Genomic DNA, 57,120 nt, shown 5'->3' on the forward strand with positions numbered 1-57,120 from the left:
TAACGTCCAGCTTCCAAAACATCAAATAATGTATCTGCGATAGAAGTACCAAATTGTGCGTCTATTTCACGTATACACGTTGGACTAGTCACATTAATTTCTGTTACATAGTTTCCAATGACATCAAGACCAACAAATACCAGCCCCTTCTCACGCAAGAATGGTCCAACTTTAGCAGCAATCACCTTATCATTTTCAGTCAACGGACGTGCTTCACCACGCCCACCAGCAGCAAGGTTACCTCGCGTTTCACCATTTTGTGGGATACGCGCTAAACAATATGGAATTGGCTCACCATTGACCATCAGAATACGCTTATCTCCATCCACAATTTCAGGAATATAACGTTGCGCCATAATCGGTTGCTGCCCCATTTGAGTCAACATTTCCAAAGTTGAACCGATATTTGCCCCTGCAGCAGTTAAACGGAAAATCCCCATACCGCCCATCCCATCTAGCGGTTTTACAATCACATCTTGATGTTCAGCAATAAACTCTCGGATTAAACTTTGCTGTGAAGTTACCAAAGTCGGAACCTGCAGTTCTGGAAATTGTGTAGCGAACAGCTTTTCGTTACAGTCTCGCAAACTTTGAGGTTTATTGATAATCCAGGAACCTTCACGTTCCGCTTGTTCCAGAATATAAGTTGTATAAACAAAGTTCATATCAAAAGGTGGATCTTTACGCATGAGTACAACATCGTATGCGGCTAAAGATTCTTTCTGTTTTTCACCAAGTTCATAATAATGATTATAATCCTCAAACACTTTAAGTGGTGAGATCAAACCAAAAGCTTTGCCTTGATCGATATATAAATCTTCCTGAAGTGCATACCCTAACTCATGACCGCGACGTGCAGCAGCCCAAAGCATTGCCATGGTCGAATCTTTTTTGAGGTTTACATTTTCGATGGGATCCATCACCACAAGTACGCGCATGATCTGTTCTCTATTTTATCAATGAAGCGATTATAACGAAGTTTAGTGAACGATCTACTGATCTATCAAAGGATCAATTGTATAAATTCAGAGAAGCTCTTTCCTATTTCTGCTGAGCACTAGAATTTGGATTCATATCAAACTACTAAAAAAAATAATAAAAAACGGCGCAATGAGCGTCAGGAAAAATCCACTGAGAATTGCAATTTGTACATCTAATGGTGAACAATTGTTTTTTACAAAGGGTAAAGTCGAGTCCATCGCCGTGGCACCACATACACCAATGATTGGCTTTGGATAACGCTGACCTAATAAATACAACAATGCAATCGCATAAAACTCTCGTACAAGATCTGTGATCAAAGCAAAAGTTCCCTGCTCAGGTCCTAAAACTTTAGCAACTAAAGGACCAGAAAGAGAGAACCAACCAAATCCACTCCCCATCACAACGAGTTCGACAAAAGATTGAGTCATGATATGACTCGTCAAATAAGCCGCAATAAATAGTGCAATGATTGAAAAAAATGGCACTTTAATATGATTCATAGTGAGGGCTTGAATTTTAATCGTAGACAAATCCACTCCGATTAAAAAAATCAACACATACAATAGTATCGCGCTTAACATTTCCCCTGATAAAGTCTTGGGTAATAGCCAATATAGCCCCATCCCGATCAACACCATTCCAATCGCAATCAAGCATTCGGTAATAGGTTTGAGCATATCCTTGAATGATTTTTGGTGCTCAGCCTTAAAGTGGCTACGATTAAATAAAAGTCCAAAGGTAATCACACTTAACACTGTAGAATAAATAAAAGCTTCAATTAATATTTTTGAACCAAGATCTTTATCAAACAAGACACTGCCAAATTGAAAGCCTATAGAGATGAGGAGCAACCACACCAAAAACGTAATTTGACCAACCAATATATTGCGAACTTGAACGTTTGCAGCTTTACCTATGCCCCAACCCAATATAAGAGAAATGAGAATAGGTAAAAGCGAAATTATTAAATTTTGAATCATATTTTTTGCTTTGTAAGAGAGAAATCAATCAAAATCATCCAGCGCTCACCAGCCTCAGCATTTGTGCCTTGATCTATTTTTCTAATAGGTGATACATAATGTGAAACTGCTGGATCGTGTACAGCAAAACTTTCAGAAGCTTGTCTCAACGTAAATTTTTGATAAATATTATAATTATTTACCTCATCTAAACGCTTATTTCTTTCCTGAGGTGATGCAATAAAGTTTTCACCTCCTTCAATGTTATTGCTCCTATAAAACAAATGAGCAAATGTGAATGGCTCACCATCCTGATGAAAACAATTAGGCGAACTAATTCCTAGCTGATCGGCATGAGTTGAACGCAGTTTGACAAAATGGACACCCACGTAAATTGGCAGATAGGCATTTTCCAAACCAAAAGTAAGTTGATAATCATCTACAATCAAATCATTAAGATATTGCGTAGATTTAGCTTCTTGGCTCAACGCGTTAAAATAACGAATCGACTGATGCTCGGGATTGTTCCCTCCCTGATCATATCCAGATAACTCCTGCCCTATATTATCACGCACTGTCGGCAACCAAATAGGCTTAAGATCTTTTTCCCAAGGTAAAATTAAGGCATTTCCGTATCTTCTAAACCTTTGAGTATGTGTAGGTGCAAAAGGATCTTTTTCAAGTTTTTCAAACTCTTTAGCTAGTAATAGTTTAGAAAAATGATCCACCTCTATAGATTTATAATGTAGATACCCTTTTGCTTTGAAGGTATTCTTCAAATCAATTTCTTGATGTTTTATAGCAGTCAAATTGCTATACGATTCAGTATTAGCGTCTAATTGATCAAGCACAATTAATCCTTAAGAATAACTAAATAAATATCATAGTTACGCTAAAATTATTACTTTTTTATTAAGGTTTACTCACAAAATAATATTACTATTTCAAATTAAATTATTAAGAAAAATTACAAAATTATTGTTACAACTTCAAATACAAGTTACATCAAACGTTAACATCGTTGAATAAAACTAACAGGACTTGCTATTCCAACAATAGGTACAAGTCCATGATTAAAATAATTTCTACACTCTGTTTACTCACTATCAGTTCAATTACTTTAGCAGCAGGCAATCCTACACGAGTCGGTGATGTACTCGGTCGAGACCTCGACGTTCCACTCGTTGGTGCATTAGGGCATACAGGTGTATATGTAAGTTCAAACAATATTGTTCAAGTCATGAACAAACCGGCATATGTAGATGTGATTGAATATGTCAGCTTAAGTGGATTTAAAACTACAAAATATTGGGGAGCAAAGGCCAAAACAAGTTTTGGATATAAATCTCCTTACTCATCTGCTGCTAATCAAATCACTGCGATTTCAAATCAGCAACGACCTCATGTCGCTTACACGCTGTATTCAGCAACACCGAACCCAGCTGTGCAAGTCTGTTCACAATATAACTCCAACGGTGCTTGTAGCAAATATACATGGCAAAAGGGAACGTTCCGATGTGACAGCTTTACCAAATGGCTCTACACTCAGACAGGTAATGGTAATCTAGGAGGAAGCACACCGCGTGGAACTTTCAACAGTAGCTTACTCACAATTACACGAGTGTAAATAAATCATTCCATTATATTGCCTTCACATCTCTGATGTTGAAGGCAACGACAGCTTAATATTAAAATATTATGAATAAGAAAAATATTTTTTTGGTTATTTTGATTTTCGTGATCTGTGCAGTAATTTTATGGGTGTATTTGAAATCGACAGCAGATACGACTCAAAGTATATCAAATCAAAATAATAATACTTCAACGCTAAAAAGCAAGGAAGATCGCGCGACTAGCTTGTCTGAAAATAGTGCAGATATGAAACTCAACACTAACCTACCCGTATGGGCAAAAAAGTTACTTCAACTGGATCAATCTAATGCGAATCGAGAAGAAAAAATACATGATTTAATTCAGCTCCTTGAACAAAACCAGCATGATGAAAATGCAATAGAAGAAATCCTGACTCAACTTACTTCTCTCAATCCTTTAGAAGCAACTGAACAAATTTTGCCATTTCTAACACATGAAAATCCTAAAATTCAAAGCTTAGCGATAGGTGCACTGAATAATGCGATGTTGCTGACTGATCGAGAACATGAACTCAAGAAATCCCTACCTGAAAATGATTTGATTCGACAGAAAATTAGTCACGCTTTAGAGCAACGTTTTCAGGATCCAAATTTAGATCCAAAGGTTAAACAAGTTCTTATTTCTAGCCTACCGCATACCGCATCTGTCCAAACTCAGCACAATCTTGCACAAGAACTTCTTCAACAAAATTCTATCTCACCAAACGAAGCACAATTTCTTTCTCAATATCTGCTAAATGGTCAGGGAAATAACACAACTTTAGAACAACTTGCGCATAAAAATCCGAAGATGATTGAAGACATTGTTGCGAATTTAAATAATCAAATTGTCGACCAACCAGCTATTGTTGAAGTTCTGAATAACGATCAAAAAAAGCAACTACATGATTTTATCTTACAGCATCCACCAAACTCAAAAGATGAAAGCTATGGATATAAAAATGATATATGGCGATTTTCTTTAAACCAACTTCAATAATAAATAAGAGTTAGACTGGTTTTATATGAATATTTTTCAACCTTATAATTACATAAAATTTACATTTAAAATAATTAAACAACTTCTCACTCCTATTTTAACTATAAATCAACATAGATTTAATACATTAATATTTTTTATTTTAAGATAAATTAATATTACATTTTAATCATTCATGATTTCATTTTCTTAATCGTGATGACTAAATATTTAGCACTCCAATAATCATAGTTATAAATTTAATGAGGGCATTATGAAAATAGTTTTAATTGGTGCAACAGGCATGGCAGGTTCTCGTATTCTTGAAGAGCTTGTTTCACGTGGACACTACGTCAAAGCGATTGCGCGTAATACAAGCAAAGTTTCTGATACAGAGCGTGTGTTAACTGTAGATTTAGATTTAAATGATCAAGAAGCACTTGTAAATGAGCTGAAAGGTCAAGATGCTGTAATTAGTGCAGTACGTTTCCAAGGTCTTGATATCAATTCACTTCTTAATGCTATTCGTGAATCAAAAGTTAAACGTTATATTGTTGTTGGTGGCGCTGGCGGTTTAACTGTACCAAATCAAAATGTGCGTGTAATCGATACAGAAGACTTCCCTGATGCATATAAAGCTGAGGCGGAAGCAGGTATTCAGTTCTTTGATAAGTTAAAACAAGTGGACGACATTGACTGGACCTTTATTGCTCCTGCAGCGGAATTCGGTCCTGGTAAGCGAACTGGTGAATATCGCTCTGGTAAAGATGAACTTATCGTTGGTGAAGAAGGCAGTAAAATCTCTGCAGAAGATTTCGCAGTAGCGCTCAGTGATGAGCTTGAAAATAATAACCATATTCAAGAGCGCTTTAGCGTAGGTTATTAATATTCAATAATATAGTAAAAAAGGAAGCTTAAGCTTCCTTTTTTATTATTTATTTCGCTCTATGAGATATTTTAAATAAATGAGATGAATAAAATCTAAAGAGGTTATAATATTCATATAAATAAAATTTAAAAAATAGTATTTTCATGAATTATCTTGAGTATTTTTTATATATTTTCACCGTCATTATTATGATTGCCACTCCAGGCCCTGTTATGATTTTGGTGGCCAGTGCAGGTGCAAAAGGCGGTTATCGAAAAGCATTACAAACTATTGTAGGCACTAATGTTGCTTCACTATGTTTAATTACCCTTTCAATTCTTGCACTTAAGGGTGTTCTGCATTTTAATGAGCATATTTTCAACATCATCAAAGTCCTAGGATGTCTTTACATTGGCTATTTAGGTTTTGAAATTCTTAGAGAAACTTTTCAGCACAATCAAACTGCCTCTTCAAAGATCAAGCCTATCGATGGCGGTTTTTCCAAAGGGTTTTTAGTTGGAATTTCCAATCCAAAAGATATTATTTTCTTCACTGCTTTTTTTCCGCAGTTTATTCAAATTACACCAAATATAGATTTAAGTTTGACGCTGTTAATCATCACATGGATTCTTCTAGATTTTGTCGTACTATCTTTGGTCTATTTAGGTTTTAACGCTATTTCTCAACAACGTTTTTATTCAAAGATCTTAGCCTTGTGTGGCGTGATTCTCATTAGCATTGCTGGGTATGGTTCGGTGACAACACTTCTTGACTATTCTTTGTTTTAATATTGTTGGCGGTAATTGCAGTAACGTTTTAACTCTGAGGATATTCATCATGCAACAAGCCATTATTAGTTTTCATCTAGATGATGAAAACCATTGGGTCACCGAGCTGGCTTGTGGACACAATCAGCATGTTCGACATAATCCACCTTGGCAAAATCGCCCTTGGGTAATGACTGAACAAGGACGGAATGAAAAGTTGGGGATGTTGTTGGAGTGTAGGTTGTGTGATGCAGATAAGAATTACGCATAAGGTGTATTATGTTAATTTGTGAATTTTTCACTTTTTAGTCGTATGATATGGTTTTTTCGCCAAACTTAATTTCTCTAGAAGTACCAAAGTAATAAAAAACAATATTTTTTCGATTTAAAGAATTTAGAATAAATTTTGAAAGTTCGTGATTATTCAAGGCGATATCAATACTATTAAAAACTTCTTTTAAGTTTTCGAAATACCATTTTTCAAGCTCACTCTCAGTAAACTTGTTATGATCTATATAGGTATCATATTTTTTCAAATACGATGTAAGCCTTACAATAAGATAAGGATCTAACCTATCAGCAGGATAAGGATCATATTCCGTAGGCGTTTCATCAAGTTTTATTTCTGGGAAAAATATTAGTTGTCCAGAATCAAACCAAAATTCCACTGCAAAGTAATCCCAAAGTTGACTCTTTATTTCTGAAGAAAATTCATTCAAATATTCATTGATCATTAATTTAATATCAAATGATAAACCCTCATCTTTGGCATTTTCATTGCAAGTGAAATCTATATAATACCTATCTTTTTTAATAAATTGAATTGTCATAACTCACTCAAATCTGTTTCCAGTTTTATCCATTTGTCTTAACATAAATCTTAACTCTCGATTAAAATTAAAAAGATATTTTGCAGCTTCCTCACTTGTCTTAGGATATGTATGATTTACGTTATCTAGATACGTGCCCACTGAATAGCCATCGATTTTGTAGACACTTACTATGTATGAAAATAGGTAATTAACATAAAATCTCTTATGCGAAATTCCAATGTAAGCCCAAAATAGAAATGTCCGCTTTTAGAATATATGCACATGCAATTTTCTTAGCGGACGGTTTGAGATGTTGGTGTCTATGTCGGATATAGGCTCCCATTTTTAATTGCGTATAAGATGTATTATTTTAATTTTAGAAATTTTCACTTTTTAATGGTTGATATTGTTGTTTCTCCATATTCTGTTTCTCTAGAGCAACCAAAGTAACGAAAAACAATTTTTTGATTATTTAATGACTTCAGAATAAAACTTGAGAGCCTATAATCACTCAAAGCAATATCAAGGCTATTAACAATTTCTTTAACATTTTCTAAATACCATGCTTCAAATTCATCATCTGAGATATAATAATTTTCAACATAAGCATCATATTTTTTTAGATAAGATATGAGGCAAATAGTAAGATAGGGATCAAGTCTTTCAGTTGCACCTAAGTCACTAAAAGAAATTGTTTTATCAACGATTTTTTCTGGAAATAAATATAATTGGCCACAGTCCAACCAGAGCTCAACCGCCATATAATCCCAATCAAGCATGCTAATTACTTGTGAGAATTTTTCGAAAAATGCATGCAATATTTTTATTAAATCATGAGTTAACTCATCAATTTTTTGATGTAAATTACTTATCTGATCGCTAGTGAAAGTCAAAGAATCGTTATATTTCTCAGTCTCATATACGGCCATTATGCCTACTCCAGTCTTATTCCTTTCTTGTCCATAGTTTTCAACGTTAATTTTATTTCACGATTAAAGTTAACACTGAATAGCCACCGATTTTTTAGACACTTATTATGTATGAAAAACTGAATAAATTTTAAATGATTACAATGTATTGACAGGATATTCATTAGAAAAAGAGTGGCAAGAGGAGAATGGTAAGTTAGGTATTAATGAAAGGTTAGTGCCTATAATACCTTTTGTTTTAGGCGGAGAGTATGAAGTGAGTAACCTTCACTCTATTGATCGTATCAAGGGAATGCGTTTAAGAGCCGAAATAGCAAATCAAATTAGTAATATTCCTAATGGTTCTAATGTGCAATTTATATTAGGGAAATAAATCTAAAGTAATACATCTGCATAAAAAAAGCCCAACATCCTGTTGGGCTTTTTTACGTATTTGATGCGTTGGTATAACTCCTGTCGTACCTGCATATTCCATTGCTACGATTTCTTATTGTTATCTGGAGCATCCTGCTCTCTATATGTTCATCATAGAAAATTGAGGGGGATCGGTATAGACGCAAAATACCTGAATGAATGTGAGCCAAGGCGTACAAAATTGATTAAAACTTATCCCAAAAGTTGTCCGCAGAAATTGGGGATGAATTTGATCTTAAAAGGCATATATCTTATAGGGAATTGCGGTTTTTGATCGCTTTTCAACCAATTTTATTGGCGAAAAATGACAAATATGCTCAAAAAGAAACCGACATGTTTCAAAGTCGGTTTTTTGCTGTTTTTCAGGGTGGTTGAAAATTTTTAAGCAATTGATTTTAAATAATTATTTTAATTGCATTTCGCATAAGCTCTATTATGTTAAATGAGGCGGATTTATTTAATCCGCTTACCATTTTTATCGATGATTATTTCACCATCTTCTTTAGTAAAAGCACCTATTTGAGGTGCAGATAAAATATCTAAAACGAGTTCAGATGGTCTACATAGTTTTACACCTAATTCAGTCACTACAAATGGACGGTTAATTAAAATTGGATACTCAACCATAAAATTAATGAGCTGTTCATTTGTCCAGTGCTGCTGATCCAACTTGAGCGTTTCAAAGGGTTCTACATTTTTACGAATGGATTCACGTACAGAAATCCCTGCTTTTTCAATTAAATTAATGAGTTCAATCTTACTCGGAGGGGTAAGAAGGTATTCAATAATTTCAGGTTCTTCTCCTGTATTTCGAATGAGAGCTAATGTATTTCTTGATGTTCCGCAAGCTGGGTTGTGATAGATCTTAACTTTCGATGACATTGGATTAACTCGGAACTTAATAATATTGCATTTATATATGGATATGCGTATATTCGCAATAGCATATATTGGAGTGTAGATGATGGATCAAGCAGATTTCTTTAAATGCCTATCTGACCCGACACGTCTAGATATTTTAAAAATTATTTTAGCAAGACAAAATGTATGTGTTTGTGAAATCACAGAGATCTTACAACTGAGCCAACCCAAAATTTCTCGTCACTTGGCTTTACTCCGTAACCTCTCAATTTTGCTAGATGAGCGCAAGGGACAATGGGTGTATTACCGATTAAATCCTGATTTACCAGAATGGGTAAATGCAGTGCTCAATGTCTTAAATGATGAAATACTGAATAAACCTGCAAGCAACTTATCTATCTCTATGCAATGCGAGTAATTCAATGTCCGGATCAAAGCTCTCATTCTTAGATCGAAATCTAACGCTATGGATTTTCATTGCCATGGCATTAGGAGTAGGTATTGGTGTATTTTTTCCTCAAGCATCTGTGGTACTCGATCAATTAAGCATTAATTCAGTGAATATCCCTATCGCAATAGGGCTTATTTTGATGATGTATCCACCACTTGCCAAAGTAGACTATGCGACTTTGCCTAAAGTCTTTGAGGACAAGCGAACCCTTACATTATCTCTCGTTCAAAACTGGCTAATAGCACCTTGCTTAATGTTTGGTTTGGCAATCATTTTTTTACATGCCTATCCTGAATACATGACTGGCCTAATTCTCATAGGCTTAGCCCGATGTATTGCGATGGTCCTCGTCTGGAACGATCTGGCATGTGGGGATAATCAATATGTCGCTGCCTTAGTCGCGTTTAACAGTATCTTCCAGATCTTATTCTTTAGTACTTATGCCTGGTTATTCTTAACCTTCTTACCACCATTCTTTGGGGTAGAAGCACAAATCATTCATGTGAGCTTTTGGACAATTACCCATGCTGTTCTTATTTATCTAGGTATTCCGTTCTTACTTGGGTTTTTAACCCGACTGATTTTGGTTAAAAAGAATGGTTTGGCTTGGTATCAGGATAAATTTATCCCAAAGATTAGCCCAATCAGCCTTATTGCCCTTTTATTCACGATTGTAGCCATGTTCAGTCTTAAAGGTGGTGAAGTGGTTAGCCTTCCTCTAGATGTACTTAGGATCGCTATTCCTTTGACAATTTACTTTGTTGCGATGTTCTTCATCAGCTTCTTTATGAGTAAGTGGATGGGTAACGATTATCCTAAAACAACTGCTATTTCCTTTACTGCGGCAGGCAACAATTTTGAATTAGCACTGGCTGTAGCGATTGCCACTTTTGGATTAGCTTCACCTGTGGCTTTCACAACCGTGATTGGTCCGCTTGTTGAAGTTCCTGTATTGATTGCCTTAGTGACAGTTTCGCTATGGCTGAGAAAAAAAGTGTTTAAAGAGGCATGAGTCGAATGAACCTACCGAATATTGATCCTAGTCTTTTAGAAAAACCGACTTTAGAAAAAGTTCAGGCAAAGAACCTTAAACATCCACCAAGAATACTGCTTTTGTATGGCTCAAATCGTGATAGATCATATAGCCGTTTAGCTGTTCAGGAAGCTGGTCGAATCCTTGAATATTTTGGTGCGGAAGTGAAAATCTTCCATCCAAAAGGGCTACCCCTCCCTGAAGATGGTGATATGCAACATCCAAAGGTTAAGGAACTCCATGAACTCTTAGCATGGTCAGAAGGCATGGTGTGGTGCTCTCCTGAGCGTCATGGCTCAATGAGTTCGATATTGAAAGCTCAAATTGATTGGATTCCATTAGCAGCGGGTGCAATCCGTGCAACGCAAGGTAAAACCTTAGCTGTAATGCAAGTTTGTGGAGGTTCGCAATCCTTTAATGCTGTAAATCAATTACGTATTTTAGGGCGTTGGATGCGTATGATCACGATACCAAATCAGTCCTCAGTCCCTAAAGCATTTCTAGAGTTTGAAGAGGATGGTCGTATGAAGCCTTCTTCTTATTACATGAGGATTGTCGATGTGATGGAAGAACTTTATAAATTTACGCTTTTAACCAGGGGACAGTCCTCATATCTCACTGACCGTTACTCTGAACGTGTAGAAAGTGCAGAAGAGCTTTCAAAGCGTGTGAATCAAAAGAGTATTTAGATTTCTTAAAATTAACATAATACACCTTATACGAAATGATTTTTTATTAAATACAAATCAACAACTTATATCGATATAAAAACCCAGACCTATAGATCTGGGCTTTTTTATAGATTCTTCACGTTCCACGCTTATTTATTAAGCAATGTTTCACATTAATATTAAGTATAACTTTATAAGACTTAGATACCGTACTTCACACGGTACGCTTCCATTTTCGCTAAAGCATCTTTGTCGCCTTTAGCATCTAAGTAATCCATTAAATCTTTCATTGTGATCAGCGCATGCACAGGAATTTCAAGCTCTTTTTGAACTTCTTGAATCGCAGACAATTCACCCTGACCTTTTTCTTGACGGTCAAGCGCAACCAATACACCCGCTATTTGCGCGCCTGCATTTTTTAAAATGGTCACAACTTCACGAATGGCTGTACCCGCAGTGATCACATCATCAATGATCCATACCTTTTTACCTTCTACCGAAGCACCCACAAGCACACCACCCTCACCGTGATCTTTAGCTTCTTTACGGTTGAAGCCCCAAGGTACACTTACACCGTGGTTTTGTGACAATGCTACAGCCGTTGCAGCTACAAATGGAATCCCTTTATATGCAGGGCCAAATATCACTTCAACGTGTTCGCATTCAGTTAACTTTGCTGCATAGCCAGAAGCCAAGCCAGTTAAGGCTTCACCGTCATTTAACAAACCGGCGTTAAAAAAATAAGGACTCACACGACCTGATTTTAAAGTAAACTCACCAAATTTAAGCACACCACGTGATAATGCCAGTTCGATAAAAGCTTGTGGATTAAATGCCGCTTGCGCTGTCATGAGGTGCTCCATTTATTAAATTGAGGTTAAACTCGAGCATGATACCAAAGAGTAGCTATCCTAGTGATCAAAAAATTTTACGTGTCGTATCAATCAACGTAAATGGTCTTCGTTCTGCAGAAAAAAAAGGAATTTTTAACTGGATGGCAACTTCAGATGCCGATGTCATTTGCATGCAAGAATCCCGTATTACACACGAACAATGGACAGATAAATTTAAGCCAGAAGGTTGGTATACACACCTATTCCCAGCTGAGCGTCCTGGCTATGCTGGTACCGCAATCTATAGTCGTTTGCCGTTTATCTCAGTTACCGATGGTCTGGGTTTTGAATTGGCTGATTCACAAGGTCGTTTTATCTCAGCAGAATTTGATCTAGGCTTAGAGAAAACAGCTCATATTTGCTCACTCTATTTACCATCAGGTTCTTCTGGTGAAGAAGCACAAGCACGTAAAGATCACTTTCTAAATCAATATAAGCTGATCTTAAAACAATGGCGTGATGAAGGTAAATCTGTGATTGTTTGCGGTGACTACAATATCGTACATAAACGCATTGATATTAAGAACTGGTCAGGCAATCAAAAAGCTTCAGGTTGTTTACCACATGAACGTGCATGGCTCGATCATATTTATGATGATTTAGGCTATGTCGATACCTTCCGTGAAGTGCGTAAAGAAGCAGAACTTTATTCATGGTGGTCAAACCGAGGACAAGCCCGTGCCAAGAACGTGGGTTGGCGGATTGACTATCAAGCTTGCTCACCAGATTGGAAAGATCGTACTGTGAATGCATGGGTATATAAAGAAACGTGGTTTAGCGATCATGCCCCTGTCATTATCGATTATAAAATTTAGTGCCGTGCAAACTGAGTGAACAACTGTTTACTAAATGTACGCTAATTGCTCACAAATCTTGTCGTGTTAACGTATTTTTATTCCGACTAATTCAGTGCATTATTGTCGCACGGCACAGGGACATGTCAGGATGACAATAGGGATTGGAAGCCGTAGGATGAAAAGAAAATAAATTTCGGTTTATTTTCCAAGGATGAAGACATTGGACGTTGAATTGAGACCCGCATGATCAGGATGATTTAATGCGGGTTTTCTCTATTTAAAAGATCAATACAAATTTTAAGATAAGAAATTTTCCACCATTTTATTGATAACCACCATAAAGCCACACTGTAGATTTCAAACCTATTTAAAATATTCTGATCCCATTTATGTTTTTGCGTAAATTTTGCTAAGCTCTAGACTGATCACAATGAATAAGACTGTTAGAGATGATTAAAGTTTACGGCATTAAAAATTGCAACTCGATGAAAAAAGCATTCGATTTACTCAATGAGTTGGGGCTTAGTTATGAGTTCCACGATTATAAGAAACAAGGTATTGATGCTGAAACAGTACAAAAATGGCTAAATGATCTTGGTGCTGAACTTGTCCTCAATAAAAAGGGAACGACTTGGCGTAAATTATCTGAGGAAGATCAAGAAATTGCCCTTGCATCTGAACAGGGTTTGATTGAAGCACTGACTACACATACGAGCCTTATTAAAAGACCAGTGATCACTACTGAATCAGGTTATGTAGTAGGTTTTGATGAGAATGCGATAAAAGCATTAAAGAAATAAGAAATAAAAAAAGCCGAGCAACTACTCGGCTTTTTTATGAATCTTAAATTAGTTCACGCGTACCCAAGTTTGGTTACGACCCAGCGCTGATACGCCGATGAAACCACGAAGTTCGAGCTTTTGACCACCGTCTTTCAATGAACCCTTCAATTTGTAAGTTTTTCCAGATTGTGGGTCTAAGATTGAACCACCATCGTAATTCGTTCCACCTACATTTTTAAGACCCTTCACAATGGTTAAACCTTTTAAAGATTTCTTGTGATAGGGACCTTCACAGTTCGTACATGAATTTTCTTGACCCGGTGTGACAACACTCTGAATCGTTGCATTCAATGTTCCGTTTGGCTGTTCAGTGAATTTTACAAAAGCTTTAGCTTTTTTAGTTTTCTCATCAATCGTATTCCACACGGTACCATTGAGTGGATCTGCAGCATTTGCAAATACTGCTGAAGCGAGTAATCCTAACGTTAGTGCAATTTTTTTCATTGTTTTTTGTTTCCCTTGCTGAATTGACTTTAATATTATTAAAAATTGATAACATTTAAGCAATTTTTGAATGTGACTATTTAGTGTACCATTGTAATGCTGTGTGCTGATAATAAACATAATTTCATTAATATGGAAAAACAATGAAGATCAATCCGGTTTTGAAACAATACATAACAGAGTCTTTTTTAAAAACGAGTCTTCGCTTTCCGAGTCGCTTTAATCTTCCCCCCACCGTACTTCGTGTTGCCTTAGAGCAGATGACGCGTGTTTTTCCACAGTCCAAAGATGTCAGTATTCGAAAACTAAGAATCGCAGGTATTCGTGCCGAAGAAATTTTGCCTCAACCTGAAACGACTCAGCTCATTTTTCACATTCATGGTGGCGCATTCTTTTTAGGATCGTTAAATACACATCGCGCATTGATGACTGAAATGGCACTTCGGACTCAAATGCAAGTGCTACATATCGATTACCCTCTTTCACCTGAACAACGTTTCCCCGATCTCGGAGAAGCAATCTATGATGTGTACCAATTATTGGTAGAGCAAGGTGCTCAACCGAAAGATATTATTTTATCTGGCGATTCTTGTGGTGCCAATTTAGCACTTGCACTGGCTTTACGTTTAAAAGAAGAAAATCCAAAACTTCTTCCAAGTGGCTTGATTTTAATGTCACCCTTTCTTGACTTAACTTTGACCAGTGAATCTCTACGCTACAATCAAAAGCATGATGCTTTATTGTCAATTGAAGCTTTAGAAGCAGGCATAAATCATTATGTTCCTAAAGGTGTAGATGTCTCAATTCCCGAAATTTCCCCAATTTTTGGAGATCTCAAAGGATTGCCACCGACATTGGTTCAGGTGGGTTCAAAAGAAATTTTGTTAGACGACTCTACGCGATTTGAAGAAAAGGCTAAAGCAGCTGGAGTAGATGTTGAGTTTAAGTTATACACCGGTATGTGGCATAACTTCCAAATGTTTAGCGCTTGGTTTGATGAAGCAAAGCAAGCTTTGACCGATATCGCAGAGTTTGCCCATCGTTTGGATAAAGACTGATTGAATCAAAACTGAAGTAAACATAAAAAAGAGTAGCGTAAGCTACTCCTTTTTTATTCATTTAGAATAAGTATGAGACACCGAATCCACCATGATAACTTCGATCGGATCCACTTAGGTCTACACCGATGCTTGCATCTAACTGCGCACGATCATTCAAGGCATAGATTAAACCAGATGCCAGTCCATACTCTCGCTCTTGGCTTTCTTTCTTGGTAAATACTGCTTCAGAATAGCCCGATAAATTACCCACGATTTTATACCCAATAGTAGGTACAGCAGTCACCGACCAGTCACTATTTTGAACTGAATAGAACATTCCTATTCCTGTCGTTACAGTATCGTTATATTGATACTCAACAGATGAGCCCAAAGTGTAAATATCATCAACATAAGTAAAACGATCATTTCCTGTTGCGATTTTAGCTTGTGCCAAAATTGCCATTTTCAGTTGATCATCTTGTAAGTCAACGTGATGCTTAATCCCAACAGAAACATCACCTAAACCATCATGGTCATCAGTTCGATTTTGGATTCGGGTCCGCTCCCACGCTGGGCCATCCCAACCCAATTGAAGCTCAGTATTCTTACTCAATCCCGTACGCAACAGGACATCAGCATTGAGTCGCAATGATTTATTTTTAAAACCATTTTCAGTACTTTCAACATACTGTGCAGTTGGAAGTCCCTGCTCCCATGCCAATTGACCTACGGGCGTAATGCCTGTGCTGAAACTCGTACCAGGTCGATCGAAGGCAAAATCTGCAGCCATCGCACTTACACTCGCGGTTGAGCAAAGTATCAAGCTCAGTTGTTTTAATTTTGTCATGGGGCACCCAAATTAATTTAATTCTTTCGTCATTTTTGCGCCACGGCTACGTAATAACTCGAGTGTCTCACGTTCTTCCGGTAAAGCCTGTGACCAATCAATGGTATCAAAATCGCAGTCGAAAAATAAATCACTAATTGAACTCAGAATGGTATTCCCCTCTTCATCTTTGGTATTAGGATCAACTTGATGATCAAGTAAGCGTTGAACTGCTGGTACACAAGCAGCACTTGCAGCATCCCAAAGTGGGCCGTAACATTCCTCTGCATCCCATAAATGGAAATTAGCTTTCGCTGCAATCAGTGCATCTAAAATATCAAGATGTACTTGTAATTTCTGTTGTTTTTCTTCTGTTGAAAGCGCGTTTCCTTGCTCATACGCTTCACAAATTTCCTCCCACCATTGAAATAAAGTGTCTGACCACACAGAAACCGCAGGGCCTTTCTCTCCTGCGATAAAGTTTGGATCTAAACCTTCTGCTAACAGGCGCTGTACCTGTGCTAGGTCTAATTCTTCTAAGGCCTGTAAAAACACTTGTTGATGTGCTGTTAGCATTTACTTTCTCTACTATTTATCTATAACGACATTATGCCTAATAATGCAGATCATTATTCAATTAAATAAATCAAAACTGTTCATTCAAAATTTTATTCAAAAAAAAAGCCCCGAAGGGCTTTTTGCTATTCCACATCCACTTCATCTTCTTTCAGTTGGATGGGCGCTCCACGAGGGTTCTCTTTTTTCTCGAATACATGTTCAAGACTACGCTTTAATCGGTCGATCGCACCATGAATCGCTGTGTCAATATTATGACCTCTGTGATTGACCACGACTGGCTTTAATCCAGCTGGGCGAGCTTCGATCATACATTGAATATCGTCTGCACCGCCTTTATGGGCATTTTCATCACTTAAATGAACCGAAAAATGGGTAATTCTTTCACTATGGCGTTGAAACTCTGTATTTAGTTCTGCACGTACATAATCAATTAATCGCTCACTGTTTTGAATATTCTTATCTGTACGGATTTCTATGTTCATAAATATCATCCTCACTCTTCTTCTGAATCATTTTTGTGCAAAACTTTTTATCTTGGCACGTTTGTAGCTTGCAATCTAATTGCATCGAACATATTCAATTGCTGTTTGGAATACGTCCCTCCACATTGAATGATGAACACTTTTGAGTCTGCAGAACCGTGTCCTTATACTTTGAATATCGGGCCTAACTCAAAAATATGCAAGTGGTATTTTAAAAAATTAATAAAAGGATTACTCATTGTGACAAGTACTTACTTACGCGGACAGGCGCTTATTGATTCGATTCAAAATGCACCTTATTCCAGAGACTTAAGAGGTTATGGGGCGAATCCACCTCATCCTTGTTGGCCTAATCAAGCGCGTATCGCAGTGCAATTTGTCTTAAATTATGAAGAAGGTGGTGAAAACCACATTGAGCACGGTGATCAAGGTTCAGAGCAATTTTTATCTGAAATCGTTGGTGCTGCCAGTTTTAATGCTAAGCATATGTCAATGGATTCTATGTATGAGTATGGGTCAAGAGTCGGTTTTTGGCGTATTCATAATGAGTTCAAGAAACGTCAATTACCCATGACTATTTTTGGTGTGGGAATGGCTTTGGCACGTCATCCAGATGTGGTCGAAGCAATTAAATCTGCGGATTACGATGTGGTATCTCATGGTCAACGTTGGTTGCATTATCAGAATATGGATATTGAGACCGAAAGGCAGCATATGGATCAAGCCATTAGTGTACTTGAAACGCTATTCGGACAAGCCCCAATCGGTTGGTACACAGGTCGAGATAGTCCCAACACACGTCAACTTTTAACTGAATTTCCTCAAATCAAATACGACTGTGATTATTACGGCGATGATTTACCTTTTTGGACACAGCTCACCCATCCCAATGGCGAGCAGCATCCGCATTTAATTATTCCTTATACTCTGGACACCAACGACATGAAGTTTAGTTCAACAGGTGGCTTCAATCATGGTGAACAATTTTATCAATATCTAAAGGATGCCTTTGATGTCTTGTATGCCGAAGGGGAAACTGCACCAAAAATGATGTCTATTGGGATGCACTGCCGTCTTTTAGGACGCCCAGGACGCTTCAAGGCACTACAACAGTTCTTAGACTATGTTCAATCTCATGAACATGTTTGGATTTGTCGTCGTGGAGATATTGCGCAACATTGGATCGATCATTTCGCACCATAATTTCACATTCATGAGAAAAAGAGTGCTTTATAAAGTGCTCTTTTGATCTTTTTCAGTCACTTTTTCCACCAAATCTACGTTGGCATTGTTATTGCAATTTAAGCCTAAAGTTTCAATGTATAGGTTTGAATTGTGTTGCTTTCAGAATTTAATCAAACATCTGTTGAACATCAGAAAGCATTTTTATTGCAATGTGTTCATATCCCACGATGGGGCGAGGAAATCATTCATCACGGTCCTTTTGACACACGAGAAGGACTATTAAAGTGTGCTGAACAACATGCCATTACATGGACATGGGATGAAATTTTAGCAGCCCTAAATACACACCCAAGGATTGGCGAAAGAAAAGCAAAACTTGAATTATCAGAACAAGAACAAACTTTTTCAAGGCGTGAACAAGCACGCATCACACATGATCAAGAAGTTCTAGATGCGTTATATAAAGGCAACTTGGCCTATGAAAAAAAATTCGGTTTTATTTTTCTGATTAAAGCTTCTGGTTTAAATAGCGAAGACATTCTGACTGCATTGGAATACCGCTTGCTAAACGATTTTGAGACTGAAAAAAGAATCGTCCATCGCCAACTTTTAGAAATTGCTTTACTGCGCCTCTCACAGGAAATTCAAGCATGATCAGCTCACATATTTTAGATACCCACCTTGGACGTCCTGCAAGTAGTGTTGAAGTTAAGCTTTTTTCTGCGTCTGGAGAGTTATTAGCGGTAGCCAAAACCAATTCTGATGGACGTGTGACAGCAGCAGATTTTGGACTCGATCAAATTGATGTCGCTGAATACAGCATCGAATTTATGACGCAAGCTTATTTCTCAGCGCAGAACATCCCAACTTTTTTTCCAAAAGCCGTCATTCATTTTTCAGTAACCGATGCTCACCAACATTATCACATTCCCTTGCTCATTAGCCCTTATGCCTACTCCACCTATCGTGGCAGCTGAGCACTCGCAAATTTAAAATATAGAGGGATTTATTATGACTGCACACGAACAACAACAATCACCCGAACATGAATATCTTGGTGCTGGTAAAAGTGCTGCTTATGGCTTACAACATGTTTTAACCATGTATGGTGGTATTATAGCGCCTCCTCTGATCGTGGGTACGGCTGCAGGCTTATCAGGTATGGAAATTGGGCTACTCATCGCTGCTGCTTTATTTGTCGGTGGCTTAGCGACAATTTTACAAACCATAGGCGTTAAACATATTGGCGCACAATTGCCCTTGGTTCAGGGTGTTTCTTTTGCTGGTGTAGCCACAATGGTCGCAATTGTCACCACAGGTGGCGGATTACAGGCAGTCTATGGTGCCGTCATTGTGGCATCACTTTTAGGTTTTTTCTTAGCGCCCTACTTCTCTAAAATTATTCGATTTTTTCCCCCAGTTGTTACAGGCTGTGTAATTACAATCATAGGCTTATCACTCCTGCCAGTTGCTGTGCGTTGGATGATGGGCGGCAATAAAAGTGCCCCTGATTGGGGAAGTGCTGAAAATATTTGTTTAGCGTTAGCGACGCTTGCAATCGTCATAATATTGAATATGGCTGGCAGTGCCACAATTCGACGCCTTTCAATTTTACTGGCAATTATTCTTGGCACTGTCTTAGCATTTATGTTTGGCTTTGGTGATTTTAGCAAAGTTGGGGAAGGTCATTGGTTACAGGTTCCTAGCTTCTTTGCATTTGGTATGCCGACCTTTGAGTTTACAGCAATACTTTCCATGATCATTGTTACCCTCGTGATTATGACTGAGACTACAGCTGATATTATTGCAGTCGGTGAAATTATCGGTACCGATGTAGATTCAAAGCGTATTTCAGATGGTCTACGCGCAGATATGTTATCAAGTGCAGCAGCACCGATCTTTGGTTCATTTATGCAAAGTGCGTTTGCGCAAAACGTTGGTTTAGTTGCAATAACAGGGATTAAAAGTCGCTATGTTGTCGCTGCTGGCGGGATAATTCTGGTCGTACTTGGATTACTCCCAGTAATGGGGCGTTTTATTGCAGCGATTCCTGTCCCTGTACTTGGGGGTGCTGGCCTTGTTTTATTTGGTACAGTAGCCGCGAGTGGTATCCGTACACTGGCAAAAATTGATTATAACGATCAGAAAAACTTAATTATTGTCGCGACTTCAATTGCTGCAGGAATGGTACCCATTATTGACCATTCGTTCTATTCCGACTTCCCAAAATGGGTCCAAACCTTGTTCCATTCGGGTATTAGCTCAACCTGCTTAATGGCGATAGTCCTCAATATATTATTTAATCACTTAAAATTATTTGGACCGAAAATTAGTATTAAAAGTAAACAAATAATTGATTCTCATCATTAATTTAAACCATCTTTGTATCAATGCCTGCATACGTGGGCATTAATTTTTCCTTTCATCCACTTTTGGCTTTATTTTTGCAAAAGAATCGTTATTCTGTTACCGCTTTCTCTGGGGATTCTTTTATGAAACTTAATCAAATCGCAGCACTTTGCGCATTAGCTTCTACAGCAGCGTTTACTCAAGCAAGTCCAATTGTTTGGCAAGATTTCAGCCTAACTGGTCTTTATGGCGATAACTACCTAAACCCTTTCTCTCAACAAGAAGGTGAACGCTATACCATCACTGCTGAATATGCTGCAAAGCTTAAGTACTCGGATGTTTTCTTTTTCGTCGATCAACAATGGGGCGGAAAAGATGGCGATTCAACTTACCTTGAATTAGCTCCACGATTAAGTTTAAGTGAAGTTTCTGGCCAAAAACTAAGCGCTGGTCCAATCAAAGATGTATTGATTGCAACGACTTGGGAACACAACGCTGGTTATAACAACAATACTGAGTTCAATAACTTCTTGTATGGCGTAGGCTTTGCTTTAGATATTCCTTACACGCAATATGCAAATATTAACTTCTATCGAGTTGACAATGACTTGACTGAAGATGACTACCAAATGACGATCACTTACGCTGTTCCATTCAAGCTAGGCAATGAAGAATTCTTGGCAGATGCATTCCTTGATTGGTCTACAAATGAAGGTCCTGGTCATGCGAGTGAATTGAACTGGACAAGCCAATATAAATGGAATGTTGGTAAACATATCTCTCCAAAAACCAAATTGTATGTAGGTGTTGAACACTCTGTTTGGAACAATAAATTCGGTCAAAAAGGTCAAGACCAAAACGATGTAAGCGCATTGGTTAAATATCATTTCTAATTGATATTTATAATAAAAAAGCAAGACTAGTGTCTTGCTTTTTTTATGCTCAATAATCAAAATAAAGTTATAAATACTGACGATTAGAATAAAAAATGTCTTTTAAAATTCGTTTCGCAACTGAACAGGATTTAACTCAAATCCAAGATATTTACAACGATGAAATTCTGAATGGTTTTGCAACATGGAATGAGCAAGATCAAGACATTTATTATTATCAGAATTGGTATCGTCAGCATCTAATAGATCATTTCCCTATTTTTGTGGTTGAAAACGAACTCACCCAACAAATTGCAGGTTATGCTGAATATAGTACATTTAGAGCGATCAGTGGTTTTAGACAAACTGTCGAACACTCTGTGTATATTCATCCCAATTTTACACGTTTGGGTTTAGGCAAAGCTTTACTCCAACATTTAATTCAACACGCAAGCCAACATAAAATTCATGTCATGATCGCTGCTATAGATCATGAAAATTTTGCATCCATCAAATTACATGAATACTTTGGATTTAAACAAACAGGCTATTTACCAGAAGTCGGACAAAAATTTGGATCTTGGCGCAATCTCGTCTTATTCCAACTGAATCTAAATACTTAAAAAGGGCATTTAGCCCTTTTAGTTAAAATCTCTTAATCCAAAGGATTTCCAACAATATTACTGATAATACCTTTCATAATATGAGGTCCTTGTTCTTTTCTTAAGTCCTCATACCATTCACGAGTAATCGATTCGTCTTTCATATGCGTCACATCACAACGTTTACGCGCTCTCAATACCATTTCAGCAGTGCGTTCATTACGTTTGTTTTGATAACGTCTTAACGCATCCTGAATTCCCAATGTATTAATCTGTAATGCCCGAGCCAAATAAATGGCATCTTCCATCGCTTGGCAACCGCCCTGCCCAATATCAGGTGTTGTACTATGTGCTGCATCGCCAACAATCACAACTCGCCCTTTATAGAAATCTGCAAATGGTTCTATATCATGGATTTCAACACGATTGGTTCGCTGTTCATCAATAGCATCAATCAAAGTTTGTACTTGCGGACACCAACCGTCAAAATATTGTTTCAATAATTTTTTATATTGATTACGATTATTTTCCAAACCTAATTCAAGTGGTACATCAAAGAAGAAATAAAAACGATTACCTGCGACTGGCATTAAAGAAGCTCGCTTCCCTTCTCCCACAAAGGTGGTCCACTGATCAGCAGGTGCCAGCGACTCAGAAATTTCGACCAACCCATTCCAATTCACATAACCGGCATAACGACGCTCAACTTGCTCACCTAAAACATAGGCACGCGTGATCGAATGAGTGCCATCCGCGCCGACCAATAAATCCGTGGTTATTTGTGTTCCGTCAGCAAAATGGATTTTGACGTCATCACCTTGATCCTCAAGTCCGATCATTTTTTTTGCAAGATGAATATCTTCACGTCCAAACTCATCCATTAACATATTTTGTAATTCAGCACGAGAAACTGGATAAGGTCGCTGCCCGACTTCTTCAATCAATGGATATAAACTAAATTGCGTCATGACATCACCCGTGAGCCCATCGACATAAGCAAGGTGATCCATTTTCCCACCAAGTTGAGCGACTTGATCCGTGAGTCCTAGATAGTTCAAACATTTCACACCATTTGACCACAATGAAATCGCAGCACCCACGGGTAAAATTTTTTCAGTTTGTTCATATATTGAAACTTGATGACCAAATTTTTTCAGCGCAATTCCGGTCGTTAATCCTGCCATTCCGGCACCAATAATGGTGATATTCATTTTTACTTCCACAATTTTTTTTGCTTTAACCCACTGCTTAAAGCGAAAAACGTGCCATTTCCACCAATATAGCGCTACATAAGTGCAAGGTTGGCACATGCTGTGCATTCTTTTTAAAGCCCTTAAGCAGATGCGACATAACAACGCATTATGATTCTAAGAATGCATTCTTTTGATAAGAATCAAGTTTTAAAGTAATAATGGAAGATGACATGGCAACACTATTGGCACCGGAATTTGAAATCCCTACTCATTTACAGCAACTTACTAACCTTGCAGATGCCCGAATTGGTGCAAAAGTCACAACATGTTCTGATGATTTTTTTGCTGAAGCTCAACGTATGCTTCAGTTTGATGCGCCTATCTTTGTAGAAGGTAAATTTGATGATCATGGCAAGTGGATGGATGGATGGGAAACCCGTCGTAAGCGTCACAGTGGTTATGATTGGGCGATTGTTCAGTTAGGTGTTGCAGGTAAAATTAAAGCACTTGATATTGATACTACTTTTTTTAGTGGTAATTATCCCGCTTCTGCTTCAGTAGAAGGGTGTTATGCACCAAATGAAAACTTGGATGATGCTGAATGGCACCAAATTTTACCAAATAGTATATTGGGACCAAGTCAGCACCATGTCTTTGAAGTTTCAATGAATCAGATCTTTACCCATCTTCGTTTAAATATTTTTCCAGATGGGGGTATCGCACGATTCCGCGTATATGGTGAAGTCAGCGTTAAAATCCAAGATCAAAGCCAAACCCTCGACCTGCTTGCACTTGAAAATGGTGGACGTGTTATTGCCTATAGTGATGCACACTTCGGACATCCACGTAATCTGATCAATCCAGGACGTGGGGTTAATATGGGTGATGGTTGGGAAACCGCACGCCGTCGTGCACCCGGTTTCGACTGGTGTATTTTAGCTTTAGGGCAAGCTGGTCACATTGAAAAGATCGAGATTGATACAGCCCACTTTAAAGGAAATTATCCTGCTGAAGTGTCCATTCAAGCCATTTATATAGAAGATGCAACGGATCCTCAATTGATTCCACAAAGTATGTTTTGGCCTTTCTTATTAGATGCTCAACCAATGCAAATGGATCAAATTCATAACTTTGTAAATGAAGTGTTGGGACACGAAAAAATTTCTCATATTCGGGTAAATATGATTCCTGATGGTGGGATTAGTCGTATACGCCTCTGGGGTAAAGTGAATCCTTAGTTGAGCATTTGTTACTTTTAAAGTGATCTTATTTTGACTGCATTTTCGACTCAATTCTAAATTGAAAATGCAGTTTCTTTTCAGAGAATTTTTATGATGCATACCATTACCCTACAACCTTTAACCTCCGAAAATTTTGCACCTTTTGGTGACGTCATTGCTTGCCAAGGAAATGATTATTTTCATATTAACGATGCGCATACAGAGCGCTATCATGCTTTAGTAACCACTGAAATTATTGGCGATGCCAAAGCCGGGATTAGTATTTTTCGAAATATTCAAAGTACCAATATTCCGTTCAAAATTTCGATGCTTGAACGTCATCCTCATGGATCACAAGCTTTTATCCCGATGCAGGGACAAAAGTTTTTAATAGTGGTTGCACCAGTCTTAAATGCGAATCAGCCCGATATTTCAAACCTACAAGCTTTTATAACCAATGGCTCTCAAGGTGTGAACTATCGGGCAGGGACTTGGCATCATCCACTTTTAACATTGGAAAGCCCGAGTGATTTTGCGGTGGTGGATCGGATTGGCAGTGGACCTAATTGTGATGTGTTTAAGTTTGATCAAATTGAAATATCACATTGAATCTGGTGCTTATGCATCTCAGTTATACAGATCATGAGACCATCTAATTTTATGTCCATCTTTGACTATTATTTTACAACTAGGTAATCATTGTCATTCACCGATGTCGCATATTCTTCCATTCTTGAAATCAGTCCATTTTCAATGGTGTACTCTTGTACCCATTTTTGCTCAAATTCACCATCTTGACCATCAATCGTAAATTTTTCGCGTCCAAAAACCACCACTTTGTTACCTTCTTTGACCATACGTAAAATATCAAAGTATGCGACATGCATGGTTGTGAAATTGGTATTGAAGAACTGTTCTACACCCGTTTTTCCTTCAAATCGAATTGATGGCAGTTTTTGTGAGCCATGGTGAATCCATACCGTATCCTCAGTTACTGTTGCAACAGCAGCCTGTAAATCTTGAGACCTAAATGCCTCAAACATTTGGTCTATGATTTGAAGTGAATTGATCATACTCATTTTATTTACTCTTTTTATCTTAGGATAAAAAGAGGTTAATGAAGGGAGAGTGAAAGATCACTATCAGCTGGTATAGCGATTTAAAGATTTTGCTAGAAACGATGAGTTCTATACGACTGCTTGATTTTGACAAGCTGACATCACATGTAACACCGCAGCAGTTCTCGTTTCCACAAACAGCTTCTCAAAAACGTGCTCTAAATGTTTATTGACGGTGCGTGGACTCAACTCCAAAATTTCTGCAATATCTCGGTTGGTTTTGCCAAGTGTTACCCAATGCATAACTTCAGCTTCACGTGGTGTTAAATTCGGACAAGCTTGAGCGATCTCTTCAACACTTGGCATGTGTGTTTGCTCTTTGATCTGAACCAAAACATGTTTAGGTAATTGTCCTTCTTTCAGCTTGGTCAATAAATTTAATTGTAATTGCTGATGCCCATGACCATATTGACCATGTAGCATTTCTTCTTGATACGATTGCTGGAAAAGTGCTTTTAACCACTGATTTATACTCTTTCTAAAATGAGCAATATCAATTCCATGTTGCGTTAATAAACCTTGCACTACAGGTGTCTGCCAAATAATTTCCCCATCCATATTCATCGACAAAATTGCACTGCCTGTTGCATCGAGCATTTGTTTCTGTTGGTGCATTAAACGGGCTTGCAGTAAATGCGTTTTGACACGTGCTTGTACTTCATCGATATTCAGTGGCTTTGTCACATAATCTACGCCCCCAACTTGAAAGCCTTTTACAATATGTTCGGTTTCCGTCAAACCCGTCATAAATATGACAGGGATGTGCTCAGTCATTGGACTCGCTTTAAGCTGGATACAGGTTTCAAAACCATCAATCTCAGGCATACTCCCATCCAATAAAATCATATCTGGCTGTGAACGGTGCGCAATTTCAATAGCAGTAAAACCATTAGTGGCAACTAAGACCTGATAGCCGGCTTGATCAAGACTCTCATGTAATAAACTTAGATTTTCAGGAATATCATCCACAATTAAGATACTTTCTAACATAGCTTAACTCCCTTCCAAATCAGATCTGATATCAGATAGGTGCTCGTATAATCGTTGTAATGCACGTTGGGTATCGAAGCGTTGAATATCAAATTCTATGTGCTGCCATATAGAAGGATCACAGACATTGAGTTTCTTGCAAATTTCGAGCATCTCTTTGGCTCCACGGATATAACCAATACTCAAATAATCTTCTAGTTTGATTAGCGCTTGTTCTGGTGCTACATCATCCTCATCAATCACGCTGACAGATAAAGCGTTGCCATCATGGTGTAAGGGTTCAACCTGTTTTTGAGGTTCTTCTGCGGCTTGATTCGGCTCATTCTGATGAAGCCAGTTTAAGCCTAATTTATCTCCAATCTTGTTCAGTAGCAGATTTAAGTCCACGGGTTTGACCAGAAAGTCTTCATTCAATACATCGGTTTCAGGATTCTGCATTCGTTCATTGGCATCTGCGGAAATAATGATGATGGGAACGTTGGTCATTTTATTATTTCTCAATAATTTCGCAGTTTCCCACCCTCCCATCAATGGCATACTCAAATCCATCAAAATTAAATCTGGTCGAAACTCAGGGACTTTTCTTAGACATTGCAATCCCGATTCTGCTTCTTCAAGAATAAAGCCGAGAGGTTTAAGGAAGTTTAAAACTAGTCCACGATCAGTTGCTTCATTGTCTACGACCAATATTTTACGGCGATGTCCCATATAGCCAGATACTGTATTCGATGCGACATCAGCAATGGGATGAATGACCGACTTTGAAGGTAAATATAGTTTTATTTTAAAAATTGAACCGTTTTTTAACGCACTGCTTACCTTTAGCTCCCCACCGAGAATATCCACCAATAGTTTAACAATTGGTAAACCCAAACCTGTTCCTGCAAAGCTCCCTTGTACGACATTTTGTCCGCGCTCAAAAGGCTGGAATATTCGCTCTAGATCTTCTTCAGCAATCCCGCATCCCGTATCATGAATTTCAAAATATGCCGTCTGAAAGCGATAATCTACTCGAAATTTCACCTCTCCTTCGAGCGTAAATTTCAAAGCATTTCCCATTAAATTGATAAGGATCTGTTCAAGTCTTTTTTTATCTATACGCACGTATTGTGGTATTTTTTCACTAATTTCGACCGTAAATTTCAGTTGTTTTTGTTGGAATTGTGGCTCAAACATATTCACGATTTGTTGGAGAAAATTCGGAAATTCAATATTCGACATTTCTAAAGAAATTTTACCTGTTTCAATCCTTGCAAGATCAAGTAAACCATCAATCAAGGACGTTAAATGCTGCCCACTACGACGAATCACGCCCAGCGCAGCTTTTCCTTGTTCAGAAAGTTGTTCTTGTTTATTGAGTAACTGGCTATATCCTAAAATACTATTTAGAGGTGTTCTCAGTTCATGACTAATCCCAACAACATAACGACTTTTGGCCTCATTGGCTTTTTCAGCTTGAGTTCGTGCATCTTGTAATTGCCGATCTGTAATTTTATGCGCTTCAATTTCGTCCATGAGCAGTTGTGTTTGCATATTACTTTCAAGCTGAGCTTGTCGGCGACTTTCATCATTGAGTACCAACCACCATGCTGCAACACATAACAGTAAAAATAATACGGCATAAATTTTCACAAATAGCATCAGCAACTCATGCTGTTGAGTTGATCCAAATACTGTGCCGAATTTACTCAGTTCTTGTAAATAAACCAGACTTAAACTGACTGCCAATACCACACTCAGAACAAAGATCATCAAAATATAAAGACTCAATCTAGTATTGATGTATCTCAACCATTGGCGCGGTAGAAACCAAACTGCAAAATGCTTAAGTTGTGCAGACCACCGTGCATGAGGCTTACATAAATCATGGCAACGAGCTTCTAAGGTACAGCACAAAGAACAAATAATATTGTTATAAGCAGGACAAGTCGCCATGTCAGCTGTTTCATACTCATGCTCACAAACCACACATCGTTGTGTCTCTATTGGTTTTAATGATTTATCTTCATGACGTGCGATGTAGTATTTGCCACGAGTAAAATAAGCAAGCATTGGGACACAGACGATGGCTGAACCTAAAGCAATAAATCCTGCTAAGGATTTTGCGATATCACCAAATAATCCCCAATAGCATAAAATCGACAATAAGGATGCAATACATAAACTGCCAACACCGACTGGATTAATGTCATAGAGGTAAGCACGCCTAAATTCAATTCCTTTCGGGCTCAGCCCCAATGGCTTACAAATGACGAGATCAGCAACGACGGCACCCACCCATGCCAAGGCCACATTACTATAAAGCCCTAATACACGCTCCACCGCATGGATGACGCCTAGCTCCATCAACAATAGCGCAATAAAAATATTGAACACTAACCAGACCACACGTCCGGGATGACTGTGTGTTAAGCGTGCAAAGAAATTAGACCACGCCAATGAGCCAGCATAAGCGTTGGTTACGTTGATCTTTAACTGTGCGATACACACAAACATGACTGTAAGAAATAATGCAGTACCAGGATGCTCAATCACTTGTTGGTAGGCGATCCAATATAGATAATTCGGATTGCTTAATTCATGATTCGGCACCATAAATTTAAGGGCGAGTACCATTAAAATCATGCCCATAAAAATTTTAATGAATCCCACCAATATCCATGCAGGACCGCCTAAAAATACCGCCCAATTCCATTTCTTTTGAGCATGTTTTTTGTCTGGTAAAAATCTTAAATAATCAGCTTGTTCACCAATCTGCGTAATCAGCGCAAACAAAACAGTGCAAGATGCGCCAAAAAAAGCCAAATTGAATCCTGCACTTCGACTTTGCGCGCCTTCTATTAGGGCAACTTCAGAGAGCAGAGTCGGATGCTTCACCAAAACAAAGCACCATGGTAGTAATAATAAAAAAATCCATAATGGTTGGGTAAATGCTTGTACTTTATTAATAAACCCTATGCCTTTGATCACTAGGGGCAGAATAATAAGCGCAGAAATTAAATAACCTAGACTCAGCGGCACACCTAAACCAAGCTCAAGCGCCAAAGCCATGATAGCGGCTTCAAAAGCAAAGAAGATGAAAGTAAAACTGGCGTAAATGACTGAAGTTATAGATGAGCCGATATAGCCAAAGCCTGCGCCCCGTGTAAGTAGGTCAATATCAACATTGTATTTGGCCGCGTAATATCCAATAGGCCAACTGGTCAAAAAGATAATGATTGAAACAACCACTAAGGCCCAGAATGCATTGCTAAATCCGTATTGCCATAACATGGTTGCACCAAGCGCTTCCATCGCTAGAAAACTGACTGCTGCAAGCGCTGTATTGGTCACCGTCCAAAGGGACCACCGTCTTACTGACCTCGGTGCGTAGCGTAGTGCATAGTCTTCAATACTCTCATCAACCACCCAAGTATTGTATTTACGGCGTGTATGAATCACCCGTTGCGGTGCTTGAGGAGTATTGCTAGATGAAACCATAAAGCTAGGCAATTTAAATAGACCCTTACAGTTAGCAAAATCTATGCCCAGCTTAAATTTCATCAAAAAACATTTTGAGGAACATCGATATACGTAAAGTGACGTATATGCTCATTTTTTAACACCCCTTAGGCTTAAGTCCATATCAAGCGCAAACAATAAATCGCGCAATGGCCTTATCCACTTCATCAGGGGAACACCAATGACCTTAAAATCTAAAGTTAAAACATCTGGCTTACTCGCAGGACTACTCGCTGTTCCTTTTTTACTGGCACCTGTCTTGACCACTGCGAGTGCTCCAGCGACAGCAAAAGTAAATACAACCAAACTTAACGTAAATGATAAATTCGTCTATGTCGGTCAGCTTCATTCAGCGACAGGAACGATGGCAATCTCTGAAACAGGGGCCATCCAAGCAGAACGCTTAGCCATTGAGCAGATCAACAAACAAGGTGGTGTATTAGGTCGTCAGATTAAAATTGTTCAAGAAGATGGTGCATCTGACTGGCCAACTTTCGCTGAGAAAGCCCGAAAATTAACTGAAAAGGATCGTGTTGCAGCAATTTTTGGTTGCTGGACTTCAGCTTCTCGTAAAGCCGTATTACCTATTATTGAACGAAATAATTCACTTCTGTATTACCCAACATTCTATGAAGGTCTAGAACAATCTAAAAATGTGATTTATACCGGTCAAGAAGCTACACAACAGGTGCTTGAGTCTCTGAATTGGCTTGCACGTGAGAAAAAAGCCAAAACATTCTATTTAATCGGTTCTGACTATATTTGGCCACGTACAACCATGAAAATTGCCCGTACACACATTGAAAAAGTGTTGAAAGGTAAAGTCGTCGGTGAAGAATACTACCCGCTTGGACATACGCAATTTGGTTCTTTAATTAACAAAACCAAACTTCGTAAACCAGATGCAATTGTTGCTGCCGTGGTGGGTGGATCAAACGTTTCCTTCTATAAGCAAATGAAAGCTGCAGGCGTGACTGGCGATAAGCAAACACTGCTCACCTTCTCTGTGACAGAAGATGAATTACTGGGGATTGGTGGCGAAAATATGAAGGGCTTCTACTCTTCAATGAAATATTTCCAAAGTCTAAATAATCCAAGTAACGCAGCTTTCGTAAAAGCATTTAAAGCGAAATACGGTCCTAAAGCAGTAATTGGTGATGTGACTCAAGCCGCTTATCTTGGTCCGTGGTTATGGAAAGCCGCAGTTGAAAAAGCTGGTAGTTTTGATGTTGCCAAAGTTACCAAAGCCTCTCCAGGCATCGAAATGAAAAATGCGCCTGAAGGTTACGTGAAAATTGATGCCAATCATCATTTATGGAGCAAATCACGTATTGCACAAGTGCAAACCAATGGTCAATTCAAAGTGGTCTACGAATCAAAAGGTTTAATCAAGCCTAATCCGTTCCCTAAAGGCTACTAATCGACAGCACATGATCAGGAGAGCCCTCTCCTGATCTTTTCATTTCAAACCTATTATTTAAAGCTTGGAGGATGAGGCGATGGATTTATCTTTAGCTGACTTCGGTGCAATATTTGCGATGCAAGGCTTTAATGGTCTTTCTGTTTTCTGTGTGCTGTTGTTAATGGCACTGGGCCTTGCAATTATTTTTGGGCAAATGGGTGTCATCAATATGGCACATGGTGAATTCCTCACAATAGGCGCGTATACCACATTTGTCATTTCAACCCTGACTGAAAGCTATTTTCCTCAGTTGCTTCCTTATTATTTTATTGTAGCGATTGTGGCAGCTTTTCTGACAGCAGGCATTATCGGCTATATGGTCGAACGGCTCATGATTAGTCGGCTTTATCAGCGGCCACTCGATACTTTGCTTGCAACTTGGGGCTTGAGCTTAATCATGCAACAAGTGTTTCGCTCTACATTTGGTCCCAAAGAAGTGAGTCCAACACTACCTGATTGGCTTATGGGCTCTTATCAACCGACAGAGACGATTGATATTCCTATTAATGGCTTATTCCTTGTCGGTGTCACACTCACCGTGACTGCTTTCGTCTATTTCCTTATTTATCGTTCTCGCTGGGGCTTACAGCTTCGTGCGACAAACCAAAACCGTTTCATGAGTGGTGCCGTTGGTATTAATACAAAGCGTGTGGACAGTCTAACATTCGCGTTAGGTTGTGGTTTGGCAGGTATTGCTGGTGCGGCGTTTACGACAATTGGCTCAACTGGTCCAACTGCAGGCTCTCTCTATATCGTAGACACGTTCTTGGTTGTGGTGTTTGGTGGAGCTGCAAGTCTATTAGGCACTATCGCTTCGGCTTTCAGTATTGCACAAGCCCAATCAATCCTAGAGTTCTTCCTTTCAGGCTCTGTTGCCAAAGTCATTACCTTAGCGACGGTCATCATCATTTTGATGTTACGTCCTCAAGGTTTGTTCTCAATCAAAGTTCGTAAATAGGTATTCAGGAGAGATTGATATGAGTAATCCAATGAATGCCTTGTTAGGCGGTAAAGAAGGTGCGATTGGACTGGCTATATTGGCAGTACTGATCCTATTTGTAATGCCCATGTTTTTAGATGTTTTCCGTCTTAATTTAATGGGTAAATATCTTACGTTTGCTTTTGTTGCGATTGGTTTAGTGCTGTGCTGGGGTTACGGCGGCATTTTGAGTTTAGGTCAGGGTATTTTCTTTGGGATCGGTGGCTACTGTATGGCTATGTTCCTCAAACTTGAAGCTTCTGACATGCAATCCACAGCAGCTCAAACCACACCCGGTATTCCTGATTTTATGGACTGGAATCAAATTACCAGCCTACCAATGTTCTGGGAACCATTCCATAGTTTCACATTTACCCTATTCGCGATTGTAATTATTCCAATTTTATTGGCTTTTATTATTGGTTTTGCAATGTTTACTCGTCGTGTAGGAGACGTGTATTTCTCTATCATCATGCAAGCGATTGTGGCGATTTTGACAATTTTGATTATTGGTCAACAAGGCTTTACTGGCGGTATTAACGGTATTACTGATCTCAAGACATTACATGGCTGGGACATCCGTACGGATGAGGCAAAGTACGTTCTGTATTACATCAATGCATTGTTACTCATCGCAGTCATCATGATCAGTCGCTTTGTTCTCAGCTCAAAGTTAGGTCGCTTACTTTCTGCAATGCGTGAAAAAGAAGAACGTGTACGTTTTTCTGGTTATGACGTTTCAATGTACAAAGTCTTTATCTTCTGCTTTGCGGCAGTCGTTTCTTCCGTCGGTGGGGCAATGTTTACGCTGCAAGTCGGCTTCATGTCTCCAACGATTATTGGCATCGTCCCATCTATTGAAATGGTGATCTTAGCTGCAGTTGGCGGACGTTTATCACTGATTGGAGCTGTATATGGTGCAGTTTTAGTTAACCTCGGTAAAACTTACTTCTCTGAAGCATTCCCTGAAGTATGGTTGTACTTCCTTGGTGCATTGTTCATAGGCGTTGTGATGTTCTTACCGAATGGTTTAGCTGGCTTATATGAAAAATATGTTCGCCCACTTATCTTCAAAGATAAAAAAACAACGGCTTCGCCTCCCCCCCATCAACCCATGGAGTCCAATAAAGATAGCAATGTTGAAGTAGAAGGAGGTGTGAAATGAGTAAAGTCGGCGTAGAAATGGCAAAACCTGTACTTGTAATTGAAGATCTCACAGTCTCGTTTGACGGCTTTAAAGCCGTCAGCGATCTCAACTTCTATCTCGATAAAAACGAAGTTCACGTGGTGATCGGCCCTAATGGTGCAGGTAAAACAACAGTGTTGGATTTGATTTGCGGAAAAACTAAAGCAACTTCTGGCACGATCAAATTTAATGATATTGAACTGACTAAGCTCAAAGAGTTCGAAATCGTTCGTAAAGGTGTCGGTCGTAAATTTCAAAACCCTAATATTTACGAAAACCTTTCAGTCTATGACAACCTCGAAATGTCTTTCCCACGTGGTCGTAATGTGTTTGGGGCTTTGTTCTTTAAGCGAACCAAAGATGTCGAAGAACGTATCCAAGAAGTCGCTTCAAAAATTTTCCTCACTGATTTATTACACACCTCCGCAGGCCTATTGTCTCATGGACAAAAACAATGGCTTGAAATAGGGATGTTGCTTATGCAAGACCCCGAGTTGTTAATGCTGGATGAACCTGTGGCAGGCATGAGTGTTTCTGAGCGCGAACAGACAGCACAACTGCTTCGTGAAATCAGTAAAGGACGCTCAGTCCTCGTGATTGAGCACGATATGGAGTTCGTAAAAACCATTGCAGATAAAGTGACTGTATTGCATCAAGGGAAAATCCTCGCAGCAGGAAAAATGGATGATGTGCAAAGTGATCCAAAAGTCATTGAAGTCTATCTCGGACACTAAGGAGGCCTTATGAGCGGATTATTAGAAATTAGTTCTTTGTGTTCAGGTTATAAACAAAGCCAAGTCATTCATGATCTAGAACTTAAAATTCAACCCAAAGAAATTGTGGCGATTATGGGGCGGAACGGGATGGGTAAAACCACACTGTTTAAAACTCTTATCGGTGATATTAAAAATACTCAAGGCGAAATCAAGCTCGATGGTAAAAACTTAGAAAAGCTTGACCCGTATCAACGTGTGGAAAATGGTGTTGCCTATGTTCCTCAAGGTCGAATGATTTTCTCAACCATGTCTGTTCTAGAGAATATTCAAACGGGTCTCCCTGCGTCTGCACATGGAAAAGTACCTGACGATCTGTATGAGCTTTTCCCTGTACTTTGGGATATGCGTAAACGCAAAGGGGGAAATTTATCTGGTGGACAACAGCAACAATTGGCAATTGCACGTGCACTCGCCACTAACCCCAAAGTATTGTTGCTCGATGAACCTACCGAGGGAATCCAGCCCTCGATTATTAAAGATATTGCGAAAACGCTAAAAGAAATTCGCGATCAGCGAGATCTCACTATCGTGGTCTCCGAGCAAGTACTGAGCTTTACTATGGCGATGGCAGATCGCTTCTTGGTCATCGATAAAGGCCGTTTTGCTTATGAAGATGTCAGAGCGAATGTCGATGAAGCAACCATTAGTAAATATCTTTCAGTTTAAAGCACGTCATCTCATCAACTCTTAATTTGGCATTCCCCTCGATTTTTTCGGGGGATTTTTTTGACCATTTGTTGGAGTGGTATTGTTATTTCGATCTAAAAACTCATTCGAAATATCGCTTCATATACGCAATTCACCGTATTTTGCATCGATCAATTTCACGCGAAACTCCTTACATAGATTTTAATTTTAAAGATATGGGGAGTAAGTTGAATGCGTCACGGTGATATCTCAAGTAGTCCTAATACAGTGGGTGTAGCAGTGGTGAATTATAAAATTCCACGCCTGCACACCAAAGCAGAAGTACTTGAGAATGCAAAAAAAATTGCTGAAATGTTGAAAGGGATTAAACAAGGTATTCCAGGTATGGATCTCATTGTTTTCCCTGAATACAGCACCATGGGCATTATGTATGATCATGATGAAATGATGGCAACTGCAGCCACAATCCCAGGTGATGAAACGGCAATTTTCTCTCAAGCTTGTATTGAAGCAAATGTTTGGGGCGTATTCTCAATTACTGGGGAACAACACGAAGAACACCCGCATAAAGTGCCATATAACACCTTAGTGCTCATCAATAACAAAGGTGAAATCGTTCAAAAATATCGCAAGATTATTCCATGGTGCCCAATTGAAGGCTGGTGCCCTGGAGATACGACTTATGTGACAGAAGGCCCTAAAGGCATCAAGATGTCACTCATTATCTGTGACGACGGCAATTACCCTGAAATTTGGCGCGACTGTGCGATGAAAGGTGCTGAACTTGTGGTGCGATGCCAGGGTTATATGTACCCGGCTGATGAACAGCAAATCAATATGGCCAAATGTATGGCTTGGGCAAATAACGTTTATGTCGCTGTTGCCAATTGTACTGGTTTTGATGGGGTGTATACCTACTTTGGACATTCGGCAGTGGTCGGCTTTGACGGACGTACATTAGGTGAATGTGGTACGGAAGAAAATGGTATCCAATACGCACAGTTATCACTCACAGAAATACGTGATGCACGTAAATACGATCAATCACAAAATCACTTGTTCAAGCTGCTACACCGTGGCTATACAGGCGTATACAACAATGGTGATGGTGATAAAGGGGTTGCCGATTGTCCATTCGACTTCTACAAGACATGGGTCTTAGACGCACAAAAAGCACAGGAAAATGTTGAGCAGTTTACGCGTTCAACCATTGGCGTTGCAGAGTGCCCAATTGGCAACTTACCTCACGAAGGGTTAGAGAAAGAAGCTTCTTAAAGAAGCTTCGTCCGACTTGATTTCAGGAGGTTTCGAACATGACATTTGCCAGTGACCGTATACATGCCAATCAGGAAAGTTTGGCAAAACAACGCTATGACATGCAAAGCAAGGAATGTATTGCACGTACTTCCCGATTCAGTTTTGAACCAGATGCCGTGATGACCCATCTACGTGAACATATTATTGGGCAAGAAGCCGCACTTGATGAAATTGAAAATATGCTCACCACAGTGAAAGCAGATTTTAACGCAGCTCATCGTCCTTTAAGTGTCACACTGATGTTAGGTCCTACCGGTGTAGGAAAAACTGAAACAGTCCGCCTCATTGCTGAAGCGATACACGGTAAAGCTGATGCATTCAGTCGAATTGATATGAATACATTGGCACAAGAGCATTATGCAGCCGCCCTGACAGGTGCCCCACCAGGCTATGTCGGCTCTAAAGAAGGAAATACTTTATTCGATGAAGCCCTGATTCAAGGGAGTTTCTCCAAACCTGGCATTGTTCTCTTTGATGAAATTGAAAAAGCCAGTACTGAAGTCATTCGAGGGCTACTCAATGTGCTTGAAACAGGAACTTTAAAATTAACTGCGGGTACAAAGGTTTTAGACTTTAAAAACTGCATGATTTTTATGACGAGTAATGTGGGTGCTAAAGATGCTCAAAAGCGCCTGAAACAACTTAGTCAATTACCGAAACCACTCCAGAAATTAGCCAAGCATTTGAAATTAGATGACAGTGAAATCACGACAAAAGCACTCGATAAAAAGTTTGATCCTGAGTTTCTAAATCGCATTGAGCGAATCTTACATTATCAGCCAGTTGAATCTGATTTTGCTGCAACCTTAGTCCAACTCGAAATTGACAAAATGAACCAACGTCTAAAAAAGCAAAGTCGAACCATTGCTTTGACCGATGCTGCCATTCGATTCCTGAGTTCAGGACATGATGTTCGATTTGGTGCTCGGGGTTTAAGCCGTCGTTTTAAAGTGTTAGTTGAACCTGCACTCGCGAAAGCTTTTCTAAACAACAAGCACATTAGTGAATTCATCATCGATTACGACAATACGAAGCTTCAAATTCAGATGATTGAGCCTGCAGTGAAACAACTTGATCCGTTACTGATACACGAAGCATCACAACAACACTGAGACCTAAACTTTATTTGACCTCAATACAGGGGATACATTATGCAACATATTAAAATCAAACCAGGAATTCCACTTGCGGAACAAGCCGAAATTGGTCACAACCGTTGGCACCCAGACCTACCTTTTCTAACATCAGTAAAACCTGGTGAAGAAATTCTGATTGAAAGCTTGGATTTCCTTGACGCACAAATTAAAGATACTGACGATATTTCTGATGTTAAAAATGTGGATTTAACACGTGCTCATCCTTTAACAGGTCCATTCTATGTTGAAGGTGCAGAACCAGGTGATTTGTTGGTCATTGATCTACTAGACATTCAACCGATTTCTGATGTGGGTTTTTCGGGTGTTTTTGCCAAGGAAAATGGTGGTGGCTTCTTGGCGGACTATTTCCCAGAAGCAGATAAAGCTATTTGGGATTTGAAAGGTTTATTTGCAACTTCACGTCATATCCCTGGTGTACGTATTGCAGGTTTAAAACATCCTGGCTTGATGGGAACCCTACCATCACATGATTTACTGAAAGAATGGAATCGCCGTGAAGCATTGCTCGTTCCTAAAGGTCAAGCAAACCCTCCTGATCCACGTACAGCCGTTCTGCGTGGTGTAAAAGGTCCCGAATTTGATCGTATGGCGGCTGAAGCTGCACGCACAGTTCCTCCACGTGAACATGGGGGTAACACAGACATTAAAGACCTTGCTGCAGGAAGCCGTATTTACTTCCCTGTTTATCAAAAAGGTGCTGGCTTCTCAATGGGCGACCTCCACTTCTCACAAGGTGATGGTGAAATTGGTTTCTGTGGTGCGATTGAAATGGATGGCGTTACACGTGTCGGTTTCGATTTAATCAAAGGTGGGATGGAAAAATACAATATTGATTCACCTATCTTTGTTCCAAGCAATGTACGTCCAAATTATGATCAATGGCTGACTTTCGAAGGGATCAGTGTTGAAGATGGTGTAAATCACTATCTCGATGCGACAGTGGCTTACCGCCAAGCATGTCTAAAAGCCATCAAGTATCTTGAAAATTTTGGCTTTACTGGGTCACAAGCCTACATGTTACTTACCGCTGCACCGGTTGAAGGTCGTATCGGAGGTATTGTAGATATTCCAAACTGTGCATGTACCGTCTCACTCCCAACCTCCATTTTTGAACAAAATATATTGCCGCAAGGTGCTTTAAATGACGATAAATTTTGGGGGCATAAGCGCTAATTAGCGCATTATTGTTGTTACAGGTTTCACCATTTTACGGGGTAGCTTGAGTAAGCATGCGAGCTACCTCCTTTTTAACTTTTAAACATGCACATGCTTAAAAATAAGTAGGAGCACGACCATGCCATTATACGATTTCCGCTGTGAGCACTGCGAAGGAATTTTTGAACAACGTGTGCCTATTTCTAGGATTGCAACTGACACTATCGAATGTAAATACTGTCAACAACCCACCTTAGCTAAACCAATGATTACTGGCAGACAACAAATCAACATGAAGACCAAATGGCGTCCAGGGTCAGGCGCAGAACAACTTGCAGGACCTTTAGTCGGCGGTCCAGGTACCAATAAAAATAGTGCACGCAGTTCAGTGCTACACAACTGTCGTGGTGTGAATTGTTCACTCTGTGAAGTATAAAAAAGCCCGCATCTGCGGGCTTTAATGCTCGTGTCTGCAGAAAATTAAACGACTAATTCAGCTAAGTTGCCTTTTTGTTCCAACCATTCTTTACGATCACTTGCGCGTTTCTTGGCTAATAATTTATCTAATAAACCTGAAGTAAAATGCACATCATCCAAATCTAGTTGCACCAAACGACGAGTATTGGGATCCAATGTTGTTTCACGGAGCTGACTTGCATTCATCTCACCCAAACCTTTAAATCGTGTGATTTGTGGGGATTTAGTTTTGGCTTTTTTCAATATGCCTTCTAATTCTGCTTCGTCAAGCGCGTAATGCACATCTTTACCGTCATCAATACGGAATAAAGGTGGCATCGCAACAAATAAGTGCCCTGCTTCAACTAGGCTTGGGAAGTGCTTCACAAATAATGCACACAGCAAAGTCGCAATATGCAGACCATCAGAGTCAGCATCGGCCAAGATACAGATCTTGCCATAGCGGAGTTCAGACAAATCATCAGAACCCGGATCGACTCCTATTGCGATTGCAATATTATGCACCTCTTGAGAAGCAAGTACTTCATCTGAAGATACTTCCCAAGTGTTTAAAATTTTTCCGCGGATCGGCATAATCGCTTGGAAATTCTTATCACGCGCCTGTTTGGCAGATCCTCCAGCAGAATCACCTTCCACAATAAATAGTTCTGACTCTTCCAAACTATGTCCCACACAATCAGATAATTTGCCTGGTAAAGTTGGACCTGAAACGATTTTTTTGCGCTCAACTTTCTTTGCAGCTTTTAAACGACGTCCCGCTTTTGAAATCGCCATTTCAGCCAATTGCATTGCAATTTCAGAGTTTTGATTCAACCATAAGGCAAAAGCATCTTTTGCGATGTTCTGCACAATCCCAGAGGCTTCACGACTTGAAAGACGCTCTTTGGTTTGACCTGAAAATTGTGGCTCTTGAAATTTCAAAGACAGAATATAGTTCACGCCATCCCACACATCTTCCGCTGAAAGCTTCATATTACGTGGTAAGAGATTACGTAACTCACAGAACTCACGGATCGCATCCGTCACACCTGAACGAAGACCATTCACATGTGTGCCACCTTGAGCCGTTGGAATCAAGTTCACATAAGATTCTTGAATGCTCTCTCCACCTTCAACATTCCAACAAATCGCAAACTCCGCACTGGCACGTTCCGCGTCACCTGTAGCGACAAATGCAGGCGTAGGGATGATTTCACGATCTTCTAATTCATCCATCAAATAATCGACGAGACCATTTTCAAACTGCCAAGTGATTTTTTCGTCGTTAATTTCATCAACATAATTGATTTGTAAGCCAGCAGCTAATACCGCCTTCGCTTTTAAATTGTGTTTAAGTGCCTTTAATGCAAATTTAGGTGAATCAAAATATTTCGCTTCAGGCCAAAAGTGAACTGAGGTACCCGATGCACGTTTAGGTGCTTTACCTTCCAGAACTTCAAGTGGTGCCGTTGCTTCACCTTGCTCAAAGGCCATTTTGTATAAATTACCTTGGCGCTGAACTTGAACTTCCACACGTGTGGAAAGCGCATTTACAACAGAAATACCAACCCCGTGCAAACCACCAGAGAATTGATAATTATCTGTGCTGAATTTCCCGCCTGCATGCAGTTTAGTCAGAATAATTTCAATGCCGCTTTGACCATATTCAGGATGAATATCAACTGGCATACCACGCCCGTTATCTTCTACTGACAATGAACCATCTTTATACACAGTCACTGTAATTTTATTCGCGTGTCCTGCCAATGCTTCATCGACCGCATTATCAATGACCTCTTGCGCCAAATGGTTTGGACGTGTGGTATCGGTATACATGCCTGGACGACGGCGTACAGGATCTAAACCAGATAAGACTTCAAGGGATTGGGCCGTATATTGAGACACGTTGAATTGTTTCCTTATTTTAAGCTGTCAGCTAAAAACTGATATACCAAGGGTATTTTATCCGCGAAATCATCCATCGCGTGATTGCCATATGTTTCTGTAATGAGGAACGCTTGATGACCATCGCAATTATAATAACGTTCCGCTTCACGATAATCCAAAACTTCATCACCTTGTTGTAACAAGACCAAGATTTTGTCTGCATCTTGCACAAACGGAACTGCCATATGCTCCAATTGATCAAGCTGAGCTTCATCTAACGACCAATTCGCAGTGACTGGATAAGGAAACTGCGCCGTTGAAAACAAGTTTCTAAATAATTTCCATGGTTGCATAGCGGGATTAATCAGTACAGCTGCGACTCCATGTTTCGCGGCAAGCTGCGTCGCATAAAATCCACCTAAACTGCTCCCAATCAAAACGACATTCGACATAGACTCGATGAGTGTCGAAATCGAAGTAATGACCTGATCAGGCGGCATATTTAAATCGGGCAAATGCACTTGTACATGTTCATGTCTTTCAAAATACTGACGAATCAGTTGCCCTTTAATCGAAAAAGGACTACTTTGAAATCCATGTAGATAGATAATATTCATAAACTGATTAATTGCATTTTCCTCAAAATTGTTCTAATTTTTATTGTGAATCAGATCACATATTTGTTTCTCTTTTGTACGATAACAAATATTGTCAGACAAAAAAATTAGAGCCGACCTGAAATCAAAGTTATCTTAAAAATTGTTCGGGATGAACAACATAAGATAAATACAAGGAATTTTATACAGTGATCATTGCTAAAAATAAAGTGTCTTTAGATGATCATGCACTATCAGGATAAGACTAGATGCCGAGTTTAACGCCACTACATGAAACTTATTGTAAATGGGATCGATCTCCTCCGAGTCAGGCCGATGTGCTTGAAGGTTTGGCACAACTGGTCAGCACTCCAATTAACCACGCTGTTCAAAATCTCATTCAATCACTTCAACGTGAAGTGCTCTTAACCGTATTTGGTTTAAGTAAAAAAACATCAAAAGAATTTCAAAAGAAAACCTACGTTCGAAAGTTATATCAATTTTCATATGACACGCTTCTAAATTACGGAAATTATTTGGTCGCACCAGCCCTGCGCAAAATCATTGATCAATTTCCGAAACTCCATGATAAGCCCCTCACGCCAAAAATGATTTTTTTGGTCAGTGCTCTTAATGGCGTGATTGGCGACTATTTACTTAAAAATCAAAATCCGTTGGCGATTACCAGTAATCTGTATGATCACTATGGAGAGTTACAACAGGGTGACCTGTCAGGTCGTGTCGTGATCTTTTGCCATGGTCTGTGCATGAATCATCTTGATTGGACCAATCGCAACTATGGCGGTATTGGTGAAAAACTGCTTGCACAACGCGACAACAACACCATGCTTTATTTGCATTACAACACTGGTCGCAGAATTTCAGCGAATGGTCGTTCGTTGGCCAATATGCTTGAAGACTTGGTAAAGCGCAATCCACGTATCACCAGTCTTGATTTAATCGGTCACAGTATGGGTGGTTTGGTTTCTAGAAGTGCTTTGTTTTATGGTAAACAAAATCTCCATCAATGGTTTCACATGGCAGAGAATTTGGTCTGCTTAGGTTCTCCACATCATGGTGCGGTTCTAGAACGTATTGGCTTTGCCGTTCAAGAAAAAATTGGACACTTTCCCGTCATCAAGTTAGCCAGCCACATTGTGAATATTCGCAGTGATGGTATTTTGGATTTACGCCATGGTAGTGTCCGTGATGACGACTGGGAACACAATCACGCTCGTATTGGCATGATGGATGATAATCGTAAACCTGCACCGCTGCCTTCACATATCAATACATTCTTAGTAGCTGGAACAATTGAGTTTGAAAATCGTAAAAATCGTACACTTAAAGTCATTGGCGATTACTTAGTGAGTGTGCAAAGTGCTTTGGGTGAGCATCCAAATCCGCGATTCCAACTGAAATTGCCAGAATCACACAAAGCGGTGTTCTACGGGCTCAATCATATGGAGATTCAATACCATTCCAGTGTTGCTGAGCAAATCGTTAAATGGTTCTATCCACATCACGATGAATTAGCTGAAGAGCAAATCCGTAAATATTTAATCAAATTAGAAAGCATGGAAGGAATCGTAGAAACCTGACCATCTTCAATAAAAAAGCCAACTGATCAGTTGGCTTTTTTATTTTAAGCAGGATACTTTCTGAATAACTGCCAAATCGAGATGATCAGCAGAATACTAAAAAATACCAAAGACCACACAGGTAAAGACTGACCTAGGAAAGTCCAGTCTACTACCGCACATTCGCCTGATCCTGACAGCACTTGTTGAAGCACAGTTTTAAGCGGCAAAGCATCTACCAAATAATCTAAGCCAGGCCCACAACTTGGCACTTTATCTGGAGGTAAACTCTGCAGCCAGACATGACGTGCAGCAACACACGCTGACCATAAAATCGATAATGTCCCTAGGAAAGCATATACTCGTTTTAAACCATTACGGACGGGATTGTGTAGAAACGCAATAAAAGAAATCAGCCCCAATCCGATCAGACCTAACCGTTGAAATACACACAATGGACAAGGTTCAAGACCTTGGACATGTTCGAGATACAACGCGAAGGCCATTCCAATCACACTGGCTATAAACAACAGGCCACTCACCATGCGGTAATTTTGCCACTGCATATACTTTCCTCAATATTTTTATCGATATACTTTTAGATATTCTGTAAAGCTTAAACTAGACTCTGCTTCCAACTGTTGTTGCTGTTCAAGTGATTGCACTGTGAGTTGTTCAAAATAGGTGACTTTATCCTGAGATAACACATAGTTTTGATAATGATCAGCATGTTGATGCGCGAGCACACTACCTAAGCTCCAAGTACCACTATGTTGTACTGTATCTTCTACTATTTTCGCAGAGAAGGTTTCATCCACTTCATCTACTCGTGATTGCATAATTTGCATTGCATCAGAATACAACGAGGTCGAGTGAGCTTGATCTAACGTTTCTGCTAAAGGCTGCATCTGTTTGAGATATTGATTTGCCCATGTCTCAATTTCAATTGATTGACCATTTTCAACAATGGCAGCATTTGGTGCACGCCCACGATTCACAACTTCTTGCTGGTTTTGTTCAATCACTTCAAGTTCATCATCTAGCAGTTCAGGACTGTCTTTTAATAAACAATAAAGCGCTAATACCTCAAGGAAGCCTGCAGTATCTTCATTGATACCAATTGGGCTGTATGGATTCACATCTACTGCGCGTAATTCAACATACCCTACCCCACGGTTTGCTAATGCATCAGATGGTGTTTCACCAGACTGTGGTACTTGTTTAGGACGTACAAGACTGTAGTACTCGTTTTCAATTTGCAGTACGTGATCATTAATTTGGATCGGCTCACCCGCTTCGTCATCTAATCCCAAACGACTGAAAGCAGCATAAGACGTTTTCACCGCCTTTTGTAAACCTGCTAAATATCCTTTCAAATCATTGTAATGAATACCTAACTCTTTCTGCGCCGAGTTTTGATATCCAAAGCGCCCCATACGCAATGCAGTGGCATATGGCAAATACAATGTTCCCTTAATTAAAGGCAATAAATGATGTTCACGACCCGTCATAAAACAACGACAGACCGATGGGCTTGCACCTATCAGGAACATAACCAATGGGGTTAAACGAATGAAATTTCGAATTAAAGCGAAATATCGATGGCTGCGATAATCCTGCAAACTGAGCTGTTTTAAAGCTTCATCTTGCTCGTTTGCTTGCAACTGCTGAAACAACGCATCAGGGAATGAAACATTGTAATGTACACCTGAAATCGTCTGCATACGACGACCATAACGTACACCTAAACCACGGCGGTATAAAGTTTTGAATTTACCGATATTGGATGAGCCATATTGCGCAAGACGAATGCTTTCTTCTTCATCATCCAACATACATGGCATCGACATTGGCCATAGCTTTTCACCATCTTCTAGGTGTCGATGGGTGAAAGCATGAATATCTTCTAAGTAGCTTAATGCTTCAGAAATTGAAGATTGAGGAGGGGTAATAAACTCAAGTAAGGCTTCAGAATAATCTGTCGTAATATGAGGATGAGTTAACGCAGAGCCTAAACCCTTAGGATGATCTTTCTGGGAGATAAAGCCATCACTTTGCATCCTTAGGCTTTCGCGCTCAATGCCTCGTAACATACCTTTAAACACCGTCGAATCCACCCAATTTGGTAAAATTGTTTCAGAGAGCGCTTCGGGTTGACTCATTACTTACTCGCTTATCTAGAAGAACGACTGAGATAAAAAATTATTGATTTATATCAAGTATACCGTGATTTATATTCGCAAATGCAGTTTGCATATACATTTCAGTTGGATAAACCTTTTATTTTGGCAAATTTTTAACACAATCTTAGTCTTTAAGACATCTGAAATTTGTGATTTTATTGCAGAATAAATGCTAACAAACTGTAAAGAATATGAATTATCACAACGTTATAGATTTTTGGTTCAGTGCTGAAACTCAACCGCATTGGTTTGCGAAAAGCGATGCTTTCGATCAACTTATTCAAGCGCAATTTGGTCACACCATCCAACAAGCTGCCGCAGGCGAACTATGGACATGGCGGGAAACTGCTTTAGGACGCTTAGCAGAAATCATTGTCTTGGATCAATTTTCCCGTAATGTTTATCGTGGCAAACCTGAATCTTTTGCCCAAGATCCATTAGCACTTGGGCTAGCTCAAGAAGCGGTTCGTCTTGGCTTAGATCTCGAACTGGAACCTGAACAACGTAGCTTCTTATATATGCCTTTCATGCATAGCGAATCAAAAATCATTCACACTCAAGCACTTCGTCTGTTTGAGGCATTAGGCAACCCTGTAAATTTAGACTTTGAGAAGAAGCATCAAGTCATCATTGAACGTTTCGGTCGCTATCCTCATCGTAATGAAATTTTAAATCGTCTCTCTACACCTGAGGAAATAGAATTTTTAAAACAGCCAAACAGTAGCTTCTAAATTGATATTGATACAACAGACTTCAGGAGAGCGAAATGAAGAACTTATGCATGATTTTGGGATTATCTGGCATGATCCTGCTGTCTGGTTGTGTCACGACGCCAAGTAAACCGCCTACATTTGATCAGCTTGGGCAATTCGCAACTATTCCCTTGAACCAATCAACGTATCGTATTAGTTTTCAAGGCTCATCCAACATGAGCTATGGTACAGCTGAAGAAATAACCTTACTTAAAGCTGCACAAACAACGGTCAAACAGGGCTTTCATTTTTTTAAAGTCCAAGATGATCCAAGCAATCGCACACAACAACCACCTCGTCAAGCTGTGGTTTATTCCAATCCTTACCCGTATGGTTATGGATATCGTAGACATCCTATGTTCTTTGATCCTTTTTATGATGTGCCACAGGTGGTCAGTTTAGAGCCAGTTCAAGTAGCCTATACCATCACCTGTTTTAAAGATCAAAAAACAGCACCTCAAGATGCTTTTGATGCACGTTTAATTTTACAGGCCTTAGGGTCTAAATATGGTTTAAGTGCTACAGGCGACGTACTGCCTGTACAAACACAGCCTTCTCTATCACAATAAAATAATATTAATACAACAGCTTACATAGGAATTATGCATGAGTGCATCACCAACAATGACTACCCCTAGTCTGGATCGAAGCAAACGATTTGCCATGATCGCACTGGTTGTCGCTGTATTGGCTTGGATATCGCTCATGGTGGCTGCCAAAATTTTTCCAGAATATGTTTGGCTTATTCATATTTTAATGTTGTCTGCTGAAGCAGGTGTGGTTGGTGGTTTAGCAGATTGGTATGCCATTACGGTTTTGTTTCGGAACCCATTCGGTCGTATCCCTATTCCTAAGTTTTTAAAAGATCACACCGAAATTATTCCACGTAACAAAGCGCGTATTGCAGAATCCATGGGACGTTTTGTTCAAGAAAACTTCCTATCGCCACAAATTGTGGCAAAAAGCTTGAGTCAAACAGATGTGAGTTTGGCAGTAGGACAATGGCTAGCCAATCCAGATAACAATCGTCAAGTGACTCAAGTGATTCAACAGACAGTGCCTAAAGTTTTTGAGTTTGTTGGACAAGAACAAGTCGGTAGGTTTATTCAAACTAACAGTGTGCAATGGGTAAAGAACACTCAAATCAATACCCTGGCCAGTGAAATGATTCGTGCCGTATTAGAAAATGACTTCCACCAAGATGTTTTACAACGTGGTCTCGATGTTGCGCACGGTTGGGTGACTTCACATCCTGAACAAACTCGGGAGCTAACCCGCACCCTATTTAAAGAACTCGGAGTGTGGCGTTTAGCCAAAGGCGCAAGTTGGATCGGTATCGATGTTCAACAAAGAACGATTGACTCTTTAATAGAGCGTGTCGAGTCAATGTTGGCAGATCCAGAGCACCCATGGCGTCAAAAAATAGAGAGTATTGCACAGCATTTAATGACTGAACTGGCAAATCCTGAAAGTCAGGCGAGTCTTAAATTAAATGAAACTAAAAATGCATTGTTAGATAGTCCTCAAGTTTTAAATTTTATTACTGGTGCCGTCGTCATTCTGTGCAACGCCATTCGTGAAGATTTGGAGAAAGCAGATTCAGGTATAGCTGAAAATTTACGTGTTGCGATTCAACAAGTCGGTCAAAACATCATTTCCAATCCTGCATTACGCCAATTATTAAATGAAAAAATGAGTTCAATGGCAGTCAATCTCAGTGATCAATACAGCGAAAAAGTCATTTTATTTATCAGTGAACGCATTCACGAATGGGACTCACGAGAAATGATTGATAAGATTGAAAGTGAAGTGGGTGGTGACCTACATATGATCCGCGTCAACGGTGTTGTCGTTGGTGCATTTATCGGTTTGGTATTAGGGATCATCCGAGCAGCAGTTGAATTTTTGATTTAACTTAGAAATGAAATTTAAATTTGGTCGCTGACTAAAATTTAATTCATTGTGAATTGACCTCATAAAAAAGCCCATTTCTGCATGAATGGGCTGTATTTATTATTCTTAGTCATTCAAATAACTAAGCTCTCACTAGAGTCATTTCTCTGCTTTATCTTATATAAACTACAATAATATTATGAAGTTATATCACTTTTTTACGATTTAAATGTGAAATAATATCTTGATAAGAGTCTACTTTACAAAAATAAGCTGGAGAGTTCTTTCTCACTTCTTCTGAAGGTTGAAATAAAAAACCATAATCAACTAAATGCAACATCGAAAAATCATTAAATGCATCACCGATCGCAATACTATTGGTCATTGAAACGTTTTCTTTTTGGAACTTTACAATAATTTCATGTTTCCCTTTATCTCGAGTATATAGAACATTTTCTATAAATCCATCTGGTCCAATCTCTAAGTGATGACAATATGTATTTTTAACAGGAAGATTTAATTTTTCAAAAAAGGGAAATAAAAACTCATAAAAGCAATCTGAAATAATTTTAACTTCAAAATTTTCAGCCTTTTGCAAATATTCTAAAAACTCCTTAGCATCTGGAATAACATCCAGTTCTTTAATGTCATTGATTAATTGTTTTAAAGGAATTTTATTTTCTTTCAGTAAATTAATTCTAAATTCCATCAGAGACTTATAGTCTGCGACTTCTCGAGTTGTAATCGCCAACTCTGGGATATTGTATACATTTGAAAAGTGTTTCCATATTTCAGGGACAAGAACACCTTCCATGTCGATAAAAGCCATCTTTTTCATATTGCTACCCTATTACTGAAATTTAGCAAACAGAAGTGCTATCCCTAGCAGACATAATACAGTCCCAATCACTCTGTTAATCTGTACTTGCTTAGCTAACATTTTCTGTCTTAAAACAATCGATGAAAAAAGCAAAGCCACCAATCCAAACCATAAAAAATGAGCAAAAGACATAAATAGCCCATAACCGACCAGAATCGCTTTAGGCGTACTCACACTGATGATTTGAGTGTATGTACTAATCACAAATAAAGTCGTTTTAGGATTAAGTGCATTGGTGAAAAAGCCATATTTCACTGCTTGAAAAGGATTAATTGCAGCAGTTGATGACGTCTCGACAACCGAACTTTGTACAAAAGTTTTATAACCGATATAGATGAGATAGATCGCTCCAATATACTTCACAATATTTAGAATTTGAGGTGTATACGCCATGACAAATGCGACAGCAATGAGCGTATAAGTCACATGAATCAACACACCTAAAGAGATTCCCAGTGAAGTGAGAACACCTATCCTTCTACCATATAAGTAACTGTTTTTTGTCACGATAGCGAAATCAGCACCAGGACTCACAACAGCAAGTATGGTGATGAGAATAACTGCTATAAACTCACCCATTCATTATGCCTTTTTAAACGTGATCACTAATACATCTCTTAATCCAATATCACCCAACGTAAAATCATTGACTTTGATTTCCGTTACGCTGTGATAGACCTGATGATCATCCACAAGTGCGATATCTAAAAAATTTTCAAGCATAAATTCTGCTTTCAAATTCTTATTTAAGTCATAAATTCGGGTCATTCCACCCTGAACATTTTGACGGTTGATCATGGCCATTAAAACGAAATCCACCCCATCGCGATGTATCCCTTCAGGGGTTGGCTTACCACTATCGTTAAATTTTGCTTCAATGCGAAATTGATGCGCTTCGATAAACCAATTTTCAGTTTCAATTTCTGAAAAGGTGAGATATGCGAATTGTAGTAAATTTCTAAAAATTGGATTTTCAATTGTATTTTTATCAATCTCTGAAAAATATCTCGCAATTCCACCATTCAAAGTGTTGTATTCAATCGTCTGAAAATGAGGAATATAAGAATTTTTCAGTAAAATTTTATGCTTATCATTAATAGTAAAAGTTGCATGTTTTCTTGTTCGATATTTACCTTTATCCGACATAAATTGATCTAAATCTAGAGCGTTCCAACTGTCTATAAAATCACTGACATCTTGCTCATTAACATCGTGAAAATTATTATTTTTCTGTATTTCTTGGAATGTATTTAAATCAATAAACGCATAACCCTTTTTGATTATCTCTTTTGAATATGTGTATTCATCGAGATGCTGCTTGTTAAATGGACTGAATTTTAATATATTTTCCATTGTATTAGCTTTATTTTGCTTTTGGTAATCTTCATTTTGAACAAAAGTTAAAAAAATAAAATCAATAAAATCGACTAAAAATATATGAGTTTTTGGAATGATAGAGAAAATATCTTTGAATTCACTGAAGTTTTTTTATTTTGTCGCTAAATACAGCAGTGTCACGATTGCAGCAAAGAAATTATTTGTTACGCAAAGTGCCGTCAGTAAGCAAATTTACAATCTCGAAGAAATATTAAATATCACATTATTTGAACGGCGAAATAAAACCTTGATACTCACCAAAGAAGGAGAAACTCTTTTTCATTGCGCTCAGAATATTTTCAATCAATTGGATGATTGTTTAATTGGACTAACTCAAAATAAAACTGAAAACAAACAATTGGTACTGTCCTGTGAACCAACCATTTCGATGAAGTGGTTAATTCCACGACTTGTTGAATTTAAAAAACTTGGACATGATTTTGAAGTGGTTTTGCTCACAGGTGGTGGTGTAGTCGACTTTGAAAAAGATAATATCGATATCGCAATACGAAGAAATGATTTTGAATGGGGATCGCATCTGTTTAGTGAGAAAATTGGCGATGAATATATTGTGGCAGTCCAAGCATCTCACCACCCTAAAACCAAAGAATTGTTAATTTCTAAATCACGCCCTTATTTTTCAAAAAAATTACACCAATTGGATGAACTCAAAGATATTTTGAAGAAACATTCCAAAATAGAATTAGAGCATTTTTACTTATGTTTAGAAGGCTGCTTGGCTGGCCTAGGAAAGACGATCATTTCTATCTACATGATTGAAAAAGAATTAGAGCTCAAGTCTGTAAAAAAAATAACACCAATTCTTCAGGATGGTTCTGCCTATTATCTACTGTCCCATACTAGATTTATTGAAGATCCTCGGAAGATTATTTTTTTAAATTGGTTAAAAAATGAAATGAAGCAAAGTCAGATCAATCATTTTTAACATGAGATCACATAGATCATCTAAGGTTTTAAACTTAATTGAAGATCATTAGAATCTTATGAAAATTAAAACGAATATGTCGCAGATATTTGTATTTAGTGCAGGCATTTCAACTGCTAAACTACGAAGAAACGGGCTAAATATTACTATCCAGCATGATTAAAATTGAATCTAAATTACCAGACTTAGGTGTCACTATTTTTAGCGTGATGTCAGCACTCGCCCAAAAGTTGAACGCGTTAAATCTTTCTCAAGGTTTTCCTGATTTTCCACCTCCTCCTGAATTAATTGCAGCTTTAGCTCAAGCCACACAACAAGGCTATAACCAATATCCACCTGGTGACGGTCTGCTGAGTTTAAGACAAAAAATTGCAGCCCAATTCTGCCAACGAGACCAAGTCGATTTAGACCCGATCAGCGAAATCACCATTACACCTGGTGCAACGACTGCAATTTTGTGTGCGATTCAAGCTGTTGTAAATGCTGGAGATGAAGTAATTATTTTCGATCCTGCTTATGATAGTTATGCACCTGCAGTGAAACTCGCTGGGGCGCAAGCGATCCATATCAACTTGGTACATCCAGACTTCCATGTTGACTGGAATGTGGTGAAAGATCGAATAAATGAACGAACGCGATTAATCATTGTAAATACACCACATAATCCCTCAGGTGCAATTTGGTCCAAGCAAGATTGGCAACAACTGATCGAGTTGATTCAGGATAAAAACATTTGTGTACTTTCTGACGAGGTCTATGAACATTTAGTGTTTGATGGTCAACAACATTATTCTGCGCTTAGTTTTCCTGAACTTCGAGATCGTAGTTTTGTGATTGGTTCATTCGGAAAAACGTTTCATGTTACTGGTTGGAAAACTGGATATTGCGTTGCACCTCAGGCACTGATGAAAGTATTTCGTCAAATTTATCAATTTGCCAATTTCTGTGGTGTCCATCCGATTCAAGTCGCGCTTAATCAATTCATCGAACAACATCCTGAACATATTTTAGATCTCCCCAATTTTTATCAAGCTAAACGTGACTTATTCATCCATGGAATTCAACATTCAAAATTTCAATATCTGCCGTCACCAGGAACTTATTTTCAAAATTTAGATTTCAGTACACTAAGACCTGAGCTCACAGATATAGAAATGTGCCAATATCTTGCAGAACAACACAAACTGGTAGCGATTCCTATATCAGTGTTTTATCAACAGCCACCTCAAGATCTGAAGCTCATTCGAGTCTGTTTTGCAAAACAAGAAGAAACCTTGCATCTTGCAGGAGAAATTTTAACGAAGGTTCAATCACAATAACGAAAAGAGATGCAACGGATTACTTTATTACTAAAGCAATTTGAATGATAAGGTGCTAAGGTCAATCCGTTGATATAGAAAATAATAATGGATAAGACTTATATATGGCGAGAACCTTACGGCCGATTGATGAACCTGGTTTCTGGAAAGTTTTTTTAGTTTTTTTAGTTCCGCTGATTGCAACCAATATCCTGCAAAATTTATCAGGCACAATTAATACGATCTTCGTCGGGCAAATGATGGGCGTCCAAGCAATTGCTGCTGTTTCAGTCTTCTTCCCTATTTTGTTCTGTCTCTTGGCTTTTGTAATTGGGCTTTCGGCTGGCTCGACGGTATTAGTTGGTCAAGCGTGGGGAGCACAAAATTTAGAAAAAGTTCGAGCAGTTGTCGGCTCTACTATTTTTATGACATTGATCGGCGGGACGATTATTGCCATTTTAGGTGTTCTATCTGCACGCCACATTCTTGAGGCCTTGGGCACAGACCCAAGTGTCATGCATTTATCTTTGCCTTATGTTCAATGGATGTTAGCAGGTAGTCCACTCCTCTTTATCTATATTATTTATACCTCTATCTTACGTGGTGTCGGTGATAGCATTACACCTCTCATCGCTTTGGGAATGACCAGTCTAATTGGGCTCTTTATTACTCCTGTTCTCATCGCTGGATATTTTGGATTTCCTCAATTGGGTATCATTGCACCCGCCATCGCTACGATTGTGGGTTATCTGGCCGTCCTTATTTTTCTGTACGTTTATTTAAATAAAAAAAATCATCCATTACGTCCAGATTTAGCAATGTGTAAACATGTACGCCACAATCCTGAACTGAGCAAAATTATTCTCAGGCTTGGTGTTCCTACAGGCATTCAAATGGTCACGACCTCTGTGGCAGGATTAGTCATTGTCGGCTTGGTCAATCGCTATGGATCAGAAGCAACAGCTGCTTATGGCGCAGTTAATCAGGTTTTGAACTACATCCAATTCCCTGCTCTGTCTATCGCAATTGCTGCCTCTATTTTTGGGGCCCAAGCGATCGGTGCAGGTAAAGCGGATTCTTTATCACGTGTAACTAAAACAGCACTGAGGATGAATTTTGTCTTTACAGGCGGGCTCGTAATCTTGGCTTATTTGTTCTCAAAATATCTCATGGCATTATTTATTACAGATGAAAAAGTTGTGATACTCGGGCAACAATTATTGTTTATTGTGCTGTGGTCAATTTTATTTTTTGGCGCGAGTGCTATTTTCGCCTCAATTATGCGTGCAAGTGGCACTGTGACTATGCCAATGATCATCAATATTGTAGCCATACTCTGTATTGAACTCCCAGCAGCTTATCTATTTAGCGCATGGTGGGGGCTGACGGGAATCTGGTACGCTTATGCTTTGGCTTTCGTTTGCTTATGTGTGATGCAAGGTTTGTATTATCAATTTGTTTGGAAAAAGAAAACTGTTCAAGTACTGATTTAAATTAAAAATCAAGAAAATAAAAAACCCGCATGACGCGGGTTTTTTTAACGATTATTTAGAATCGAAACGTTTACTCATTTTAGTCGCAAATGCAGTCACTTTTTGATAGCCCGTTGGCATCACACGTTGCATTAAATCAATCACTTTCGCATCGTTACCAATCAGTAAACGACGGCGATCTTTTTGCACTGCTTCTAGAATTTGACGCGCTGCTTCTTCAGGTGGACAACGTAATAATTTATCGAATGTCTGTGCAGATTTCTGTGGATTCATGCCCAAAGATTTTAAACTGTCATTCATTTTTGCAGCTTTCGCAATATTGGTACGAATGCCACCTGGATGTACGCAAAGCGCGCTCACACCCACATTTTCAATATCTAGCTCTTGACGAAGAGATTCAGTGAAACCACGTACAGCAAATTTAGTTGCATTATAAGCAGACTGAGTTGGTTGCGCAGTTAAACCGAATAGACTTGAAATGTTGATAATGTGTCCATCACCTGTTTTCTTAATATATGGTAAGAATTCTTTGGTGCCGTACACGACACCCCAAAAGTTAATGTTAACAATCCATTCCAACTCTTCGTATGTTGCGCCTTCAACGGTCGAACCCAATGCCACCCCAGCATTGTTGAAAATCATGTTCACTGAACCATGATTCTGTACAGTTTCAGCCGCCCATGCTTTAACTTCGTCACGATTCGCAACATCTACTTTCTTGGTTGTGACTCGTACATTTGCATTCTTCGTCAGTTCAACAGTTTCTGCTAAGCCCTTTTCATTTACGTCACTTAAAGACAAATGACAACCTTGCTTAGCCAGTAACACCGCAAGTTGTTGACCAATACCAGAACCTGCACCTGTGATTGCAGCCACTTTGTTTTTAAAATTTTTCATTGTGAATCCTTTTTTTGATTTTTATGCACCACAGCGTTGATCTGGGTCATTCATGTTCACTATAATTTTGACAATTATTATTGTCAATGTAACTATCGACCATTTTTATTGTTACTATAGGCCAATTTAGTATCTTTAGCTGATCGGTAATCTATACTGACCGCAGCATAACACTTTTATAAAAAGACTCGAATTGCTATGAACCCAGAGAACCTCACTCCATCAGAACACGAGCAAGCGATTGAAAAGCCTCCTGCAAAAGAGCGTCAATTTAAAGGGATGTCCTTAACTGAGCGCAAACAAGCGCGTCGTGAGAAACTTATTGAAGCGGGTATTGAAGCATATGGAACTCATGGTTTTTTCTCAGTAACCGTTAAAGATATTTGCACACAAGCGAAATTAACTGAACGTTACTTTTATGAATCTTTTAAGAAAAGTGAAAACTTATTCCAAACGATCTTTTTAGAACTGATTGAGAAGCTTCAACAAACATTAATGCAAGCTATTATGAAAGCCTCTCCTGAGCCTCTAAACATGATTGATGCAGGTCTAAATGCATTCTTTAGTTTTTTAGAAGATGATCCGCGTACCGCTCGGATTATTTATATTGATGCAATGCTCGTCCAAGAACTTCATAATCATGCAACCATTCAAGAAACAATGGGCCGTTTCGACCGAATGATTCATGCCTTTGTCACATTGATGATGCCACATACCCATCTCACTGAAAAAGAGATCTCCTTGATTGCAACTGGTCTAAATGGCTATGTCACTCAAGTTGCTGTTCGCTGGGTGGTGGGTGGTTTTAAATTTCCACGTGCTGAGGTCGTTCAGGCATGTAAAACTGTTTTTCTCGCCCTATTGAATGATCTAATGAAAAAGTAGCATCAAATTAAGATGAAGAAATTGTGACAAATCGTAAGTAAATTTAAGATATTGATTTAATTCATGATTAATGAATATCAATGAGACAAAATATCAGCTTAATTGTCACAAAACATTGCTATATTTAACTTCGATTTCCATCTTGCAATGATACTGTCATAATTAATCTTTGTAATAAGCCTGTCATAAATATAAAACGGTTCACCGTTCATCATAGGATATTGCGTTGTGAAAGATGACTACATTTTAATTGTCGACGACGAGCTCCCAATTCGGGAAATGATCCATACTTCTTTAGATATGGCAGGCTTTCAATGCTTGGAAGCAGAAGATGCGAAACAAGCACATCAAATGATTGTTGATCAACGTCCAGCGCTTATCCTACTCGACTGGATGTTACCGGGTGGCGTGAGTGGCGTAGATTTGTGTCGTCGCCTTAAGCGTGATGAAACACTTTCAGAAATTCCAGTCATTATGTTGACTGCGCGTGGCGAAGAAGACCATAAAGTTCAAGGTCTTGATGCTGGTGCAGATGACTATATGACGAAACCATTTTCAACACGTGAGTTGGTATCCCGTATTAAAGCGGTGTTAAGACGTGCAAATGCGTTAAATGGCGAAAAAACCATTGATGCAAATGGCTTAATTCTTGACCCAGTAAGCCAACGTGTCAGCTATAATCAAAATATTCTTGATATGGGGCCAACAGAATATCGTCTATTGGCATTCTTTATGACTCATCCAGAACGTGCCTATACCCGTGCTCAATTACTTGATCAGGTATGGGGTGGAAATGTGTATATTGAAGACAGAACCATCGACGTCCATATCCGTCGCTTACGTAAAGTGCTCGAACCTTATGGTGCAGACCGTTATGTTCAAACTGTGCGTGGTACTGGCTATCGTTTTTCAACACGAGCTGATGTTGCTTTAGGTTAATTTAGATTTTATGTACGAACCCTACCCCGTCCCAGAATTGGCACGTGAACATCAAAAGTTTCTATATAGCAGTTTATGGACTTTTG

At 38.9% G+C, this 57,120-nt stretch carries 62 protein-coding genes (2 of these 62 running past the window's edge); 39 read left to right on the forward strand and 23 right to left on the reverse strand.

Translation table 11 applies throughout. The features are described 5' to 3' along the window. From gshB to AC1M9P_RS04960, 3 genes are all read right to left on the reverse strand, one after another. Positions 1-938 carry the 5' portion of a glutathione synthase gene (gene gshB, locus AC1M9P_RS04950; protein ID WP_035270267.1) on the reverse strand. Its footprint begins 1 nt before the window's first position, so only the first 938 of its 939 coding nucleotides appear in the window; its start codon is at positions 936-938; only part of the stop codon is in view: it crosses the left edge, with 2 bases visible at positions 1-2. Positions 939-1,070: 132 nt separating this feature from the next. Further along, the gene (locus AC1M9P_RS04955) at positions 1,071-1,964 is read right to left on the reverse strand and encodes a LysO family transporter (RefSeq protein ID WP_035270265.1); all 894 of its coding nucleotides are present in this window, start codon (positions 1,962-1,964) and stop codon (positions 1,071-1,073) included. After that, on the reverse strand, positions 1,961-2,794 hold the full coding sequence (locus AC1M9P_RS04960; RefSeq protein ID WP_081403308.1) for a 2OG-Fe dioxygenase family protein: 834 nt from the start codon (positions 2,792-2,794) through the stop codon (positions 1,961-1,963). Before AC1M9P_RS04960 ends, AC1M9P_RS04955 begins: the two co-directional genes overlap by 4 nt. Positions 2,795-3,012: 218 nt before the next feature. Between AC1M9P_RS04960 and AC1M9P_RS04965 the strand changes: the two genes are divergently transcribed. The 5 genes from AC1M9P_RS04965 (at position 3,013) to AC1M9P_RS04985 (ending at position 6,459) form a co-directional block, all read left to right on the forward strand. Continuing rightward, positions 3,013-3,570 (forward strand): hypothetical protein, encoded by a 558-nt coding sequence (locus AC1M9P_RS04965; protein WP_481586877.1) that lies wholly within the window; start codon positions 3,013-3,015, stop codon positions 3,568-3,570. 71 nt (positions 3,571-3,641) lie between these two features. After that, on the forward strand, positions 3,642-4,574 hold the full coding sequence (locus tag AC1M9P_RS04970; protein WP_481586878.1) for a HEAT repeat domain-containing protein: 933 nt from the start codon (positions 3,642-3,644) through the stop codon (positions 4,572-4,574). 253 nt (positions 4,575-4,827) lie between these two features. After that, the gene (locus AC1M9P_RS04975; protein ID WP_092766521.1) at positions 4,828-5,439 is read left to right on the forward strand and encodes an NAD(P)-dependent oxidoreductase; all 612 of its coding nucleotides are present in this window, start codon (positions 4,828-4,830) and stop codon (positions 5,437-5,439) included. A 146-nt stretch (positions 5,440-5,585) separates the two neighbouring features. Further along, a complete protein-coding gene (locus tag AC1M9P_RS04980) occupies positions 5,586-6,209 on the forward strand; it encodes a LysE family translocator (RefSeq protein WP_481586879.1) in 624 nt (207 codons plus the stop codon). 49 nt (positions 6,210-6,258) lie between these two features. Beyond that, entirely contained in the window at positions 6,259-6,459 is a 201-nt protein-coding gene (locus AC1M9P_RS04985; protein WP_481586880.1) for a DUF3565 domain-containing protein, read from the forward strand. Between the two features lie 34 nt (positions 6,460-6,493). Here AC1M9P_RS04985 and AC1M9P_RS04990 read toward each other — a convergent pair whose 3' ends face one another. Both AC1M9P_RS04990 and AC1M9P_RS04995 read right to left on the reverse strand, forming a co-directional pair. Further along, on the reverse strand, positions 6,494-7,018 hold the full coding sequence (locus AC1M9P_RS04990) for a hypothetical protein (RefSeq protein ID WP_481586881.1): 525 nt from the start codon (positions 7,016-7,018) through the stop codon (positions 6,494-6,496). A gap of 368 nt (positions 7,019-7,386) precedes the next feature. Next, on the reverse strand, positions 7,387-7,929 hold the full coding sequence (locus AC1M9P_RS04995) for a hypothetical protein (RefSeq protein ID WP_481586882.1): 543 nt from the start codon (positions 7,927-7,929) through the stop codon (positions 7,387-7,389). 148 nt (positions 7,930-8,077) lie between these two features. Here AC1M9P_RS04995 and AC1M9P_RS05000 point away from each other — a divergent pair, with 148 nt between their 5' ends. After that, complete coding sequence (locus AC1M9P_RS05000) at positions 8,078-8,302, forward strand: hypothetical protein (protein ID WP_481586883.1); 225 nt, start codon at positions 8,078-8,080, stop codon at positions 8,300-8,302. 494 nt (positions 8,303-8,796) lie between these two features. Here the strand turns inward: AC1M9P_RS05000 and arsC are convergent, their stop codons facing one another. Then, positions 8,797-9,225 (reverse strand): arsenate reductase (glutaredoxin), encoded by a 429-nt coding sequence (gene arsC, locus AC1M9P_RS05005; protein WP_481586884.1) that lies wholly within the window; start codon positions 9,223-9,225, stop codon positions 8,797-8,799. An 82-nt stretch (positions 9,226-9,307) separates the two neighbouring features. Here arsC and AC1M9P_RS05010 point away from each other — a divergent pair, with 82 nt between their 5' ends. From AC1M9P_RS05010 to arsH, 3 genes are read left to right on the forward strand one after another with little or no spacing between them, the layout of a single operon-like run. After that, on the forward strand, positions 9,308-9,622 hold the full coding sequence (locus tag AC1M9P_RS05010) for an ArsR/SmtB family transcription factor (protein ID WP_481586962.1): 315 nt from the start codon (positions 9,308-9,310) through the stop codon (positions 9,620-9,622). A gap of 4 nt (positions 9,623-9,626) precedes the next feature. Further along, positions 9,627-10,667, forward strand: coding sequence for an ACR3 family arsenite efflux transporter (arsB, locus tag AC1M9P_RS05015; RefSeq protein ID WP_481586885.1), 1,041 nt, complete (start codon positions 9,627-9,629; stop codon positions 10,665-10,667). 5 nt (positions 10,668-10,672) lie between these two features. Then, positions 10,673-11,377, forward strand: a complete 705-nt coding sequence (arsH, locus tag AC1M9P_RS05020) for an arsenical resistance protein ArsH (RefSeq protein ID WP_481586963.1) — start codon at positions 10,673-10,675, stop codon at positions 11,375-11,377. Positions 11,378-11,559: 182 nt separating this feature from the next. Here arsH and pyrE read toward each other — a convergent pair whose 3' ends face one another. Next, positions 11,560-12,210 carry an orotate phosphoribosyltransferase gene (gene pyrE, locus AC1M9P_RS05025; RefSeq protein ID WP_481586886.1) on the reverse strand — a complete coding sequence of 217 codons (651 nt, stop codon included), beginning with the start codon at positions 12,208-12,210 and terminating at the stop codon, positions 11,560-11,562. Between the two features lie 38 nt (positions 12,211-12,248). On the opposite strand from pyrE, the gene AC1M9P_RS05030 reads away from it, so the two are divergent. Together AC1M9P_RS05030 and AC1M9P_RS05035 are read left to right on the forward strand one after the other, a co-directional pair. Continuing rightward, positions 12,249-13,067 (forward strand): exodeoxyribonuclease III, encoded by an 819-nt coding sequence (locus tag AC1M9P_RS05030; protein WP_481586887.1) that lies wholly within the window; start codon positions 12,249-12,251, stop codon positions 13,065-13,067. A gap of 431 nt (positions 13,068-13,498) precedes the next feature. Beyond that, a complete protein-coding gene (locus AC1M9P_RS05035; RefSeq protein WP_481586888.1) occupies positions 13,499-13,849 on the forward strand; it encodes a Spx/MgsR family RNA polymerase-binding regulatory protein in 351 nt (116 codons plus the stop codon). Positions 13,850-13,897: 48 nt separating this feature from the next. On the opposite strand, the gene AC1M9P_RS05040 is transcribed toward AC1M9P_RS05035, so the two are convergent. Further along, positions 13,898-14,335 (reverse strand): DUF2147 domain-containing protein, encoded by a 438-nt coding sequence (locus tag AC1M9P_RS05040; protein ID WP_481586889.1) that lies wholly within the window; start codon positions 14,333-14,335, stop codon positions 13,898-13,900. Positions 14,336-14,478: 143 nt separating this feature from the next. On the opposite strand from AC1M9P_RS05040, the gene AC1M9P_RS05045 reads away from it, so the two are divergent. Then, positions 14,479-15,393: an alpha/beta hydrolase gene (locus tag AC1M9P_RS05045; RefSeq protein ID WP_035264694.1), complete on the forward strand. Its 915-nt coding sequence runs from the start codon at positions 14,479-14,481 to the stop codon at positions 15,391-15,393. Between the two features lie 61 nt (positions 15,394-15,454). Here the strand turns inward: AC1M9P_RS05045 and AC1M9P_RS05050 are convergent, their stop codons facing one another. The 3 genes from AC1M9P_RS05050 to AC1M9P_RS05060 all read right to left on the reverse strand — a co-directional run bounded on the left by AC1M9P_RS05050 (position 15,455) and on the right by AC1M9P_RS05060 (position 17,262). Further along, a complete protein-coding gene (locus AC1M9P_RS05050; RefSeq protein ID WP_481586890.1) occupies positions 15,455-16,222 on the reverse strand; it encodes a transporter in 768 nt (255 codons plus the stop codon). Positions 16,223-16,234: 12 nt separating this feature from the next. Then, the gene (locus tag AC1M9P_RS05055) at positions 16,235-16,777 is read right to left on the reverse strand and encodes an ankyrin repeat domain-containing protein (protein WP_035264700.1); all 543 of its coding nucleotides are present in this window, start codon (positions 16,775-16,777) and stop codon (positions 16,235-16,237) included. A gap of 125 nt (positions 16,778-16,902) precedes the next feature. Then, a complete protein-coding gene (locus AC1M9P_RS05060) occupies positions 16,903-17,262 on the reverse strand; it encodes an HPF/RaiA family ribosome-associated protein (protein ID WP_035264715.1) in 360 nt (119 codons plus the stop codon). A 240-nt stretch (positions 17,263-17,502) separates the two neighbouring features. Here AC1M9P_RS05060 and puuE point away from each other — a divergent pair, with 240 nt between their 5' ends. The 6 genes from puuE (at position 17,503) to AC1M9P_RS05090 (ending at position 22,291) form a co-directional block, all read left to right on the forward strand. Then, positions 17,503-18,465, forward strand: coding sequence for an allantoinase PuuE (puuE, locus tag AC1M9P_RS05065; protein WP_481586891.1), 963 nt, complete (start codon positions 17,503-17,505; stop codon positions 18,463-18,465). Between the two features lie 132 nt (positions 18,466-18,597). Continuing rightward, on the forward strand, positions 18,598-19,101 hold the full coding sequence (gene uraD, locus AC1M9P_RS05070; protein ID WP_481586892.1) for a 2-oxo-4-hydroxy-4-carboxy-5-ureidoimidazoline decarboxylase: 504 nt from the start codon (positions 18,598-18,600) through the stop codon (positions 19,099-19,101). Further along, on the forward strand, positions 19,098-19,424 hold the full coding sequence (gene uraH, locus AC1M9P_RS05075; protein WP_481586893.1) for a hydroxyisourate hydrolase: 327 nt from the start codon (positions 19,098-19,100) through the stop codon (positions 19,422-19,424). The genes uraD and uraH overlap by 4 nt, the downstream gene beginning before the upstream one ends. Before the next feature lie 34 nt (positions 19,425-19,458). Next, the gene (locus tag AC1M9P_RS05080; protein WP_481586894.1) at positions 19,459-20,817 is read left to right on the forward strand and encodes a nucleobase:cation symporter-2 family protein; all 1,359 of its coding nucleotides are present in this window, start codon (positions 19,459-19,461) and stop codon (positions 20,815-20,817) included. Between the two features lie 122 nt (positions 20,818-20,939). Beyond that, the gene (locus tag AC1M9P_RS05085) at positions 20,940-21,689 is read left to right on the forward strand and encodes an outer membrane protein OmpK (protein ID WP_035264928.1); all 750 of its coding nucleotides are present in this window, start codon (positions 20,940-20,942) and stop codon (positions 21,687-21,689) included. A 95-nt stretch (positions 21,690-21,784) separates the two neighbouring features. After that, complete coding sequence (locus AC1M9P_RS05090) at positions 21,785-22,291, forward strand: GNAT family N-acetyltransferase (RefSeq protein ID WP_179999697.1); 507 nt, start codon at positions 21,785-21,787, stop codon at positions 22,289-22,291. A 32-nt stretch (positions 22,292-22,323) separates the two neighbouring features. Here AC1M9P_RS05090 and hpxO read toward each other — a convergent pair whose 3' ends face one another. After that, positions 22,324-23,481 (reverse strand): FAD-dependent urate hydroxylase HpxO, encoded by a 1,158-nt coding sequence (gene hpxO, locus AC1M9P_RS05095; protein ID WP_481586895.1) that lies wholly within the window; start codon positions 23,479-23,481, stop codon positions 22,324-22,326. Positions 23,482-23,693: 212 nt separating this feature from the next. Between hpxO and alc the strand changes: the two genes are divergently transcribed. Next, positions 23,694-24,701, forward strand: a complete 1,008-nt coding sequence (alc, locus tag AC1M9P_RS05100) for an allantoicase (protein ID WP_481586896.1) — start codon at positions 23,694-23,696, stop codon at positions 24,699-24,701. Between the two features lie 93 nt (positions 24,702-24,794). Then, on the forward strand, positions 24,795-25,292 hold the full coding sequence (locus AC1M9P_RS05105) for an ureidoglycolate lyase (protein ID WP_481586897.1): 498 nt from the start codon (positions 24,795-24,797) through the stop codon (positions 25,290-25,292). A gap of 68 nt (positions 25,293-25,360) precedes the next feature. On the opposite strand, the gene AC1M9P_RS05110 is transcribed toward AC1M9P_RS05105, so the two are convergent. From AC1M9P_RS05110 to AC1M9P_RS05120, 3 genes are all read right to left on the reverse strand, one after another. Further along, positions 25,361-25,762 (reverse strand): nuclear transport factor 2 family protein, encoded by a 402-nt coding sequence (locus AC1M9P_RS05110; protein WP_218945362.1) that lies wholly within the window; start codon positions 25,760-25,762, stop codon positions 25,361-25,363. Positions 25,763-25,870: 108 nt separating this feature from the next. After that, positions 25,871-26,791, reverse strand: coding sequence for a response regulator (locus AC1M9P_RS05115; protein WP_481586898.1), 921 nt, complete (start codon positions 26,789-26,791; stop codon positions 25,871-25,873). Positions 26,792-26,794: 3 nt separating this feature from the next. Further along, a complete protein-coding gene (locus tag AC1M9P_RS05120) occupies positions 26,795-30,271 on the reverse strand; it encodes a hybrid sensor histidine kinase/response regulator (protein ID WP_481586964.1) in 3,477 nt (1,158 codons plus the stop codon). 202 nt (positions 30,272-30,473) lie between these two features. Between AC1M9P_RS05120 and urtA the strand changes: the two genes are divergently transcribed. The 9 genes from urtA (at position 30,474) to AC1M9P_RS05165 (ending at position 39,408) form a co-directional block, all read left to right on the forward strand. Then, the gene (gene urtA, locus AC1M9P_RS05125; RefSeq protein WP_179999684.1) at positions 30,474-31,712 is read left to right on the forward strand and encodes an urea ABC transporter substrate-binding protein; all 1,239 of its coding nucleotides are present in this window, start codon (positions 30,474-30,476) and stop codon (positions 31,710-31,712) included. A 79-nt stretch (positions 31,713-31,791) separates the two neighbouring features. Beyond that, positions 31,792-32,712, forward strand: a complete 921-nt coding sequence (gene urtB / locus AC1M9P_RS05130; protein WP_035264743.1) for an urea ABC transporter permease subunit UrtB — start codon at positions 31,792-31,794, stop codon at positions 32,710-32,712. Positions 32,713-32,731: 19 nt separating this feature from the next. Next, positions 32,732-33,898: an urea ABC transporter permease subunit UrtC gene (gene urtC / locus AC1M9P_RS05135; protein WP_481586899.1), complete on the forward strand. Its 1,167-nt coding sequence runs from the start codon at positions 32,732-32,734 to the stop codon at positions 33,896-33,898. After that, positions 33,895-34,653 (forward strand): urea ABC transporter ATP-binding protein UrtD, encoded by a 759-nt coding sequence (urtD, locus tag AC1M9P_RS05140; RefSeq protein ID WP_092766538.1) that lies wholly within the window; start codon positions 33,895-33,897, stop codon positions 34,651-34,653. The genes urtC and urtD overlap by 4 nt, the downstream gene beginning before the upstream one ends. 9 nt (positions 34,654-34,662) lie before the next feature. After that, complete coding sequence (gene urtE, locus AC1M9P_RS05145) at positions 34,663-35,361, forward strand: urea ABC transporter ATP-binding subunit UrtE (RefSeq protein ID WP_035264750.1); 699 nt, start codon at positions 34,663-34,665, stop codon at positions 35,359-35,361. Positions 35,362-35,574: 213 nt separating this feature from the next. After that, positions 35,575-36,618 carry an aliphatic amidase gene (locus AC1M9P_RS05150; RefSeq protein WP_035264753.1) on the forward strand — a complete coding sequence of 348 codons (1,044 nt, stop codon included), beginning with the start codon at positions 35,575-35,577 and terminating at the stop codon, positions 36,616-36,618. Between the two features lie 38 nt (positions 36,619-36,656). Next, positions 36,657-37,772, forward strand: a complete 1,116-nt coding sequence (locus tag AC1M9P_RS05155) for an AAA family ATPase (protein ID WP_481586900.1) — start codon at positions 36,657-36,659, stop codon at positions 37,770-37,772. Between the two features lie 39 nt (positions 37,773-37,811). Further along, positions 37,812-38,990 carry a formamidase gene (gene fmdA / locus AC1M9P_RS05160; RefSeq protein ID WP_481586901.1) on the forward strand — a complete coding sequence of 393 codons (1,179 nt, stop codon included), beginning with the start codon at positions 37,812-37,814 and terminating at the stop codon, positions 38,988-38,990. Between the two features lie 121 nt (positions 38,991-39,111). Then, positions 39,112-39,408: an FmdB family zinc ribbon protein gene (locus tag AC1M9P_RS05165; RefSeq protein WP_035264759.1), complete on the forward strand. Its 297-nt coding sequence runs from the start codon at positions 39,112-39,114 to the stop codon at positions 39,406-39,408. Between the two features lie 44 nt (positions 39,409-39,452). On the opposite strand, the gene parE is transcribed toward AC1M9P_RS05165, so the two are convergent. Both parE and AC1M9P_RS05175 read right to left on the reverse strand, forming a co-directional pair. Then, positions 39,453-41,333: a DNA topoisomerase IV subunit B gene (gene parE / locus AC1M9P_RS05170; RefSeq protein ID WP_035264762.1), complete on the reverse strand. Its 1,881-nt coding sequence runs from the start codon at positions 41,331-41,333 to the stop codon at positions 39,453-39,455. Positions 41,334-41,347: 14 nt separating this feature from the next. Continuing rightward, positions 41,348-41,932 carry a YqiA/YcfP family alpha/beta fold hydrolase gene (locus AC1M9P_RS05175; RefSeq protein ID WP_035264764.1) on the reverse strand — a complete coding sequence of 195 codons (585 nt, stop codon included), beginning with the start codon at positions 41,930-41,932 and terminating at the stop codon, positions 41,348-41,350. A gap of 248 nt (positions 41,933-42,180) precedes the next feature. On the opposite strand from AC1M9P_RS05175, the gene AC1M9P_RS05180 reads away from it, so the two are divergent. After that, positions 42,181-43,512: a PGAP1-like alpha/beta domain-containing protein gene (locus tag AC1M9P_RS05180; protein WP_035264768.1), complete on the forward strand. Its 1,332-nt coding sequence runs from the start codon at positions 42,181-42,183 to the stop codon at positions 43,510-43,512. A gap of 44 nt (positions 43,513-43,556) precedes the next feature. Here AC1M9P_RS05180 and AC1M9P_RS05185 read toward each other — a convergent pair whose 3' ends face one another. Both AC1M9P_RS05185 and gshA read right to left on the reverse strand, forming a co-directional pair. Beyond that, a complete protein-coding gene (locus AC1M9P_RS05185; protein ID WP_035264777.1) occupies positions 43,557-44,057 on the reverse strand; it encodes a disulfide bond formation protein B in 501 nt (166 codons plus the stop codon). A gap of 18 nt (positions 44,058-44,075) precedes the next feature. Further along, on the reverse strand, positions 44,076-45,653 hold the full coding sequence (gene gshA / locus AC1M9P_RS05190; protein WP_481586902.1) for a glutamate--cysteine ligase: 1,578 nt from the start codon (positions 45,651-45,653) through the stop codon (positions 44,076-44,078). Between the two features lie 212 nt (positions 45,654-45,865). Between gshA and AC1M9P_RS05195 the strand changes: the two genes are divergently transcribed. From AC1M9P_RS05195 to AC1M9P_RS05205, 3 genes are read left to right on the forward strand one after another with little or no spacing between them, the layout of a single operon-like run. Further along, positions 45,866-46,405, forward strand: a complete 540-nt coding sequence (locus tag AC1M9P_RS05195) for a DUF924 family protein (RefSeq protein ID WP_481586903.1) — start codon at positions 45,866-45,868, stop codon at positions 46,403-46,405. 35 nt (positions 46,406-46,440) lie between these two features. Beyond that, positions 46,441-46,995 (forward strand): CC0125/CC1285 family lipoprotein, encoded by a 555-nt coding sequence (locus AC1M9P_RS05200; protein ID WP_481586904.1) that lies wholly within the window; start codon positions 46,441-46,443, stop codon positions 46,993-46,995. A 37-nt stretch (positions 46,996-47,032) separates the two neighbouring features. Then, the gene (locus AC1M9P_RS05205; RefSeq protein ID WP_481586905.1) at positions 47,033-48,340 is read left to right on the forward strand and encodes a DUF445 domain-containing protein; all 1,308 of its coding nucleotides are present in this window, start codon (positions 47,033-47,035) and stop codon (positions 48,338-48,340) included. Positions 48,341-48,524: 184 nt separating this feature from the next. Here AC1M9P_RS05205 and thrH read toward each other — a convergent pair whose 3' ends face one another. Genes thrH through AC1M9P_RS05220 form a run of 3 tightly spaced genes read right to left on the reverse strand, consistent with a single transcriptional unit; the run spans position 48,525 to position 50,552 of the window. Further along, positions 48,525-49,157, reverse strand: a complete 633-nt coding sequence (gene thrH / locus AC1M9P_RS05210) for a bifunctional phosphoserine phosphatase/homoserine phosphotransferase ThrH (RefSeq protein WP_481586906.1) — start codon at positions 49,155-49,157, stop codon at positions 48,525-48,527. A gap of 12 nt (positions 49,158-49,169) precedes the next feature. Beyond that, on the reverse strand, positions 49,170-49,778 hold the full coding sequence (locus AC1M9P_RS05215; RefSeq protein ID WP_481586907.1) for a LysE family translocator: 609 nt from the start codon (positions 49,776-49,778) through the stop codon (positions 49,170-49,172). Between the two features lie 3 nt (positions 49,779-49,781). Continuing rightward, positions 49,782-50,552: a 2OG-Fe dioxygenase family protein gene (locus AC1M9P_RS05220; protein WP_179999648.1), complete on the reverse strand. Its 771-nt coding sequence runs from the start codon at positions 50,550-50,552 to the stop codon at positions 49,782-49,784. Positions 50,553-50,649: 97 nt separating this feature from the next. Between AC1M9P_RS05220 and AC1M9P_RS05225 the strand changes: the two genes are divergently transcribed. The 3 genes from AC1M9P_RS05225 (at position 50,650) to AC1M9P_RS05235 (ending at position 54,313) form a co-directional block, all read left to right on the forward strand. Continuing rightward, positions 50,650-51,522, forward strand: a complete 873-nt coding sequence (locus tag AC1M9P_RS05225) for a LysR family transcriptional regulator (protein WP_035264791.1) — start codon at positions 50,650-50,652, stop codon at positions 51,520-51,522. Between the two features lie 155 nt (positions 51,523-51,677). Continuing rightward, complete coding sequence (locus tag AC1M9P_RS05230; protein WP_481586908.1) at positions 51,678-52,841, forward strand: methionine aminotransferase; 1,164 nt, start codon at positions 51,678-51,680, stop codon at positions 52,839-52,841. Between the two features lie 104 nt (positions 52,842-52,945). After that, a complete protein-coding gene (locus tag AC1M9P_RS05235) occupies positions 52,946-54,313 on the forward strand; it encodes an MATE family efflux transporter (RefSeq protein ID WP_481586909.1) in 1,368 nt (455 codons plus the stop codon). A 51-nt stretch (positions 54,314-54,364) separates the two neighbouring features. Here AC1M9P_RS05235 and AC1M9P_RS05240 read toward each other — a convergent pair whose 3' ends face one another. Further along, complete coding sequence (locus tag AC1M9P_RS05240) at positions 54,365-55,210, reverse strand: SDR family NAD(P)-dependent oxidoreductase (protein WP_035264797.1); 846 nt, start codon at positions 55,208-55,210, stop codon at positions 54,365-54,367. A gap of 198 nt (positions 55,211-55,408) precedes the next feature. Between AC1M9P_RS05240 and AC1M9P_RS05245 the strand changes: the two genes are divergently transcribed. The 3 genes from AC1M9P_RS05245 to phoR all read left to right on the forward strand — a co-directional run. Next, the gene (locus AC1M9P_RS05245) at positions 55,409-56,095 is read left to right on the forward strand and encodes a TetR/AcrR family transcriptional regulator (RefSeq protein ID WP_481586910.1); all 687 of its coding nucleotides are present in this window, start codon (positions 55,409-55,411) and stop codon (positions 56,093-56,095) included. 228 nt (positions 56,096-56,323) lie between these two features. Beyond that, positions 56,324-57,034: a phosphate regulon transcriptional regulator PhoB gene (phoB, locus tag AC1M9P_RS05250; RefSeq protein ID WP_035264799.1), complete on the forward strand. Its 711-nt coding sequence runs from the start codon at positions 56,324-56,326 to the stop codon at positions 57,032-57,034. A 10-nt stretch (positions 57,035-57,044) separates the two neighbouring features. Further along, positions 57,045-57,120, forward strand: partial view of a phosphate regulon sensor histidine kinase PhoR gene (phoR, locus tag AC1M9P_RS05255; protein ID WP_179999639.1) — the start only. Its footprint extends 1,286 nt past the window's final position; 76 of the gene's 1,362 nt are visible here — the first part of the coding sequence; its start codon is at positions 57,045-57,047; its stop codon lies beyond the right edge, outside the window.

Source organism: Acinetobacter sp. 25-47-122 (genome assembly GCF_056779695.1).

Bases quoted from the DNA above. Each gene is read 5' to 3' on its own strand.
- AC1M9P_RS04955 (WP_035270265.1), bottom strand. From the start codon at position 1,964: ATGATTCAAAATTTAATAATTTCGCTTTTACCTATTCTCATTTCTCTT.
- AC1M9P_RS05050 (WP_481586890.1), bottom strand. From the start codon at position 16,222: ATGACAAAATTAAAACAACTGAGCTTGATACTTTGCTCAACCGCGAGT.
- AC1M9P_RS05115 (WP_481586898.1), bottom strand. From the start codon at position 26,791: ATGTTAGAAAGTATCTTAATTGTGGATGATATTCCTGAAAATCTAAGT.
- AC1M9P_RS05205 (WP_481586905.1), top strand. From the start codon at position 47,033: ATGAGTGCATCACCAACAATGACTACCCCTAGTCTGGATCGAAGCAAA.
- urtE (WP_035264750.1), top strand. From the start codon at position 34,663: ATGAGCGGATTATTAGAAATTAGTTCTTTGTGTTCAGGTTATAAACAA.
- thrH (WP_481586906.1), bottom strand. From the start codon at position 49,157: ATGAAAAAGATGGCTTTTATCGACATGGAAGGTGTTCTTGTCCCTGAA.
- AC1M9P_RS05200 (WP_481586904.1), top strand. From the start codon at position 46,441: ATGAAGAACTTATGCATGATTTTGGGATTATCTGGCATGATCCTGCTG.
- AC1M9P_RS05090 (WP_179999697.1), top strand. From the start codon at position 21,785: ATGTCTTTTAAAATTCGTTTCGCAACTGAACAGGATTTAACTCAAATC.
- AC1M9P_RS04985 (WP_481586880.1), top strand. From the start codon at position 6,259: ATGCAACAAGCCATTATTAGTTTTCATCTAGATGATGAAAACCATTGG.
- urtB (WP_035264743.1), top strand. From the start codon at position 31,792: ATGGATTTATCTTTAGCTGACTTCGGTGCAATATTTGCGATGCAAGGC.
- AC1M9P_RS05235 (WP_481586909.1), top strand. From the start codon at position 52,946: ATGGCGAGAACCTTACGGCCGATTGATGAACCTGGTTTCTGGAAAGTT.
- AC1M9P_RS05080 (WP_481586894.1), top strand. From the start codon at position 19,459: ATGACTGCACACGAACAACAACAATCACCCGAACATGAATATCTTGGT.
- AC1M9P_RS05165 (WP_035264759.1), top strand. From the start codon at position 39,112: ATGCCATTATACGATTTCCGCTGTGAGCACTGCGAAGGAATTTTTGAA.
- arsH (WP_481586963.1), top strand. From the start codon at position 10,673: ATGAACCTACCGAATATTGATCCTAGTCTTTTAGAAAAACCGACTTTA.
- hpxO (WP_481586895.1), bottom strand. From the start codon at position 23,481: ATGAATATCACCATTATTGGTGCCGGAATGGCAGGATTAACGACCGGA.
- AC1M9P_RS05195 (WP_481586903.1), top strand. From the start codon at position 45,866: ATGAATTATCACAACGTTATAGATTTTTGGTTCAGTGCTGAAACTCAA.
- urtC (WP_481586899.1), top strand. From the start codon at position 32,732: ATGAGTAATCCAATGAATGCCTTGTTAGGCGGTAAAGAAGGTGCGATT.
- AC1M9P_RS05185 (WP_035264777.1), bottom strand. From the start codon at position 44,057: ATGCAGTGGCAAAATTACCGCATGGTGAGTGGCCTGTTGTTTATAGCC.
- arsB (WP_481586885.1), top strand. From the start codon at position 9,627: ATGTCCGGATCAAAGCTCTCATTCTTAGATCGAAATCTAACGCTATGG.
- urtA (WP_179999684.1), top strand. From the start codon at position 30,474: ATGACCTTAAAATCTAAAGTTAAAACATCTGGCTTACTCGCAGGACTA.
- AC1M9P_RS05120 (WP_481586964.1), bottom strand. From the start codon at position 30,271: ATGGTTTCATCTAGCAATACTCCTCAAGCACCGCAACGGGTGATTCAT.
- gshA (WP_481586902.1), bottom strand. From the start codon at position 45,653: ATGAGTCAACCCGAAGCGCTCTCTGAAACAATTTTACCAAATTGGGTG.
- AC1M9P_RS04970 (WP_481586878.1), top strand. From the start codon at position 3,642: ATGAATAAGAAAAATATTTTTTTGGTTATTTTGATTTTCGTGATCTGT.
- AC1M9P_RS05030 (WP_481586887.1), top strand. From the start codon at position 12,249: ATGATACCAAAGAGTAGCTATCCTAGTGATCAAAAAATTTTACGTGTC.
- AC1M9P_RS05035 (WP_481586888.1), top strand. From the start codon at position 13,499: ATGATTAAAGTTTACGGCATTAAAAATTGCAACTCGATGAAAAAAGCA.
- AC1M9P_RS05040 (WP_481586889.1), bottom strand. From the start codon at position 14,335: ATGAAAAAAATTGCACTAACGTTAGGATTACTCGCTTCAGCAGTATTT.
- urtD (WP_092766538.1), top strand. From the start codon at position 33,895: ATGAGTAAAGTCGGCGTAGAAATGGCAAAACCTGTACTTGTAATTGAA.
- AC1M9P_RS05010 (WP_481586962.1), top strand. From the start codon at position 9,308: ATGGATCAAGCAGATTTCTTTAAATGCCTATCTGACCCGACACGTCTA.
- arsC (WP_481586884.1), bottom strand. From the start codon at position 9,225: ATGTCATCGAAAGTTAAGATCTATCACAACCCAGCTTGCGGAACATCA.
- AC1M9P_RS05215 (WP_481586907.1), bottom strand. From the start codon at position 49,778: ATGGGTGAGTTTATAGCAGTTATTCTCATCACCATACTTGCTGTTGTG.
- AC1M9P_RS05085 (WP_035264928.1), top strand. From the start codon at position 20,940: ATGAAACTTAATCAAATCGCAGCACTTTGCGCATTAGCTTCTACAGCA.
- AC1M9P_RS05225 (WP_035264791.1), top strand. From the start codon at position 50,650: ATGATAGAGAAAATATCTTTGAATTCACTGAAGTTTTTTTATTTTGTC.
- AC1M9P_RS04990 (WP_481586881.1), bottom strand. From the start codon at position 7,018: ATGACAATTCAATTTATTAAAAAAGATAGGTATTATATAGATTTCACT.
- AC1M9P_RS04975 (WP_092766521.1), top strand. From the start codon at position 4,828: ATGAAAATAGTTTTAATTGGTGCAACAGGCATGGCAGGTTCTCGTATT.
- AC1M9P_RS05220 (WP_179999648.1), bottom strand. From the start codon at position 50,552: ATGGAAAATATATTAAAATTCAGTCCATTTAACAAGCAGCATCTCGAT.
- AC1M9P_RS05045 (WP_035264694.1), top strand. From the start codon at position 14,479: ATGAAGATCAATCCGGTTTTGAAACAATACATAACAGAGTCTTTTTTA.
- AC1M9P_RS05110 (WP_218945362.1), bottom strand. From the start codon at position 25,762: ATGAGTATGATCAATTCACTTCAAATCATAGACCAAATGTTTGAGGCA.
- AC1M9P_RS05245 (WP_481586910.1), top strand. From the start codon at position 55,409: ATGAACCCAGAGAACCTCACTCCATCAGAACACGAGCAAGCGATTGAA.
- AC1M9P_RS05240 (WP_035264797.1), bottom strand. From the start codon at position 55,210: ATGAAAAATTTTAAAAACAAAGTGGCTGCAATCACAGGTGCAGGTTCT.
- AC1M9P_RS05155 (WP_481586900.1), top strand. From the start codon at position 36,657: ATGACATTTGCCAGTGACCGTATACATGCCAATCAGGAAAGTTTGGCA.
- AC1M9P_RS05230 (WP_481586908.1), top strand. From the start codon at position 51,678: ATGATTAAAATTGAATCTAAATTACCAGACTTAGGTGTCACTATTTTT.
- uraH (WP_481586893.1), top strand. From the start codon at position 19,098: ATGATCAGCTCACATATTTTAGATACCCACCTTGGACGTCCTGCAAGT.
- AC1M9P_RS05060 (WP_035264715.1), bottom strand. From the start codon at position 17,262: ATGAACATAGAAATCCGTACAGATAAGAATATTCAAAACAGTGAGCGA.
- AC1M9P_RS05175 (WP_035264764.1), bottom strand. From the start codon at position 41,932: ATGAATATTATCTATCTACATGGATTTCAAAGTAGTCCTTTTTCGATT.
- AC1M9P_RS05180 (WP_035264768.1), top strand. From the start codon at position 42,181: ATGCCGAGTTTAACGCCACTACATGAAACTTATTGTAAATGGGATCGA.
- AC1M9P_RS05055 (WP_035264700.1), bottom strand. From the start codon at position 16,777: ATGCTAACAGCACATCAACAAGTGTTTTTACAGGCCTTAGAAGAATTA.
- fmdA (WP_481586901.1), top strand. From the start codon at position 37,812: ATGCAACATATTAAAATCAAACCAGGAATTCCACTTGCGGAACAAGCC.
- AC1M9P_RS04965 (WP_481586877.1), top strand. From the start codon at position 3,013: ATGATTAAAATAATTTCTACACTCTGTTTACTCACTATCAGTTCAATT.
- AC1M9P_RS04995 (WP_481586882.1), bottom strand. From the start codon at position 7,929: ATGGCCGTATATGAGACTGAGAAATATAACGATTCTTTGACTTTCACT.
- AC1M9P_RS05150 (WP_035264753.1), top strand. From the start codon at position 35,575: ATGCGTCACGGTGATATCTCAAGTAGTCCTAATACAGTGGGTGTAGCA.
- AC1M9P_RS05105 (WP_481586897.1), top strand. From the start codon at position 24,795: ATGATGCATACCATTACCCTACAACCTTTAACCTCCGAAAATTTTGCA.
- alc (WP_481586896.1), top strand. From the start codon at position 23,694: ATGGCAACACTATTGGCACCGGAATTTGAAATCCCTACTCATTTACAG.
- pyrE (WP_481586886.1), bottom strand. From the start codon at position 12,210: ATGACAGCGCAAGCGGCATTTAATCCACAAGCTTTTATCGAACTGGCA.
- AC1M9P_RS04980 (WP_481586879.1), top strand. From the start codon at position 5,586: ATGAATTATCTTGAGTATTTTTTATATATTTTCACCGTCATTATTATG.